Origin of the sequence: Paenibacillus naphthalenovorans (assembly GCF_900099895.1) — a bacterium.
Lineage (GTDB): Bacteria > Bacillota > Bacilli > Paenibacillales > NBRC-103111 > Paenibacillus_G > Paenibacillus_G naphthalenovorans.
Window position 1 is genome coordinate 1 of record NZ_FNDY01000027.1, and the last position, 57671, is coordinate 57671.

Consider the following 57671-nt stretch of genomic DNA (forward strand, 5'->3'; position numbering starts at 1 on the left):
CAGGAGGTCTCCCCTAAGGGAGCACCCCTAGCGCTCGACTTGCATGTATTAGGCACGCCGCCAGCGTTCGTCCTGAGCCAGGATCAAACTCTCCATGAAAGAAAAGCTGATTAGCTCATACATCTACTACTGGCGAGAATCTTTCGATTCTCTATCTTTACACTCACTCGTTGTTCAGTTTTCAAAGGGCAATTTCATTGTCGTCTTGTTTAACGGCGACTTTTATAATATAACACATTTGCCTATTCGATTGCAAGTACTTTTTTATTTTTTACGTAACATTCAATTCCATAAAAAAAGCCTCGCCACCAAAGCGACGAAGACTAATTTAACACAAGCGGCTTCCTGAAGTCAAGTACAGTGTGCCGGAAATTTATGTTTGAATCACGTCTTGTATGTACAGATTGCGTTCGATCATCAAATTGATGATTTTTCCGTTCACATTCACCCAGGGGCGAGTCGGGTGCGACCGGTCGGAAAAGACAATTTCTCCAACCTGGTTATCGCTCAACTTCACCAATGTCCCGTTATGGAAGGAAGTTACTTTATTGATAAAGGTTTGAACAAGTGCAGGATCCAATTTACCAAAGGATTCATTCAAAAGCTGTTCCAATACCAAATATGGAGAGGCTCCACTCTTATGATAACGATTGGTTTTCATTGCGTGAAAGACATCGGTGATGGCCACAATTTTTGAATATAAATGAATCTTATCACCGCGAACACCCAAGGGATATCCGGATCCATCTTCACGTTCATGATGCTGCAGTGCGCAAAGCTTCACTCCATCGTTAATGGCAGGTACGCTTTTTAACAGATTATAGCCGATAATCGTGTGCTTTTTCATATCTTCTCTTTCAGCAGCATTCAGCGCGCTCGGTTTGAACAAAATCCCCGCGTCCACCTTCGCATTCCCGATATCATGCAATAATCCGCCCAGCGCTACCGGCATCAAATCTTTAGAAGACAAACCGTGCCATTTGGCCAAATTGTAGGAAGTAAGGCTGACCATAATACTGTTATGATAAATAAAATCACTCAATTGAAAATGTCTTGGACTGAATGTGAGCACATTGTAATCATCAATATGCTGGATCAGCTTTTCCAATGTCGTGCGTATCTCCAGTATCGGCAAGCTTTGACCGCCGGCGTTCGCAATATTATAAACACGCCGCATCAGCTGCAGCATTTTTTCATAATGTTCGTAAAAAGACAAGACCGTCCCTTGTTGTTTTTCATCCAAAGCGGTTTCGTCCGATGAGCTAACGGCTTGTCCATTCTTGGATTCGATTTGAACAGCAGGAATTAAAAACGCTCGAAGTACTTCCAAATCGTGCTCCGAGATGATTTTACCTTTGCGAAGAAGAACGTTGTTATATTTGGTTAGCACATCTTCAGAGAGTTTCTCGCCGGATTTCAACTGGGAAACGGGGACAGTAGCCATGGAATTCCCTCACTTTACCTTACTCAGCTCCGCTGAAAAATTATCTTTGTATACATTTTAAACGAAAAAGAATGGGGATGTAAGCCCCATTCTTTAACCCTTGAAGCATAAGACGGTCATTCTTCTGCCGTAATGTCCGGCGGCTCGCCGTCTTCTTCTGTTTCAGGCTGATCATCATTCTTCTCTACCCGCGCTACGGTGGACACTTCATCCTCATCACGGATATTGATCAGTTTAACCCCTTGTGTATTACGTCCCATCATGGAAATACCCGACATGCTTGTACGGATAATCGTTCCGAGCGCAGTGATGACCATAAGATCCTCGTCTTCCCGAACAACCTTCAAGCCGACGACCGGGCCGTTCTTTGACGTCACATTGAGTGTTTTTATGCCTTTACCGCCGCGGGACTGCATCCGGTACTCTTCAACCGGAGTCCGTTTACCGTAGCCTTTGGACGTAACGATAAGCACGCTGTTATCCTCTTGAACGACGTCCATATCAATAACGACATCATGATCATCCAGATGAATACCTTTCACTCCGGTAGCCCCCCGACCCATCGGGCGAACATCCTGTTCCGGGAAATGAATGGACATCCCTTGCTTCGTACCCATAATAATCGATTGATTTCCATCCGTCAGCCTCACTCCGATCAGGTCATCGTCTTCACGGAGCGTGATGGCGATCAACCCGCCCTTACGAATATTGGAGTAGTCTTCCAGAGGCGTTTTCTTCACCAAACCGTTCTTGGTTGCAAAGAACAAATATTTATCGGATTCGAAGCTTTCCACAGGAATGACGGCATTTACCGTTTCTCCCTGCTCGATCTGAATCAGATTGATGATCGGTGTTCCTCTGGCCGTACGGCTGAGATCCGGAATTTCATAAGCTTTTAGACGATATACCTTTCCTTTGTTCGTGAAGAACATCAGATAATGGTGTGTATTCGTTACGAACAAATGTTCTACGAAGTCATTATCTTTCGTATCCATACCGATAACGCCCTTGCCTCCGCGTCTCTGACTGCGGTAGGTAGTCACCGGCAAACGCTTGATATAGCCAGTATGCGATATCGTAATCACGACTTCGGATTGAGGAATCAGATCTTCATCCTCGATGCTTTCTTCACCGATCGTAATCTCCGAGCGGCGTTCATCACCGAATTTTTCCTTAATTTCATTCAGCTCTTCGCTGATGATATTCAATACCAACTGTTCGTCAGCCAGGATGGCTTTGTACTCGGCAATTTTCTTGAGCAATTCAGCATACTCTTCTTCGATTTTCTCGCGCTCCAAGCCGGTTAAACGCTGCAGACGCATATCGAGAATCGCCTGTGCCTGTTCAAAGCTAAGGCCGAAGCGGTTGATCAGGCCCTCACGGGCATCTTCCGTCGTGCGGGATGAACGGATCAGCGTAATCACTTCATCCAGATGATCCAGCGCAATGCGCAAGCCCTCCAAGATATGCGCACGGGCTTCCGCTTTGCGAAGGTCAAATTCTGTCCGGCGGCGAATGACTTCTTTTTGGTGCTGCAGATAATGGTAAAGCATATCACGAAGATTAAGCACCTTCGGTTCACCGTTTACCAGTGCAAGCATAATGATACCGAAATTGGACTGCATGGCCGTTTGCTTGTACAAATTGTTCAGTACGACATTCGGATTAACGTCACGGCGCAGCTCAATAACGATACGCATTCCGTTGCGGTCCGATTCGTCCCGCAAATCGGTAATGCCGTCGATTTTTTTCTCGCGGACCAGCTCGGCGATTTTTTCGATTAAACGAGCTTTGACGACTTGATAGGGCAGTTCATGAACGATGATTCGCGCTTTGCCGCCGGTTTCCTCGATGGTCGCTCTGGCTCGCATCGTTACGGAACCGCGGCCGGTGGTGTATGCATGTTTAATTCCTTCACGCCCCATAATAAAACCGCCGGTAGGAAAATCGGGTCCTTTGATCGATTGCATCAGATCGAGCGGTGTCACGTCCGGATTTTCAATGAGCTGCTGAACGCCGTTGATGACTTCCGTAAGGTTGTGGGGCGGAATATTGGTTGCCATCCCTACGGCGATACCGGACAATCCGTTGACGAGCAGGTTGGGAAAGCGTGCCGGCAATACGGCGGGTTCCTGCTCCTCACCGTCATAGTTCGGCACAAAATCGATCGTTTCTTTGTTGATGTCGCGAAGCATTTCCATCGCGATTTTGGACAGCCGCGCCTCCGTATAACGCATAGCCGCGGCAGCGTCGCCGTCAATCGAGCCGAAATTTCCGTGGCCATCGACAAGCATATAGCGCAACGAAAAATCCTGCGCCATGCGCACCATGGTTTCATATACGGCAGAGTCACCGTGCGGATGGTATTTACCGATGACCTCGCCAACGATTCTGGCTGATTTCTTATAGGGTTTGTCAGGTGACATGCCCAGCTCCGACATGGCATACAGAATACGCCGATGCACCGGCTTAAGACCGTCTCTGACATCCGGCAGAGCGCGGCTGACAATAATGCTCATCGCGTAATCCATAAAGGAAGTGCGCATTTCCGAGCCGATATCTATTTCTCTAACCTGTGAACGGGATTCTTCCGACAAGATTTTTTACCTCCTACGGTTCATGGCGATGAATTAAATATCCAAGTTTTTGACGTATTTCGCATGCTGCTGAATAAATTCACGCCGCGGCTCAACGTTGTCGCCCATCAGCGTATCGAAGACGAGGTCTGCCTCGATCGCGTCTTGAATGCTTACCTGCAGCAAGGTACGGCTCTCCGGGTCCATCGTCGTCTCCCACAGCTGGCCCGGATTCATTTCTCCAAGCCCCTTGTACCGCTGTACATTCACTTTAGCGCCTTCCCCAAATTCAGCCATAATGGCTTCCCGCTGTTTGTCATTGTAGGCATAACGCACCGTTTTGTTCCGCTCAAGCTTGTAAAGCGGCGGCTGTGCGATGTAGACATATCCAACCTCGATCAGTCTCCGCATGTAGCGGTAGAAGAAGGTGAGAAGCAGCGTCCGAATGTGCGCTCCATCGACGTCGGCATCCGTCATAATAATGATTTTATGGTACCGCGCTTTTGAAATGTCAAAATCATCGCCGATCCCTGTGCCAAGCGCCGTAATGATCGCGCGAATTTCCGCATTGGATAAAATTTTGTCCAGCCGCGCTTTTTCCACGTTGAGGATCTTGCCGCGTAGCGGCAGGATCGCCTGAAAATGCCGGTCGCGTCCTTGCTTGGCCGAGCCGCCGGCGGAGTCCCCTTCGACAATGTACACTTCGCTGATGGAAGCATCCTTAGAAGAACAATCGGCCAGCTTGCCAGGCAAAGAGCTCACTTCAAGGGCGCTTTTGCGGCGCGTCAGCTCTCTCGCTTTTCTTGCCGCTTCGCGGGCTCTTTGCGCCTGTACGCCTTTTTCTACGATTTTTTTTGCAATGGACGGATTCTCATCCAGGAACTCCTGGAGCTTCTCCGCAAAAAGCGATTCCACGATACCGCGAACCTCGCTGTTCCCGAGCTTCGTCTTCGTCTGGCCCTCAAATTGCGGATCCGGAATCTTGACCGAAATAATGGCTGTCAAGCCTTCGCGCACGTCATCGCCGGACAGATTGGCATCGTTATCCTTAATCGCATTGTTTTTACGGGCATAATCGTTTAAAACTCGTGTAAGCGCACTTTTGAATCCGGATTCGTGTGTACCGCCCTCATGCGTATTGATATTATTCGCAAACGAATAAATGTTCTCCGTATAGCTGTCGTTATACTGAAGGGCGACTTCGACATGAATATTGTCTTTATCTCCTTCGACGTAAATCGGAGGCTGGTGCAAAGCTTCCCGCGTACGGTTCAAATATTCAACAAAGGAGACGATCCCTCCTTCGTATTTGAACGTGTGGGACTCATTCGAACGCTCATCCGTCAGCGTAATTTCGATCCCTTTATTCAAGAATGCAAGCTCCCGGATACGGGATTGAAGCGTATCGAAATCGTATTCGGTTGTTTCCGTGAATATTTCTTCATCGGGCCAGAACGTCACCTGCGTTCCGGTTTCCTCCGTCTCCCCGACAATCCTTACGTCATACTGGGGAATACCGCAACTGAATTCTTGTTCATGGATTTTACCGTCGCGTTTCACCCTGACAATCAATTTCTTGGACAAAGCGTTCACGACGGATACGCCTACACCGTGCAAACCGCCGGATACTTTGTAACCCTCACCGCCGAATTTGCCGCCTGCATGAAGCACGGTAAGCACGACCTCCAAGGTCGGACGCTTGAGCTTCGGATGCTCCCCGACCGGGATGCCGCGCCCGTTATCAATAACCGTTACGCTGTTGTCCCGATGAACAATCACATCAATTTTCGTGCAATATCCGGCTAGTGCTTCGTCGATACTATTATCGACGACTTCCCATACCAAGTGATGAAGGCCTCGGCTACTCGTGGATCCGATGTACATCCCCGGTCGTTTGCGAACCGCCTCTAGACCTTCAAGCACCTGAATTTGACTTTCATCATAGCTTGTACCTGGATTTACAGACATGCAGACACCCACTTTTCCGTAGTAAAAAGAGTAAATCTCTCCTGAACATGCGCTTTCAAGGAGGAAATCTCATTTATTATGTTCAACTGGCTGATGAAATCGCGGAGCGACATGGTCTCTAGTTCGTTAACAAATGATGCGCCCGTTTTTTCAAAGTCATGGACGATATCGGAGAGTAATAGACTTTTGTATGTGTCACAACAAGGGATTTGCTTTCCTCGTCGCCAATCACTTCCACGCGCTTTTCCTTATTGGCATAGGTGACAAATTGCTTGGATATTTTGGAAGATTTCTCGATCGACAGGTCAAAAATGGCGACAAGCTCCGATGCGCGAATAATTTTTTCGCCGCCCAAATGAATGAACATGCTGACCCACTCCTTCCCGGCAAAACGATGGCAATCCATTTATGTTAAGCTTCCGTCTCGAACATGGATGACAGAAGCGTTTTCCAGTTTTGACAAATCTATGCTTTCAATGCCGGTTGTCGTAATGAAGGTTTGCACCTTCCGTTGGAACGTCTCAATAAGCTGGGTTTGGCGATATCGGTCAAGCTCTGACAACACATCATCGAGCAAAAGCAGGGGATATTCCCCGACTTCTTCGCAGATGAGCTCGATTTCGGCCAGTTTAAGCGAAAGGGCCGTTGTTCGCTGCTGCCCCTGGGAACCGAACGTTTGTACCTCTTTATCATTAATGTAAAAGCGGAGATCGTCGCGGTGCGGTCCTGCCAGCGTGACGCCGCGGCGGATTTCCTGATCCTTCACCTGTGATAACTTTATCATAAATCGGTCAAATAAGACAGCTTCTTCTTCTTCAAGAGCGTTGGCAAAGGCACTGTCATACTCAATTCGAAGTCGTTCCATGCCATTGGTGATGCCGGCATGTATCTTTTCCGCCCATATTTGCAGCTTCTTTATAAAGCTTTGACGTTTTTTCATTATTTTAATACCAAATTGAGCAAGCTGCTCATTCCAAACTTCAAGAAGGGGAGCGTCGCCGGAGGATGAGAACAGCTGCTTCAAGTAATTGTTCCGCTGCTGCAGTACTTTGTTGTACTGGGAGAGATCGTATAAATACGCAGGATGCACCTGTCCGATTTCCATATCGAGAAAACGTCGGCGGACGCTTGGAGACCCTTTGACGATCTCCAAATCCTCAGGCGCAAACATGACAACGTTCAAAGCTCCTATAAAGTGGCTAAGTCTTTTTTGCTCCAGCCCATTGATTTTGGCACGTTTGCCTTGCTGCGATATGATCAGATCCAATTGCAGCGTACCATACCGTTTTTCAATCTCCGCATGTAAACTGGCCTTTTTTTCGTTCCAGCGAATCAGCTCTTTATCCTGGTTGGTCCGATGGCTTTTGGTAAGCGCGAGCACGAAAATCGATTCCAGCAAATTCGTTTTTCCCTGTGCATTCGGTCCAACGATGATGTTCACCATCCGGTCGGTTTGGAATTCGACCTGCTCGTAATTGCGATAATGCTGCACTAACAGCCTTTTTAATTGCAAGACGGTTCCTCCTGAGTGCTTTGCGGAGCAAAGCCTGCTTCATAAGCAATCGCAAGGCTTTGCCGAACAAAGCCTTCTGCCAAAGTGCGGCGGTTATGTCGGCCCATCGACCTGAAACTCGCCGCAGCCCGCCACCTTAATGATATCGCCCGGAACCAGCTTGCGGCCCCGTCGATGTTCCGGTTCTCCATTGACAAAGATTTCGGTTTCCTGAAGAAAACTTTTGGCCTGACCTCCGGTAGAAATGCAATCGGCCAGCTTCAAAAATTGACCAAGGGTTATATAGTCCGTGCTTATGCCCACTTTTTTCATACGGATTATCCTTCTTTCTTAGCCCGTAGTCCGGTAGGGCAGGATCAGCTGCAGCAGGCTGGAGCTCTCATTCGGCCTGATGATAATCGGCTGCATAGCGCCAGTAAAGCCGATATGAATCTGTTCGCTGTCCATGACCTTTAAGGCATCGAGCATATATTTGGAGTTAAAGGAAATGCGCAGCAGTTCCCCCTTCATGCTTGAAGTCATCAACTCTTCGGTCACTTTTCCAAGCTCAGAAGAGGTAGAAGAAATCTCGATCGATTGGTCCTCAAGCATCATCAGCTTGACGATGTTGCTTTTGTCCTCTCTGGATAGGAGGTAGGCGCGGTCAATCGCATCGATCAATTCATTCGTATTGACGACAATTTCCGTTTGATAGAATTGCGGAATGAGCTTCGACGTATCCGGATATGTTCCTTCTAGAATCCGGGTATAAAACAAGATGGAATTGATTTGGAACAGCACTTGATTTTCGGCAAAAACGACATCGATCAGCGTGTTCTGGTCCGGTAATATTTTGGCAAGCTCGTTTAACGTTTTTCCGGAAATGGTTACATTGTTAAGCGTCATGCCTTCTTCCGTATCGATATTCGTTTCACGGCTCGCTAACCGGTGACGGTCACATGCGGTGAATTTCAGTTTTCCGTCTGTAATGGTCCATAAAATTCCAGTGAGCACGGGAGTAGCTTCATTCGTTGAAACGGCAAACGAAGTTTGCTTGATCATTGTTTTCAGCAGGTCGCTAGGAATTTGGATCCGTTTATTCTCCTCGATGCCGGGCATAATCGGATATTCCTCCGGATCGAGGCCCACAAGCTGAATTTCAGATGAACCCGAACGAATCGTCGTTTGAAAATGGTCTTTAACCTCAATTTCTACCTGCTGCGCCGGCAGTTTCCGTATAATCTCCACAAAAAATTTGGAAGGAAGGACAACGCTGCCGGATTGTTTAAGATCGATGACCTGTATTCCATTATCCTCGGCAGGAATAAAGCTTTGGATCGAAATATCGGTATCGCTGGCTGTCAGTATCATTCCGCTGGAATCGACGTCTATTTTGATCCCGTTTAAGATGGGAATGGTCGTTCTGCTCGAGATGGCTTTAGAAACGTGACCGATGGATTCATTCAAATATTGCTTCAGTACCGTTAATTTCATGTATGTCACTCCTACTGGTTCTAATCGGGAAACGATGGGCATATACTTCTATATTACATTTTTTTTTTAATTAGTAATAGTAGTAGGGAGCCGGGATATGTGGATATGTGAGTGAATAAGGCAAAAAGAAGGCCTATCCACATGTGTATAAGATTGTGCATAGGCCTTCTTTTATGCAGCTGTGGATAAGACGTTCATCGCATCGTTTCCCGTTTACAGCGTTACGTTTCTGATTTTTTCTGTAATGTTCTGAATGATTTTGAATAATTCCTGATCTACCTTCAGTGCTTCGCTTATTTTCTCATGCGCATGAATAACCGTCGTATGATCTCGTCCACCGAATGCCTCCCCGATCTTCGGCAGTGAGAAATCCGTCATCTCCCGAGCCAGGTACATGGCAATTTGTCTTGGAAAAGCTACGGTTTTGGTCCGTTTACGCGCTTTGAAATCCTCGATTTTCATGCCGTAGAATTCGCCGACCTTTTGTTGGATATCCTGTATCGTAATCACTCTTGGACGGCTGCTTGGAATAATGTCCTTCAGCGCTTCGGCGGCCAAATGCGATGTAATGTCCTCGTTAATTAAAGAAGAGTAAGCCACCACACGGATTAATGCGCCTTCCAGCTCCCGAATGTTCGAATCGATCTGATTGGCGATGTAAACCATGGCTTCATTGGGAATGTCGAGATTTTCAGCTTTCGCCTTTTTGCGCAATATCGCAATCCGCGTCTCCAGGTCCGGAGGCTGAATATCGGTGATCAGACCCCATTCAAAGCGTGAGCGGAGACGCTCTTCAAGCGTCGGAATCTCCTTGGGCGGCCGATCGCTGGAAATGATGATCTGCTTGCGTTCTTCATGCAAAGCGTTGAACGTGTGGAAAAATTCCTCTTGCGTTTGTTCTTTTCCGGCTAGGAACTGAATATCATCTATAAGCAGTACATCGATATTGCGGTATTTGTTGCGGAAGCTTTCGCCGCGGTTGTCACGGATGGCATTGATGAATTCGTTCGTGAATTTCTCGGACGAGATATAGAGCACGCGTGCACTGGGGTTATGCTCAAGAACATAGTGGCCGATGGCATGCATAAGGTGCGTTTTGCCTAATCCCACGCCTCCATACAGAAACAGCGGATTATACGCTTTGGCCGGCGCTTCCGCAACCGCGAGCGATGCCGCGTGGGCAAACCGGTTTCCTGCACCGATGACGAACGTATCGAACGTATATTTCGGGTTCATCATATGACTGAACGTTTCCTCCGGAGCAGAGGCTTGATGTGCTTTGGCCGGAGCAGCAGCCGATGCTGCTGATATGCTGGGCGGTTCAGGCTGTTCTTCGGATTCAATGATGAATTTGAGCTCGACTTGTTTGCCGGTATAATCGTAAACCGCTTCTTTAATATGCTTGGTATAGCGGTTTTCCAGCCAGTCGCGCGCGAAATTGTTCGGGGTACAAATCGTTACCGTGGTATCGTTAAATACGACAGCTCTTGTGGAGGTAAGCCACGTTTCGTAGCTCGGTTTGCTCACCCTTTTTTGCAATATGGATAATACTTGCTGCCACTGGTCGTTAGGATGGCTTTCCACAATCTATTCACTCCCTTAAAAAAATAACCGGTGTGGCGTAAGCCGCGACCCTGTAGAAAAAAAGCGGTGAGTTGTCGAAACTATCCACAATATGCAGAAAGTCGATAACCCAATTATACATAAGCCGTGTAAATTGTTCACAAAGATATCCACAGGCTGTTGATAAAGTTGTTGAAAAGTAATCGTATCCACAACAGAAAACATATTCATGATATCAAAAAAGACCCTGATAAGCAACGAAATGTTAAGATTTATCCACATACCCTACAACTTGTATGTATGACTTATCAACAGCACTATATATTGTTTATAATGTGTTCATAATTCGACAAAATCGGAGAAATTCCGATTATTTTTATTCACAAGTGGATAACCGGTTGAATTTTTATTTATTCTATATGTTAGTCATTGACGGCGGATGGACCGAAACTTTCCTGGCAGATGTTGTTTGAAGGCAGTGAGGGGATTCGAGTTGACTTTTATTGTGAAAATGTGCTTTAATGTTTAAAGGTATTTTTGGGATTGGAACAAATCCTTCGAGGAGGTGCACGATAGATGAAACCGACATATAAACCGAACGTCCGTAAACACAAGAAAGTACATGGCTTCCGTAAGAGAATGAGCACGAAGAATGGTCGCAAAGTACTTGCAGCTCGCCGTCAAAAAGGAAGAAAAGTATTGAGCGCATAAGGGCGTAAGACCACTGATAGGTGGTCTTTTTTGTTATTATGGACCGGAATCGTCTGATTTGGATAAGGATCATGTGAGTTTGCCGCTATTGGGGCTGATAATGGAGCGTGCGTTCGTGGAGAAAAAGAACCGACTGACGAAAAGAGAATATTTCGATAAAGTTTATCGCCACGGCAAGTCGACTGCGAACCACCAATTTGTACTTTATTATAAAGCCCGCCCGGAGCAGGAAACCTTTCGTCTTGGGGTGTCGGTCAGCAAAAAGCTCGGAAACGCCGTCGTCCGAAACCGTATCCGGCGTATGTTGAAAGAGATTGTAAGGCTTAACGCAGCCCGAATTCCGGGGGGATACGATCTGATCATCATCGCTCGTAAGCCGGCTGCCGAGATGGATTACCATGATATGGAGAAAAGTGTGCTTCATGTGCTCAAACGCGCGTCTCTTCTGGTTCGTAAAGAGAGATGATACGCAGCGATTAGTTTCTTTGTGCCTGAAGATATGATATAGTTTAGAATGGAAAAGATGAAGCTGGGAGGATATGATTTTGACGCGTCGATTATTGAAATACATTCCGCTTTTATTCGTATTTTTACTGCTTGCGGGATGCAGCCCGGCGAATGCGCCGATTGACCGGGAAAACAGCTTTTGGGACAAGTGGTTTGTCGGTCCTCTCTCGGATGGGCTGGATTGGTTTGCACACATGCTTTGGGGCTCTTACGGGTTATCCATTCTTGTTGTAACGATTATTATCCGGTTCATCATATTACCGCTTACGCTAAAACAATATCGCAGTTCGAAACGGATGCAGGAATTGCAGCCCGAGTTGAAGAAGATTAAAGACAAATACAAAGACGACGCCAAAAAACAGCAGGAAGAAACGATGAAGCTGTTTCAAAAGGAAGGCGTGAATCCGCTTGCCGGATGTTTTCCGATTCTCATACAGATGCCGATCCTGATTGCTTTGTATGCCGCGATCATGCGCAATGGACATATCGGTGAACATACTTTCCTTTGGATGCAGCTTGGAACGAAGGATCCTTATTATATATTGCCTCTGCTCGCAGCGGTCACGACATATTTGCAGCAAAAAATGATGTCTTCGCAGACGCCTCCGCAGATGCAAAGCCTGATGATTATATTCCCGGTGCTTATCTTTGTCATGGCGATGAATTTTGCGTCGGCCCTCCCGTTATACTGGGTTTACAGTAACATTTTCACGATCGTTCAAACTTATTTCATATATAAGCCGGGTAAAGCACAGCCAGCTGTAGCAACGGCAGAAGCTAAACCGAAATCGAAAAAGAAAAAATAATTTCATTACTCTTCAGTTAAGGGTGATCGGATGACGAAGAAAATCGTGGTAACAGGTAAAACGATCGATGAAGCAGTAAATAACGGGCTTCAGCAGCTGGGGACAACCGAGAACCGAGTCCATGTGAATGTGCTGGAGCAGCCTGCCAAAGGTTTGTTCGGACTCTTCGGGGCTAAGGAGGCGAAGGTAGAATTGACTTTGCTTCCGGATGCGATCGAAGAAGCGGTCTTGTTCCTTGAGGATGTGTTTCGTTCCATGAAGCTTGATGTTCGGATTGAGCAAAAACAGGACAAGGAAGTTACGGAGCTGCACCTGCACGGCTCGGAGCTCGGCATGCTGATCGGGCGGCGAGGGCAGACGCTTGATGCGCTGCAATATCTGGTCAACATTGTAGCCAACCGTTACTCTGACCGGCATTTGCGCATTGTGCTGGATGCCGAGCAATTCCGTGAGCGAAGGAAAAAAACACTGCAGGAGCTTGCCGATCGTTTGGCCGATCGCGTCATCCGTACCAGAAAAGAAGTCGTTCTCGAACCGATGTCTCCTCAGGAACGTAAAATCATTCATTCGCAGCTTCAACATCATCCGAAAGTCCGCACGTTCAGCCGGGGAGATGAGCCCAATCGCCGTGTCGTGATTGTTTTACGCTGATTACCACATGCAATGATGTCATGTTCGTATGACTTCATTGCTTTTTCTTTAGTATTGAAGCTTACAAATAATTGAGGTGCAACCATGATTCAGGATACCATAGCGGCGATTGCCACTCCGATGGGGGAAGGGGGGATCGCGGTCATTCGCGTCAGCGGAGACGAAGCCGTTCGGATCAGTGAACGTATTTTTAAAGGAAAAAAGAAGCTTAGCGAAGTACCTTCGCATACGGTACATTACGGTCATATTGTGGACCCGGACACCGGGGCAAGAACGGAGGAAGCGCTGGTAACGGTGATGCGGGCTCCGAGATCCTTCACCAAAGAGGATGTAGTGGAGATCAGCTGCCATGGGGGATTCGTCTCCGTGCGGAAAGTGCTGGACCTGCTTCTGGGGAACGGGGCTCGGCTGGCAGAGCCGGGGGAATTCACAAAACGTGCTTTTCTCAATGGGAGAATTGATTTGTCCCAGGCCGAGGCGGTTATCGATTTAATCCGGGCGAAATCCGATCGTGCCTTCCGAATCGCTTTGAAGCAGTCCGAAGGAACCTTATCGAAGAGAATCAAAGAGCTTCGTCATCGTTTGGTTGAGCTGATGGCTCATATCGAAGTGAATATCGACTATCCCGAGCATGACGTAGAAGAAATGACGAACGCCTATATTAAAAACAAGTGTTCGGAGGCGATGACGGATATTGACGGGCTGCTGAGTACAGCGGAACAGGGAAAAATTTTGCGCGAGGGCCTTGTTACGGCGATCGTCGGGCGCCCCAATGTAGGAAAATCGTCGCTGCTTAATGCTCTGGCACAAGAAGAGAGGGCTATTGTTACCGATATTGCGGGTACGACAAGAGATGTTGTGGAAGAATATGTGCATGTAGGTGGTATTCCGCTAAAACTGCTCGATACGGCCGGGATCCGCGAAACATCGGATATTGTTGAGAAAATTGGCGTGGAGAAATCCCGTCAGGCGCTGGCCGATGCCGATCTCATTCTGCTGGTGTTCAATGGGGCGGAGCGATTGCAGCCGGATGAGCTGCAGTTGATCGAACAGCTGAAGGGACGTCAGGTGATCGCAATTATCAACAAACTTGACCTGCCTCAGCAGCTGGAACAGCATATACTGGTCGATGCGTTCGGCGAAGAGCGGGTCGTCCGGATGTCGCTGTTGTCGGATCAAGGCATCGCCGATTTGGAGAAAGCCATCGCAGGGTTATTCTTCAGCGGTCAGGTTGAATCCAGCGATTTGACTTATGTAAGCAACGCGCGGCATATTCATTTGCTGAAACAGGCCCGGACAGCTCTTTCGGAAGCTTATTCAGCCGCGGAATCGTTCGTGCCGATCGATATGATTCAGATTGATATTCGAAACGCCTGGGAGCACCTGGGGGAAATTATAGGAGATTCCGTGAGCGATTCTTTGATAGATCAGATTTTTTCACAGTTTTGCTTAGGTAAATAAGATCACTTGTTAGGAGGTCGGATCGATGAGTTATGTAGCGGGAGAATATGATGTTATTGTTATCGGTGCAGGCCATGCAGGCGTCGAGGCGGCCTTGGCGGCAGCGCGTATGGGATGTGAAACGCTGGTGCTGACGATTAATCTGGATATGATTGCGTTTATGCCCTGCAATCCCTCGATCGGCGGACCGGCCAAGGGCCATGTTGTGCGCGAGATTGATGCCCTTGGAGGCGAAATGGGCCGCAACATTGATAAGACCTATATTCAAATGCGGATGCTGAATACCGGGAAGGGTCCAGCAGTTCATGCTTTGCGCGCGCAAGCCGATAAATTTCTGTATCAGCATACCATGAAAGAAACGTTGGAGAAACAAGAACGGTTAACGCTTCGCCAGGGGATGGTGGAGGAACTGATTGTCGAGGACGGGGTATGCAAGGGAGTCATCACCAAGACTGGAGCACGGTATCTGGGCAAGGCAGTTGTATTGACGACAGGAACGTACCTTCGCGGCAAAATCATCATGGGCGAGCTGATGTATGAGAGCGGTCCGAACAATCAGCAGCCGGCCGTTAAGCTGTCGGAGAGTCTGCGCAAACACGGACTGGAGCTGGTCCGGTTTAAAACCGGTACGCCGCCGCGGGTGCATAAGGACACCATTGATTTTTCAAAAACCGAAATTCAGCCGGGGGATGAAAAACCTAAATTTTTCTCTTATGAAACGACGGAAGAGGTTCCAAATCAACTGCCGTGCTGGTTAACGTATACATCTGCAGAGACACATCAAATTATTAACGATAATTTGCATCGCGCTCCAATGTTTTCTGGAGCGATTGAAGGCACGGGTCCAAGATATTGTCCGTCGATTGAAGACAAAATTGTGCGTTTCAGCGACAAACCGAAGCATCAAATCTTCCTGGAGCCGGAAGGAAGGAACACCAAAGAATATTACGTGCAGGGTCTGTCGACAAGTATGCCCGAGGATGTTCAGCTTAGAATTCTGCGTTCAATCCCTGGCCTGGAAAAGGTAGAGATGATGCGGACGGGCTACGCGATTGAATATGATGCGGTGATTCCGACGCAGTTATATCCGACTCTTGAGACAAAGGTAGTGAAGGGGCTTTTCACCGCTGGACAAATCAACGGTACGTCCGGTTATGAAGAAGCGGCGGGGCAGGGAATTATGGCTGGAATTAATGCCGCCCGTAAGGTTCAAGGTAAAGAACCTGTGATCCTTGATCGTTCCCAAGCTTATATCGGCGTTTTGATCGATGATCTGGTAACGAAGGGAACCAATGAACCTTACCGATTGTTGACTTCCCGCGCGGAGTACCGGCTTCTTCTTCGTCATGACAATGCCGATCTGCGTCTGACTCCCATTGGGTATGAGATCGGACTCATATCCCAAACGCGCTATGAACGGTTCCAAGACAAGGTGAAGAAGGTTGAGGAAGAGATCGAACGCCTCAAAACGACGAAAGTGAAGCCGACACCGGAGGTACAGCAGATGCTCACCTCATTAGGGAGTGCCGTTTTGAATAACTCTGTCGACATGCTTTCGCTGCTTCGTCGTCCGGAGGTTACTTATGAGCATCTTCATGCGCTCTCGCCGGCTCCTTATGAACTGACGGAAGATATGAAAGAGCAGGTCGAAATCCAGGTCAAATACAGCGGTTATATCGAAAAGCAATTGGCTCATGTAGAACGGCTGCGTAAAATGGAGAAAAAACGGATTCCGGAAGATATCATTTATGAAGAAGTCCATGGCCTTGCAACAGAAGCGAAGCAGAAGCTGGCCAAAATCCGGCCGATATCGATCGGGCAAGCTTCACGAATTTCCGGCGTGACGCCTGCGGATATTTCTATCCTACTGGTTTATTTGGAGCAATATAACAAAGTACTCGCAGCCAGAGGATAACTATGGATAATATATTGAATAATTTTACAGATTTGCTAAATAATAGAGGAATCCGGTTATCGGAGTCTCAGCTTCATCAATTTGAGCTTTATTACAGGGAGCTGGTGGATTGGAACGAGCGAATGAACCTGACCGGTATAATCGAGAGGGAACAGGTATATATTAAACATTTTTACGATTCTCTCTCTGTTGCTTTTTTTGTTCCTATGTCGGATCATTTGAAGATAGCCGATATCGGTTCAGGAGCAGGATTTCCCAGTATTCCCTTGAAAATTGCTTTTCCCCATCTACGGGTCACCATAGTGGATTCTTTAAACAAGCGGATTCACTTTTTAAATCATGTAACGTCTTTTTTAGGGTTATCCGACGTTCAATGTGTGCATGCTCGGGCCGAAGACGCGGCCCGTCTCCCCATACATCGTGACCAGTATGATTTAGTTACGGCAAGAGCAGTGGCACGTATGGCCGTGCTTAATGAATTTTGTTTGCCTTTTGTTTCGGTCGGAGGATTATTTGTGGCAATGAAAGGGCAGGGGGTCCAAGACGAAATAGAGGAAGCCTCTTTCAGCTTAAGAGAACTGAGGGGTCAATGGCTGAACACTCATCGCTTTGAGCTTCCTGTTGAAGAGTCAACCAGACATATCGTGCTTATTACAAAAACGGGTCCGACGCCGAAAAAATACCCCAGAAAAGCAGGTACACCGTTAAAATCTCCTTTGATTTAATTTTGTTTCACGTGGAACATTTTAACGGATGTCTTTTCAGGGATAGGCTAAAGTTCTTTGTCGGTACTAGCAGGAGTTTAGACTTTTCTGGAGAATTAATTAATAAAGGGATATTATATATATCGGTTAAAAAGATCGGGTGGTTATCGTAATGAAGGAACAAATCTCGAAGTTGTTTGGTTTTGCTGATAAGGCGTCAACAAGCGAAGTGAAAAATGTTCCTGTCCATGAGATCGTTCCAAGTCCATACCAGCCTCGAACAATATTCGATGATGAGCGGATTGAAGAACTGTGTCAGACGATTAAAACACACGGCGTAATTCAGCCGATTGTAGTTCGGATGCGGAACAATATGTTTGAATTGATTGCGGGAGAACGTCGTTTGCGAGCCGTGAAAAAATTGGGTTTAGAAACGATCCCTGCCATCATACGTGATTTTAATGATTCGCAAGCGGCTTCTATAGCTTTAATTGAAAATCTTCAGCGTGAAGGTTTAACAGCTATTGAGGAGGCCATTGCTTATCAGCAATTAATTGATTTGCACAGTTTGACACAGGAAAGCTTGGCTCAAAGGCTGGGGAAAAGTCAGTCCACCATTGCCAATAAAATCAGACTTTTGCAATTGAGTGAACCGGTGAAGCAAGCGTTAATTGAACGTAAAGTGACGGAGCGGCATGCCAGAGCTTTGCTTTCTTTGGATCAAGAAGAACTTCAGGTTAAAGTGCTGGAAGACATCATTTCTAAAGAATTAAATGTGAAACAGACAGAAGCGAGAATTGCTTTTTTGAAGGAATCGGCTAAAGTAAAAAGCAAAGCCAAGAGGGTTTCGTATTCTAAAGATGTGAGATTGGCGCTGAATACAATCAGGCAATCCGTTGATATGGTTTCATCTTCCGGTTTAACGATAAATACTACGGAACAAGATCATGAAGATCATTACGAAATTGTCATTCGGATACCAAAACGCTAAAATAAATTATACATTTTTTCTTCATCGTGCTGTTCTTAATTATAGTTCACTCCGTTGAATTCATAATCAAAGGATTGGCCTCATTAGGAGGCTTGTTTTTCTCTTTAGGCATTTTGCTGAACATATCATTGGGGAGTTTCTAAGCTTCTCTAATGATTCTTTTTTTTGAAATTGCGTCAAGTCGTGTCGATCTATTTACATTTATTTTGGAACCGTCTTAAAAGAAATGAAAAATTCGAATTTTTTCTAGTGTATTTATTCATTATTGTTTCGTGAAATGGAATTCGAAAAAGTTTTGAATCATTTAAGTTTTTAATTATATGAGGTGAACTCATTGGCTAAAATTATCGCCATAACCAACCAAAAGGGCGGGGTTGGCAAAACTACAACGTCTGTCAACTTAGGAGCTTCTCTGGCATCTTTGGGAAAAAAGGTATTGTTGGTTGATATTGACCCTCAGGGCAATACGACAAGCGGTATTGGGATCAACAAAGCGGATGCCGTATATTGCATTTATGATGTTCTGATTAATGATGTACATCCCAAAGATGCCATGTGTGATACGGCAATTGAAAATTTGAAAATTATTCCTGCTACTATACAGCTTGCCGGCGCGGAAATAGAGCTTGTTCCAACCATATCAAGAGAAGTTCGTTTAAAAAAATCGCTTCAGCTAGTGAAACACATGTTTGATTACATATTGATCGATTGTCCGCCATCTTTAGGTATTTTAACTGTAAATTCATTAACGGCTGCCGATTCGGTCATTATTCCAATTCAATGCGAGTACTATGCTTTGGAGGGACTAAGTCAGCTTTTGAACACTGTGCGCCTTGTGCAGAAGCATCTTAATACAACATTGCAAATTGAAGGCGTTCTTTTAACGATGTTTGACGCCAGAACCAATTTGGGGATGCAGGTTATTGAAGAAGTGAAGAAATACTTTCAGCAGAAAGTATATCAGACGATTATTCCCCGTAATGTGAGATTAAGTGAAGCTCCGAGCCATGGTCAGTCCATCATTACTTATGATCCGAAATCAAAGGGTGCAGAGGTATATATGGAGTTGGCAAAGGAAGTGATTGCACTGTGAGTAAGCGATTAGGTACGGGACTGGGAAAAGGGTTGGATGCGTTACTGCCCTCACTTAACATCAATGAAGATGATAAGGTTGTTGAAATTCCACTTGGTCAATTAAGACCGAATCCATATCAGCCGAGAAAAAACTTTAATGATGAATCGATTCAAGAGTTGGCTGCATCGATCAAAGAGCATGGAGTCATTCAACCCATTATTGTAAGAAGCGTTTTAAAGGGATTTGAAATCATTGCGGGCGAACGACGGTATCGTGCTTCACAAGCCAGCGGGTTGGCGACGATCCCGGCCGTTGTCAGAAAATTTACCGATCAGCAAGTTATGGAAATTGCTTTAATAGAAAATGTACAGCGTGAAGATTTGAATGCGATGGAAGTGGCCGTTGCATATCAAGCTTTGATCGATCAGTTTAATATGACGCAAGAAGAGCTGTCAGTGAAGGTCGGAAAGAGTCGTTCACACATTGCCAATTTTCTCCGGTTATTGCAGCTGCCAGAAGAAGTCAAGCAATATGTTTCACGTGGAACATTATCGATGGGTCATGCAAAGGCTATTGTAGGATTAAAAGATAAAAAGATCGTCAAAGCCTTGGCGGATACAACTATTAAAGAACAGTGGAGTGTACGCCAATTAGAAGAAGAAGTTAAAAAGCTGGAAGAAAATACGGAGAAAAAAACCAAATTAAAACCGAAACGCAAGGATCCTTATATTAATCAGCTGGAAGAAAGCTTGAGGGAAACTTATCGCACTACAGTGAAAATCAAACATAATAACAATAAAGGTAAGATTGAAATTTTATATTATTCAAAAGATGATTTGGATCGCCTGTTGGAAATGCTGCAAGGGAAAAGTTCATGAAGCTATTTTGTATAGCATACCTGAGTTATATACCTGATTTTCTCAGGTGATTCGGGTATGCTATCTTTATGAAAATGAAAAGGTGGGGTGATTGAAATTGTCGATAATATATTTGGATCATGCAGCTTCCTCTTGGCCAAAACCCCCGGAGGTATTAAAAGCAATGTACGACAATATGGAACACTTTGCTGCGAACCCGGGCCGGGGCAGTCATGAAATGGCTGTAAAAGCAAGCCGCACTCTGTTTGAAGGACGCAAGCAATTAGCCAAACTTTTTCATATTAAAAATCCGAACGATATTGCCTATGCACTAAATACAACCATGGCTCTCAACTTGGCCTTAAAGGGATTTCTTCATGAGGGAGATCATGTCATTTGTACTGCTGTAGAGCATAACTCCGTCAGAAGACCATTGGAATATTTGAAAAAAACGAAAAACATAAACATTTCTTACATTAAAACAGATCAGAAAGGGCATCTGGCAATTGATGATCTGGTTTCGGAAATAAATGGTAATACAAAGTTGATTGTTTGCAGTCACAGCTCTAACCTGCTTGGAAGCATACTGCCTGTATCAGAAATAGGAGAACTGTGCAGAGACAGAGGAATCAAGCTATTAGTGGATGCCGCGCAAACAGCAGGGGTATTAGAAATTGATGTGGAAAAAATGGGGATTGATATGTTGGCTTTTCCCGGCCACAAAGGACTTCTTGGACCGCAAGGAACGGGCGGTTTGTATATCCATCCCGATATTGATTTGGATCCGCTGCTGCATGGGGGGACGGGGAGCCAATCGGAAGCCATTGATCAGCCTACCGTACGGCCGGATCGATATGAGGCAGGGACACAAAATACGGTGGGGATAGCGGGACTCATTGAGGGCGTGAAATACATACAAAAGGAAACGGTTGAAAGCATTCATAAGAAGGAATGGCAGCTGACTCAAAGAATGATGTCAGGGTTATTGGAAATTGATGGCGTTACTGTATTAGGTCCTGAAGTGGGGCAAAATAAAACCGGTATCGTTTCGTTTACCGTAGGAAATGCGGATTCCTCTGAGATTGCTTTTATTTTGGATCAATCGTTTCAAATTGCCGTTCGGGCAGGATATCATTGTACGCCTATGGCCCATGAGATGGCCGGGACCATGGAACGTGGAGCGGTTCGGGCGAGTGTAGGCTGTTTTACAACGAATGAAGAAGTCGATCAATTCGTTTATGCGATCAAGGAAATCGTGAAATATACCAACTAAGAGTGTGGATGTGGGGGCCATCACATGGGGGAACTTGGAGCAAGTATTCCGTTAGAAGCTGTATTAGCATTTGTGGGAATCATCATATTGTTTTTTAGTATTATCGTTGTTTCCTTATGGGCGAAGCTGAATAAACTCCGCAAAAGATACGAACGTATGCTGAACGGAGCGGAGGCTGTCAATGTTGAACAAATATTAATCGACCTGCAACAAAAGTTAAATGACCAAGAGGCCAGGAACGATGAAATTGATGAAAAAATCAAACAAATCAGACAACATATGCGTCATATGAAATCACATATCGGATTTTGCCGTTACAATGCTTTCGCGGAACGAGGAAGTGATCTAAGTTTCTCCATAGCGATCCTGGATGATCAGAGGGATGGGGTAGTGCTTACGGGAATACACAGCCGGGAACAAACTTATATGTATGCTAAGCCGATAGAGCAAGGACAGTCCAAGTATACGTTGTCCCCGGAAGAAATCGAAGCCATTAATCGATGCGGACTAAAGGTGTAGTTTTCCACCGCAGTTTACTGGTTAGAGCGGTATAGAATGATTTGGCTATGATGTCGGACATATTCATGACCAAGCTTAGTCGCGTATTCTGAAGCACGAAATATTCCATAAAACCGCCGACGTTAACAATACCGGTAATATGCATATTTCCTACCGGAGGAAGTTCTTTATTGACGCCGGCACCGGGCTTGACCGGACCTTGCCCGATCTGGATGCAGCCCACGCTTGTTAATTGACCAAGACAAGCATCGACGGCAATAATATACGGATTATTAAAGTGTTGGTTTATGGTGGTGAGCGTTTCGCTTAGGTTCATTGCATGAACCGGATGATCCAACGTTCCAAATAAATGAAGGCCTTCTATCGCATACTTTTTTAATTGAGTTCCCACGAGTGGACCTAATGAATCGCCGGTGGAACGATCCGTGCCGACACAAACCAGAACGATAGGCTGATGGGGAGGCACTTGTTGGAGAAAAGCAAAAAGGCGTTCCGAGAGCAATTCGATGCTGTTTGATTCCGAATGCATTACCTTAAGAATTTCATTGTTTGTTGTCTTTTGCGCATCTCTATGAAAAGGAATTTTCATATTTACGCCTCCCATTAAGAGTTCATACACAAAAATCAGGGCAAAAACTGTTACTAGTATACGGTTAATAGGAATGAATTATACGTAGGTCTGAAAAAAACGGAAAAGGCGGGAGAGCGTTGCTGTTGATGGCTTTTGATTCAACTCAACAAGCGTTAAGAGCGGAGATGCTGCTCGATTATGCCGGCATTGAGAATGATATGTGTCCGACTCCGAAAGAAATAACGGCCGGGTGTGCCCTATCTTTGGAATTTCCGGATGAATGTTTACATCAAGTAGCGGACATTATCCGCCAAGAAAATGTAGAGATCAGGGGCATTTATTTTAAAAACGGTGATAAATATGTTACGATAGATCTGTAAGGTGGGAAGGAAATGAACCAATCTAATCCTGAAGTTCAAACGGAGGAAATAACATTAGAAAATTTACCGCAAATATGGAAAAAACTTCGAACGGAATTGACGGACTATATTTCCAATCCTGAAGTATGGACTGGATTACTGTTTACCTTATTGAAGGTATTTCTGATTTATATAGCCGCTCGGGTCATTATTAAAATCGCTAATAAGGCTTTAGAGCATATGTTGAGGGAAAGATCGCGGGGTCCGATCCAATTTGACCAGAGAAGAACCAAAACGATCGGTAAATTAGCTGCGAATATCATTACTTATGTGGTCAATTTCATCATGATCCTGATGATATTGAGTCAATTTAATGTAAACTTGGGTCCTGTGCTGGCCGGTGCAGGCGTTGTCGGACTTGCCATCGGTTTCGGAGCCCAGAGCTTGGTGAAGGATGTCATTACCGGCTTTTTTATTATATTTGAGGATCAATTTGCCGTCGGAGATGTCATACAAACAGGAACCTACAAAGGAACAGTCGAAGAAATCGGCTTGAGAGTAACCCGGATCAAAAGTTGGACGGGAGAGGTTCATATTATTCCTAATGGAACAATTAATCAGGTAACAAACTTTTCGATTAATAATTCACTTGCAGTAATCGATGTAAATGTTGCCTATGAAACGGATATCGATACCGCTTTGAAAGTATTAAAGGAAGTTGCAAATGCTTTTTATGAACATAGCGTGGATATGGTGAAGGCTCCTGACGTGCTTGGTGTTCATATGATAGGGACTTCAGATATTACATTGAGACTGACTGCCGAATGTAAACCCAACACTCATTTTGCGGTGATGCGCCAATTGAATGCGGAAATCAAAAAGGCATTCGAGTCACACGGGATCGATATCCCTTATCCGAGACTCGTCACTTATCATCGGACGGAAAAGGCGGAATCTTAATGGAAAAGAAACAATATCAGCTTGGTGATGTAGTACAGATGAAGAAACCTCACCCATGCGGCACGAACGAAATGGAAATTATCCGGATGGGCATGGATATCCGGATCAAGTGCGTCGGGTGTAAACATAGTGTGCTCGTACCCAGGGCGAAGTTTGAGAGCAAATTAAAAAAGGTGCTTAGGTCTGCCGCTGTATCAGAAGAGGCTGGAGCGGACGGTACGGAAGCAGGACAATAGGTAAAGAAACCAGCAAACAAAGGCTTTGATAATCTGCTTAATTAGGTATTGCATTTATAAGAGGGGCTGTGATATTATATTACTTGTCCCTTTTGGAATGCGGAAAGGTACCCAAGTGGCCCAAGGGGGCTGACTCGAAATCAGCTAGGCGGCGCAAGCCGTGCGTGGGTTCGAATCCCACTCTTTCCGCCATACATACAATAACCAAACGACCGATGACGGTCGTTTTTTTTGTTGGCGGAAAGGGGAGAGAACCCGAGGGGTTCATCGGAGCATAAGCATCGGCAGGAATACATCGCAGTCGGCCGGTAAAGCGGAATATAAAAAAGAATATTGCGGCCTATCAACGGCCTCAAAAACGTTTGTATACATGTTGAGAACGTGAAGCAGCGAGTTAATTAAGTTATCAACAGGACAATATCAGTTCGTCTAACCCAAAAGTTAATCACATGTTGATAAGTTTTGCTTTGCCGGATATGCCGGGGTTATCCACATATCCCATAACCTGCTGCTGCAAATGAGTGGTATATAGCTCAAGGGCTTCATTTTAATAGTGTAGAAAAAAATTGCAGCCATAACCAAAAGACCCGGCCATGTTTCCAACATGGATAGGGTCTATGCCTGGAAGGCCTATTGACTGCGGGATTGGCGGTAAATCGAGAAGCGGTCAATGACGTAACCCATGACGGTCCACGACAAAGTCGTGAGAAAATAGAGAAGCAGGGGATTTACGTCCGTATAAGTGAAGATAGGGTAAAACCAGGCCGGCACGCTGAGAGAGTAAAACAGTAAATAAATCGGGTCGTATTCGTGTCCGATATAATGGATCAGGCAGAGCGCGGCACCGATAATGGTAAGAATAAGGGTATATTTATATCGCATATCGTAATCTCCTTTTGAGTTGTCATTTACATGAAGTTATTGGTTCCCCGACGCGCCTTCCGATTCCGCGGCGGTCGGGGAGAGGGGGTCAGCCCCGAAACACTTTTTTCCACTTTCGGTTATGATTGGTGGTTTCGGGGAAGCGTTCCCCTTTTTTTAATGTGATCATTTTGGGATTGTTAATGCCCATATGGAAGGCATTTTCGCCAACTTCCATATACTCGCCGTCGTTCGGCGCCCTGTCGCCAGGACGGAATTGCGACCATTCACCCATGGCGGGTCACCTCCTGTTGTTGGTGTATTGTTAGATTTTCCACAAAACGACTTTAGCATTAGGGTTAATAATTACCATCCTGCCCTGTTAAAACAACATGATCGTGTGATGGTTTCTCTTGCTTTGGCATTCTATTTTTGCTATAGTATTATGGTGCGAGTTTAGGAAAACATTCTCGCTCCTTGCTTCTGACGGTACAAGCCGAATCAGAGGCCTTTTAGTCCAAAAGGAGGTGGCAACATGCGCAAATACGAAGTGATGTATATTATCCGTCCTGATCTGGAACAAGAAGCGGTTCAGGCTACGGTGGAGAAGTTCCAAAACATCATCAACAACGGTGGCGAAATTACGAAGCACGATCTGATGGGTAAGCGCCGTCTTGCGTATGAGATCAACAAGCATCGTGACGGTCATTATGTGTTGGTTCAATTCAACGCTAATAGTGAAGTCGTCAGCGAGCTTGACCGTGTATTGAAGATTTCCGACGAAGTCATTCGATACCTGATCGTCAAAGACGTAGCTTAAGGCTCCAGTGCCGTAATTGAGTTTGTTGACAACGGACAACGTAAATCACGGGTGTACGTTGCAACGGATCCGGGAGGGAAATACATGCTGAATCGTGTGATTCTGATCGGAAGACTGACACGTGACCCTGAACTGCGCTATACGCCCGCAGGTGTGGCTGTAACCCAGTTTACACTTGCAGTTGACCGACCTTTCTCAAATAATCAAGGCCAAAGAGAAGCGGATTTTATTCCGGTCGTAACTTGGCGCCAACTCGCGGAGACTTGTGCGAATTATCTTCGCAAAGGTCGTTTGGCAGCAGTGGAAGGCCGTATTCAGGTACGCAGCTATGATAACAATGAAGGACGTCGCGTTTATGTGACGGAAGTCATTGCGGACAATGTGCGCTTTCTGGAGTCGGCTAACAGCGGCAATCGCGATGAGGGTATGGGAATGGGTGCCGGCAGCGGCGGCGATGGAGGCGGCTACCGTGGAGGTTACGGCGGAGGACGCAGCCAACAGCAGGATCCTTTCCAGGATGACGGAAAACCGATTGATATTTCTGATGATGATTTGCCGTTTTAGCGAACGTAACATCTAAAGCAAGAAAATGCTTTAAGACCTCAGTAAACTCAAGGGGTTTTAAAGCATTTTAACTGTGTAATGGATATCACCATTTACGGATAACATTCACGAATTATTAAGAGTCGGAAGATGTTGAGTAAATTGTGTAATATGTATGTTGAAAATTAATATCAGTCAGCTGATTGATGTTGAACATCCCTATTCTCTGGATGTGGATGTAGCCCCGGTAGTGAGAAGTTGGGTGTGCGTAAGTCGTAAGACTTATCCATACCCGACTTTGAACTTGGGGACCAATATGAAATATGAAGGGAATGAGAAAATAACAATGGCATTTGCACAAAGAAATGACGAAGAACGTGGTGAAAGAAAATTCACTCCACGTAAAGGCCGTCAAGGTAAACGTAGAAAAGTTTGTTATTTTACAGTCAATAAAATCACTCATATTGATTACAAAGATACAGATGTTCTAAAAAAGTTTATCAGTGAACGTGGGAAAATTCTTCCGCGCCGGGTGACTGGGACAAGTGCAAAATATCAACGAGCTTTAACAGTTGCAATTAAACGTGCTCGGGCAGTAGCGTTACTCCCATACACGACAGATAACTAAGAAAAAGGTGTGTTTGCCTTATGGCGACACACCTTTTAATATATCAGCTCATTCAGTGATGTTTGCTTAGCGGCAAAACAGAGGGCATACATATGCGAATCTTCCCTGTGTTGTTTAAGTTAATTCCGAGTCCACTTACGATATTTGACAATTGAGATCAAATGACAGATGATTATCACAAATATTCCCGGTTTCGATCAAAGAATAAAAAAACTTATTATCATTGATCCTTGGTGGTGATAAATATGCGCACCTTGAAAATTGAAAAAACACTCAATGAGGCCGGAAAACGAAATGTAGTAGTCGTGGATGAAGATTACAACATCATCGAGGAAATAACGTTGTTTCTTCACTATTTAGAAGAGAAGGGGTATTCAGAGAACACAATTGAAGGATATTGTCGAGACTTAAAGGAGTATTTCAATTGGCTAGACGAAGTGGGGCTCAAATTTTACGAAGTCAGGAAGGCGGATATGTTTTCTTGGCTTGAGTATCTGAACACAAAAGTCGGAAAGACAGACAAAGAGAAGTCCGCAAAAACTAAGAATAAATATATGGCAACAATAGCCTCTTTTTACCGATATTATGAAGTGATGGGAGGCTTTTTGTCAGAGAATCCATTAACTTATAAAGATGACTCAAAAAACAGATATTTCTTGATTCATAAAGTGAATCGTAAAGATATTGGTTTTAATTTCTTCCGTGTTAAAGAAAAAAAATCAGTAAAGGGTAAGCGATTGACTCGAGAGCAGGTTGAAAAGCTGTATAAAGGACTTGAGTTGTTACAATCAGATGAGAGTTTAAATACCCGCAATCGATTGTTGTTCAGATTTCTTTACGAAACGGGTTGTCGGATTAGTGAAGCATTAGGGCTTCGTATAGGTGATTATGAACTTCAAACAAAAGTTGGGATTATAAAGGTTAAGGAGCATGATCCCCTCTACCATAAAGATCACAACATCAAATCGTTGGAAAGGGAAATACCCGTCAGCAGAGATCTGATCTTTGCAATAGAGGATTATATCTTGTATCACCGCCCCGATGATGGAAAACATCTTACAATTTTCGTAAATCATGAAACCAGCCCTGGCCAATATATGATCCGCGATACAATAACAAAGCTTTTTAAAAAGTTATCTGAACAAGTGGGGATAAAATGTACTCCTCACATGCTTAGGCACACTCATGGAACCGAATTAACCGAATCAGGATTTGATATGCGTTATGTCCAAGACAGGTTAGGTCACAATGATGTTAAGTCTACAAGTAAGTATCAGCATTTGTCGCTAGAGGCGAAAACAAAGGCATATGAGAGCTTTATGCAACAGAGGAAGAGTGTTGAGCTCCGATGAACAGAAGAATTATTTCAACTATTGATACAAAAACAGATTATTGGAAGTTGGATTATGAGACAAGCTTCGGTAAAACGATAACATTTGATTTTGCATACCTTCCAAATAAATGGTTTAAAAAGCTCCATAAGCAAATCACCATTGAATGTATGAGTCTTGAGAGACCGAGCATTGAAACATTAAACAGATACAACTATGCATTGAAACATTTTTTTGATTTTCTGCTTGAATACAACATTAAACTAAACACCTATGAAGATTTAACTCATAGTATTACTCAAATGTTCATTTTTTACTTACAACAAAAAAATCAGTCAAATTCAACAAGGGCAATAGCTATGTCTGCATTAAAATGGGTCGTTGAACATGGACAGTTTTTTGAATATGACGGTTTTCCAACACATGCGGTATTTGACGGAGATGAGTACCAGGCATTGAAACAAGATGATATTTTAAGAACTAGATACATCCCCGATAACGTTATGGATCAGATTGAAGAGGCTTTGAAAAAGGAAAACAATTTATTCATTAAGTCATTATTAGAGATATTGATCGATTCGGGGATCCGAATATCGGAGGCAATTGATCTAACCGAAGGATGCATTACAGAAGATTTTACTGGTAAGCCTGTTCTCTATGTATATTCAAGTAAAAATCAAACAGATCGGTACATTCCTGTTTCAAAACGTGTACAAAAAGCAGTAAGTACACTAGAAAAATTATCGGAGGAAGGCAGAAGAGAATTACAAACAAATTACTTGTGTATATATTGGCAAAAGCGGAATAGGAAGTATTCAAGGGTGATACAAAAGCTATGTCGTGATTTGTTATCTAATTTTGTAGAGCAACACAATATTTTGGATAATGACGGCAAATTGTACCCATTAACCTTTCACGCGTTCAGGCATACGCTTGGGACGGACATGCTTAACAGGGGCATGAGCATGTTTGAAATTCAGGAATATCTAGGCCACGAATCATTACACTCTACAAGTTTATATGCGAGGGTTAAAAACCCGAAGGTTGAAAGCGAATATAAAAAGCTGGGGTTTATTGGATTGATCGTCAAGGAAATTAGTGAGAAGGAACTTGGTCAAGGAAAAAAACTGGATGCTGAAATACTTTTGTCTGCTTCATTGCCCGATGGAGCCTGTCAGAAGCCAATTAATAATGAGGGCAAGATCTGCTCTAAATTTAATATGTGCGTGATCTGTCCAAAGTTTATCACGACTCCCGAACACTTACCAATCCATAAAGGCCACTTGGAGCGTCTCAGAGCTGATAGAGAGGCGTATATGGCTCAAGAATATATCGGATCGATAAATCACCTTGAAACAGTGGAATTCGCCTTAGAAACGATTATAGAGCGTTTGGAGGCGATGCAGGATGGTTGAGATCCAAGGACTTCAATTGTTTGATTACAACCCTTTGAAGCCTGAATTAGATTTCCGCTGTGGAAACAATAAGTTCTCGGATAATATATGGGATTTTAACGGGTTTATTAAAGTAGAGCATTTATCGGGCAAAAGACTTATGGTTGATTTTGAGTTTATTATTCATAAACCCAAAATGCTAGAAGTAATAAAGTGGTTTATACATCATGAGCTGACCACGGGCAAGTTCTCAACTGCCAAACGAAGTTTAGATGGAGTTGTTCGATTTGTTAAATTTATAAACGAATATGCGCCGGAGGTTGAGTCGTTTTCAGAAATTGATCAATTCTTGCTGGAAGCGTATTTTAAATATTTGCCCGAAGCGAGGAGTGAGACAAGCGGTGAATTATTAAGCCATGTTTCAATCAAGAAAAGTGCGTTGGCGATAAAAGATATCTTATTAAAGGGAAATATTAAAGGTTGGGATGTTCCAAAAGATGTTCGGTTTGTTCAGAGCATATATAATGAACTCATAATTAATAACAAAGCGTTAAAGAAGGATGCAAAACAAGCGGAGCAAGTAAACATTGATAAGATATCGGACGAAGAGCTAATCGACCAGATGCTGCGTAAAGCAATTAGTGATCTAGATAAAAATGAGAATATTCTTGTTGCAGCTAGCGTAGTGATTGGATTGCAGCTAGGACTTCGCATTAGCGAAATTATTACTATGTATAATGCCTCCATTGAGCAAATTGGCGGAGAAACAAAATTGGTGTACAGTACCGGTAAATTGCAAGCTGAACCTACAAGGGTGTACAAACCAGCGAATGCTCTAGTCGTACAAGCCATAACGAAAGTTGAAGAATATACGGCTCCGTTAAGAAAAGAATCTGGTTTACCGTATTTATTTCTTAATCGAGTACGTAATGTTAAAGGATACCCCGTGGGCACGGTTTCACATGCAAATTGGTCAAAAAACTTTTTACGACCATGGCTTCAAAAACACAATCTCCGAGATAAAAATGGCAATATTGCTGATTTTTCATCTCATACATTCCGTCACGCTTGCGCTACCTATGCTTTAAGAGGCGGTGCTTCTATAGAGACGATACGGGAATTACTAAATCATAAATCCATTAGAGGGACTCAACACTATACTCATTTACTCCAAGAGGATGTAAGGAACAAATTTGCTAAAGTATTCAATGAAGGAGCAGTACTTGTTGGTAAGCAGGCTCTTCAGATAAAAGATAGATTGAAAGTAAATAATCCATTCAAAGGAAAGACCATCGAACAGGTCGATAAATTGCGTAAAGCTCATAAAATTCAAATTTTATCACATGGACTCTGCCTTCATCACCCAATGCGTAATGAACCTTGTGAAGGCGACGGTGTATGTTTGGGGTGTCACAATTTCCTGACAACTCCGGACTTCCTTGAAGTTCATAGAGGGCGTTTGCAAAAAATTCGAGCCGAATTAGCCATTGCACCAGCAGGTGGTCCTTACGAGGCTAAGTTAAAGACAATTGAGAAGTACCTCGTGGGAATAATTGATGAATTGGAAAGCCAGATGAATTATGCCGGCAATGATAATAATTCAGATTATAGTATTACCCCAAGCGAATGGGAGGGAATAATACGATGAGCGGCCCCTCTAAAGAAAATAAACTCATTACGCTTGAGCGGATCGAGCAAGCAATAACTAACCTTCGAAAAGGGAAGAAAAAGCTCTCTATATCAGCAATTGCTAAGAAAGCCGGCATTGAGCGTAAGACGATTTATAATCGTCCTGACCTTAAGGAACGCTGTGAGCAGGCCATTTATTTGCAGACGGAAATTGAAAAAGGAATAGAAGAAATTGTAGCCGCAACAACCGAAACACAAAAACGGCCAAGTGGCAAGAGACTACTTGAGAATCGGTACGAAAAAGTTAAACAGGCCCTGCAAGATGAAAAAGCAAAGAACGAAAAACTCCTTGAAGTTTGCAGGAAGCATGTTATTGAGAAAGCACTACTTAAGTCGCGTATCGAATATTTGGAGAATATGATACAAGAAATGAGAGAGAAGCAAGTAAAGCAGATATAAAATAATTAGGGCTTGCTGAATAATCAAAAAATCCTTATCGTACAAGGATTTTGAGGCACTTTTGTCGAATTCATCTGCAAGGAAAATACGGGAAATCGGTAAAAAACCTTGCAGATGGAGTGAGCGAAAATGTTCGTGTTGAATCGAGATATGGCAGACCTGCTGGAAAACTTCTATTTGCCCTTTGGCGGGAAATTAAATCCAACCAATCGTTGGGTCCAGCTTGCGTCGATCATTCCTTGGGACAAAGTAGAAGAAAAATACGTGAGCTCGTTCCAGTCACCGATCATCGGCCAAAAGGCGTACCCTGCACGTATCGCTCTCGGCTCGCTCATTATCAAGGAGCGCCTTGGTTTAAGCGACCGCGAGACGACCTTGCAAATCCAAGAGAATCCGTATTTGCAGTTCTTCTTGGGCTACACCGCGTATGTCGATGAAGTGCCGTTTCATCACTCCCTGCTCACGCATTTTCGGGAACGGCTCGGCCTGGAAATCCTGGCTGAAGTGAACGATTGGATCGCCCAAGCCGCGCTGCAAGCAGAACGAGAGGCCGAGGCGAAACCGAAATCGTCCAAACGAGATCGTGATGACGACGACAACGATGCGGGTGGCTCGCAGCTCACCATGGAAGTAGGGGAAGCCCTCACCATTCCTGAGGAAACTCCCGCAACAGCTAAGAAATCCCGTAACATAGCTAAAAGGTTCCATGTCTTGCCACCAGCATCAGCACCGACTGCGAACGTGAGGAATAAGGGGACCCTCATGCTGGATGCGACATGCGCACCTGCAGACATCAAGTATCCGACGGATTTGGGGTTGCTGAATCACGCGCGTGAGATCCTCGAAGACATCATTGACATACTGCACCATCCCCATATTGGAGTGATGGAGAAGCCGCGCACATACCGCGAGAAAGCCAGAAAATCATATCTGGGCGTATCCAAACAACGCAAGGCATCGGGCAAGGTGATCCGCAAAGCGATCAAAAAGCAACTGGGCTACGTGGGACGGGATCTGCGGATCATTGAAGCACTCGTGGAGCATACGCCTCTCACGGAGCTGAGCAAAAGACACTATCGTCAGCTTCTGATCATCTCGGAACTCTACCGTCAGCAGCGCGAAATGATGGAGAAGAAAATACACGTCATCGCTGATCGTATCGTGAGTATCCAACAGCCGCATGTCCGTCCGATGGTTCGAGGCAAAGCTGGAACGAACGTGGAGTTCGGCGCCAAAATCGCCGCCAGTCTGGTGGATGGATACGCTTGGATCGAAACGGTTGAGTGGGACAGCTTCAACGAGGCAACAACGCTGCAAGCATCGGCGGAAGCGTACAAACAGCGATTTGGGTATTACCCCGCCGTCATTTTGGCTGACAAAATCTATCGCAATCGAGACAATCTGAACTATTGCAAAGAGCTTGGGATTCGCCTTAGTGGCCCAAAGCTCGGTAGGCCCTCGAAGGAGCAAAGTGAAGTCGCCGATCGTCGGCAAGAGCGGCAGGACGCCGCACAGCGCAATGCAATCGAAGGAAAGTTTGGAGAAGGCAAGCGCAAATTGGGACTGGGTCGCATTCATGCACGTGGTGCCGAAACCAGTTTAACCGTCATCGCCCTTCAATTTCTGGTCATGAATTTGGAGCGACGACTACGGGTTCTCTTTTTGCCTTTTTTCAAACTGCTTGGGTTTAGAGGCTTACGTTGGGTGTAGACTGGGATGGATCTTGTTCAGCAAGCCCTAATTAGGGTTGTTCGTTATCGTTGAGTTCGGAGTGCACTTCATGAGAGTTGGTATCCTGATTTATCGTATTATTCGCACTAGCTCGAAGTTAAAGGGATTATCATTGCTGCTCGTTACAATTAAGGGTAGGTTATAATTATTTGTGGAATAATTTGTGGATTATGTGCAGATAGTTAGTTTTAGATCAAAAGGTATGAGAGGTGCCTAGTTTGATAAGATGGTTAGACCAAAATGAAGGAGTATTGCTCAAAATACTTAGCGTTATATTCATAGGGTTTGGTACCGGTCTATTTCTCATTAGTGAATATGTACAGGCACTGGAAAGCGGATTAATAGGAATCTTGATTTATGGAATATATCGAGTTGGCTCAAAATTTGAAAAGAATTTGAACGATAATAACGATCCGAATTAAATATAGGTTGTGTGTTTATGAAAATAAAGTGGCTAAAATTACACCGATTTATTGAGGATAACATTAAGGGCGGACTTGATTGCTTGTCAGACTTTGAATGTTTGGATGATGAGTATAATAGCTTTCAATACAGATTGTATGTCCAAAAAGATATTTTTGATGACGGAGATCCTGTATTAATAACGGCTATTTTAGGAATGTACGACATTGAGTCAGAAATCGAGCATGATCCTTCGATATTCCAGATGCCAAGCACTATGATAAACAACTTACATTGTTTTGTTAATCAGGGATTTAGGCCATAGAATGATATGGAATGGAAGAAAGACGAAAGTAACGATAAGTATTCGGGAATTGCATAAGTTGGTGAAGCAAGCAGGTGATTGTACCAGGCTGGACGCAAAAGAAGTATGGTCGTATGTCATAAACCTTCTTGATCGAGTATTAACAAAATAAGAGTAGACCCAAGTAGGCCATTAAAAGCCTGTAAACCCGATAAAATTGGAGTTGAAGAATAATCAACTCGGTAGACTAGGCCCATCAGGTAAGGTCGAACGGTTTCTTTGTGTAAGGCAATCGATATTCGCACCAGCTGATTAAACCGTTGCTGGATAGTTACATTTCTTTTCGTAACCACTAAAGAGGGACCGGGTTAGCTCTTGATCGAACCGATAACATTCGATGGAACTGATTTTGCCATACCGGAAGCCGGAAAAAGTAAAATCCGTCGCCGGATCCACTTCGTGTTGCAACATGCTTGCCACTCTCCTTGATATTTATAGCACGACAAAAAGCCCGAAGAGCAGAGAAACGAAGCTCTCGGGCGACAGTTGTTCATCCGTTAACGGATAAACGAGGTACGGATACGGTTCTCTCTCAATGCGCTTACGAGGTTAGCTGTCGGATTCGGACTTGAGAGTGACCGTCCTTTTCATTTTTTGTAAAAGAAAAGGATTCACCCCGGAAACCGTTAATACGGCATCAAAGGTTCCCCCGTTCCCCTGTTCGGGGATTCAGCGTGAATCGATATGAAGTTATTGCTAGCCATCATACGCCAAATCATACCTGAAGTAAAACGGAATGAAGGGGATCATTTTCGATGATTATGGCTTAATTGCAGAATGAAAACGGGTACAAATGATGAGTTCAATTGTTATCCATGAAATATCTTCAAAACGCTTCGATTTTCGTTTCTACATAGATTGATGTTGATGATTCATCTTTGAGTTTTTGAAAGGCAAGAAATGGCCATTATTCTGCAATTTTTGAACAAAATCATACTCATTCGTTAAAAAGCTCTGTTCAAGTTGAGGGTATCTCTTTCAATCAAATAATAACGTAATCACCGATAAAGCATTCGTCGAAAAACGTAGGAATCGAGAGGAATTTAATGAAAAAAAAAGGTTATCTCGTTTGGAAACGCTTTTAAAAAGCCTATTTTCATGTTTTTTCAGGGGAAAACCGTGTTTTGTAACCTTTACACCTTTCCTCCACAGGAGTAAGATTCATTCCATGATTCATTTTGTTTAATCATCTGGATCGCTGAGTTTCCGTAATGGAAAACGGGGGACCCAACGCAAGCCGATGTCTCGATGTGAGAGCCGAGCGTCGGGGAGCACGGGGTGAATCGCTAACGGTCGCCGCCATGGAGGTGCCGAAAGCGTAGGGCGACTCTCACCGCCCGAATCCGACAGCTAACCTCGTAAGCGTGGATTGAGAGGATGTGAACTTGTGATCGATTGGTGACCACAGGGGCGCAAGCCTCGGTGGTTTTTTATTGGCTTTTATTCAACAAAATATAGAATTTCGCTTAATTTCTGTGAATCAGAAAGCGGGGGACCCAGACGGAGATGCAAGTCATCATGCTTGCCTCCAGGGGTGAATCTGGACGAAAGTCCGGTAGGGCGACTCTCACGCCCGAATCCGACAGCTAACCTCGTAAGCGTATCGAGAGAGGCAATTTCAGCGCATCGGCATAATGGCTTATTCCATCATGCCAAGAAGAAGCCGCAAAGAAATCCTCTTTGCATGGCTTCTTTTTTTTGCCTCTCTGTTTCGAATTCAAGGGGAGGATCACATGGATAACCAAGAATTTACACTTATATCTGCTTCTAATGAATTAGGGCGCAATTTCATAAAGGTAATGAAGGCTACAGGTGAACCGGTTGCCGCTTTGGTTAACAATGTTCATCAACAGCGAGAAATGGACGAGTTGGGAATAAACACCATTGTGCGAGTGGATACTAAGAATGATTCTGAAACGTTATTTCCTCCTGTGAATATTGGGAAAGTTTATTTATTCGAGGATTCACTTCCGCTTATATGCAGATACATGATCATTTGCCGGCCTTGGACTTCGAAGAAAATATTTGTCATCACAAAGACCGGTAATATTCCTTCCGTGTATAAGAAGCTTGGAGCAGACCACATCGTTTTAACGAACGGAAAGAACGTTTCGTTTCTTTTCGGAATGCAGTTAGATGGAGAATGAAGGGACTGACAAACGATGGTTGGGTTGTTCTGGCCCGTAATTACGGCGACGTTTGTTTATCTAATTTATGTTCTCATTCACTCTGAATAGTTTCACCAGTTAGGTTTGCCCTTTATCTGTAGAGGTATTCGGATTTGTCCTTCGTGGTCAAATATCAATGGCGCGACGTCTCTTAGGAGGTATAAAAAATGATGGATGTGGTTATGGTGTTGACTTTAGCCGGAGCTTACGGATTGTTTTGCGGTTTTTTAGCCTGGTGCGGAAAGGTTGTAGAAGAAACAGGGGGAGATCGCTCATGATCGTGATTGTTGGTTTTACGGTCTTTATTTTCTTATATTTGGTTTACGCGCTGGTGAATCCGGAAAAATTTTAATTGTCTTTCATGAAACGTCTTAAGGAGGGCGTGAAATGGACCTTTTGCAGCTGGCAGCGGTCATTGTGATATTAGTTTTGCTTGTGAAACCTTTGGGAACTTACATTTATCACGTCTTTTCCAATCAGCCCAACCGGACGGACAAAATATTCGGACCGGTGGAGAGGTTGATTTATGGGTTGTCCGGTTTGAAAAACCGGGCGGAGATGGGTTGGAGACGGTACGCAGTGAGTTTGATCTTGACCAATGTAATCCTGGTAGCGGTCAGCTATTTGATTTTACGAATCCAGAAAGTGTTGCCGTTCAACCCAAATGGAATCGACAATATGGAATCTACCCTTACGTTTAACACTGTTATCAGCTTTATGACGAATACGAACCTGCAGCACTACAGCGGCGAAACGGGGTTATCCTATTTTTCGCAGATGGCCGTCATTATGATGATGATGTTTACATCAGCGGCCACGGGGATTGTCGCAGCGATCGCGTTCATTCGCGGGTTAACCAGCAAAGGCAAGACGCTCGGCAACTTTTTCAGCGATTTTGTCAAGGCACACACCCGCTTGCTCATTCCGTTGGCCCTAATCATTACGTTGCTTTTGGTCGCGTTGAACGTACCGCAAACCTTGAGTCCGAACGTTCAGGCGACAACGCTTGAAGGTGAGACGCAACAAATTGCGGTCGGTCCAGTGGCGTCTCTTGTATCGATCAAGCATTTAGGAACCAACGGGGGAGGATTTTTCGGTGTAAACTCGTCGCATCCGTTTGAAAATCCCAGTCCACTAACGAATGTACTCGAAATTTTATCGATGTGGTGCATACCGGCCGCGCTGACGTACACATTCGGCAAATTTGCAAGAAATCAAAAACAGGGCTGGGTTATCTTCAGCACCATGCTCATTTTGTTTGTCGCCTTCCTTTCGGTTGCCTACACGTCGGAAATTCGGGGAAATCCGGCATTGAATGCGTTGGGAATGGATGCTTCGGAGGGAAGCATGGAAGGAAAGGAAGTCCGGTTCGGTGTTGCGCAGTCGGCTTTGTTCACGACGGTCACTACCGCGGCGACAACCGGGACCGTTAATAACATGCACGATACGTTGACGCCGCTCGGAGGACTTGTGCCGCTCGCACTCATGATGCTGAACAGTGTATTTGGCGGTGACGGTGTCGGTCTCATGAACATGCTCATGTATGCCATTCTCGCGGTGTTCCTCGCCGGATTAATGGTCGGACGGACTCCTGAATTTTTGGGACGAAAAATCGAGCCGAAGGAAATGAAGCTGATTGCCATTGCGATTCTGGCTCATCCGCTGATTATTCTTGCTCCTACGGCCGTCGCATTTATGACGGAGTTTGGAATGGGGGCGATCAGCAATCCCGGATTCCACGGTATTTCGCAAGTGCTTTATGAATATACGTCTTCGGCAGCGAACAACGGTTCCGGATTCGAAGGTCTGGGTGACAATACGACCTTCTGGAATATTTCGACCGGACTTGTGATGCTGTTCGGCCGCTATATTTCAATCATCGCACTTCTGGCAGTAGCCGGGTCAATGGCAAGGAAACAGTGGGTACCGGAAACGGTCGGTACGTTTAAGACGGACAACAAATTATTTGTCGGGATTTTGATCGGAACCGTGCTTATTATCGGCGCTTTAACATTTCTACCGGTTCTTGCTCTTGGTCCGATTGCCGAACATTTGTCGATCCGTTAAGGGAGGGGATTTTTCATGAGTGCCAATCGAAAAAGCATGCTGAACGCAGCCATCATTCGCGGCGCAATCATTCAGAGCTTCTTGAAATTGAATCCAATGTTGATGATAAAAAATCCGGTGATGTTCGTCGTAGAAACAGGGGCTTTCCTGGTTCTTTTGATGATTCTGTTTCCTGGTTACTTCCGTTCCGGGGAGACGATCGGATTTAATATTACCGTATTCGTCATATTGTTGTTTACCGTTCTGTTTGCAAATTTCGCCGAAGCGCTTGCGGAAGGGCGCGGTAAAGCTCAGGCCGCCTCTTTAAAAAAGACGAAAAAAGAAATTTCGGCGAATAAAGTGGTGAACGGGGAGATCAAGTCGGTCCCATCCACCGAACTGCGCAAAGGCGATATTGTTGTCGTGTCCCAGGGGGAATGGATCCCCGGAGACGGCGAAGTGATTGAGGGACTTGCCTCGGTTGACGAATCTGCGATTACGGGGGAATCGGCGCCGGTGATTAAAGAAGCGGGCGGAGATTTTAGCTCTGTGACGGGAGGAACCAGGGTGGTCAGCGACCAAATCAAGGTGCGGATCACCAGCGAACCCGGCGAGTCGTTTTTGGATCGGATGATATCTCTAGTTGAAGGGGCGAAACGGCAAAAGACGCCGAACGAGCTGGCACTAAACACGCTGTTGATCAGTCTTACGCTGATTTTTCTAATCGTCGTGGCAACACTGCCGCCGATAGCGAATTATGTAGGCGTTGATTTGGAAGTGCCTGTGCTCATTTCACTTCTAGTATGCTTGATTCCGACAACCATCGGCGGTCTGTTATCGGCGATCGGTATTGCCGGAATGGACCGGGTTACAAGGTTCAACGTTCTCGCAATGTCGGGCAAAGCGGTAGAGGCCGCGGGCGATATTAATACGATGATATTGGACAAAACAGGGACCATCACGTTCGGGAATCGGATGGCGAGTGAGTTTGTCCCCGTTGGTGGGGAGACGGAAGCCGCGGCTGCTGCGTGGGCTGCCATTGCTTCTGTTTACGATGAAACGCCGGAAGGCCGCTCAGTGATCGAGCTGATGAAAAAGCAAAATTTGACTTATGACGCTTCTCTCGCGGAGGGAGCGGAAGTAATCGAATTTAAGGCGGAAACGCGAATGAGCGGTGTCGACCTGAAGGACGGACGCAAGGTGCGCAAAGGGGCAGTTGACTCGGTAATCAAATGGGTACAGGGTCAAGGAGGCTCCATATCGGAGGATTTGAAGTCAAAAAGCGACAGGATCGCTTCTGAAGGCGGAACACCGTTGGCGGTAGCCGTAGACGATCATATTTATGGTTTGATCTATTTAAAAGATACGGTGAAACCCGGGATGCGGGAACGGTTTGATCAACTTCGCAAAATGGGCATTAAAACGATCATGTGTACGGGTGACAATCCCTTGACCGCAGCAACGATTGCCAAGGAAGCAGGGGTAGATGAGTTTATCGCCGAAAGCAAACCGGAAGATAAAATCGCCGTCATCAGCCGCGAACAGGCGGAGGGGAAACTCGTCGCCATGACTGGAGACGGCACGAACGATGCGCCGGCGCTGGCGCAAGCGGATGTGGGCTTGGCCATGAATAGCGGAACAGTTGCGGCAAAAGAAGCGGCCAATATGGTGGATCTCGATTCCGATCCTTCGAAAATCATCGAAGTGGTCGGCATCGGAAAGCAGCTGCTCATGACTCGGGGAGCTCTTACCACATTCAGTATTGCCAATGATATTGCGAAATACTTCGCAATCATTCCGGCGATGTTTACACTGGCGATTCCGCAGATGGAAGCCCTCAATATCATGAGGCTGGGTTCGCCGCTTTCTGCCATTCTTTCGGCGCTCATTTTCAACGCGGTGATCATCCCGCTCTTGATTCCGCTAGCAATGAAAGGAATTACGTACCGTCCGCTCAGTTCGTCGCAGCTGCTCAGCCGGAACCTGCTGATCTATGGACTCGGCGGAGTGATTGTTCCGTTTATCGGTATTAAACTGATTGATCTGGTTGTTCACATCTGGATTTGATGGAAAAGATCAAGATGAGAAAGGAAGGAACAGGGTATGGATAAAACATCGGCAGATGTAAATGATATCGTGAATCATGGCAGTTCCTTTTGGATTGCGGTACGGATCAGCATGGTATTTATTGTATTGTGCGGACTGTTGTACCCTCTGGCTTCTACCGGAATTGCACAGCTTCTGATGCCGGAAAGAGCGAACGGCAGCCTGATCAAGGATTCCGGGGGTCAAGTGATCGGGTCGGAACTCATCGGACAATCATTCACGGATCCGAAATATTTTCACGGGCGGGTATCCAGTATTAACTATGATGCAGGAGCTTCGGGTTCAAACAACTACGCACCGTCAAATCCGGATTTGATCGAGCGGACGAAGGCATCGATCGAAGAATGGGAGAAGAATAATCCCGACGTTCCGGTCAGTGAGGTTCCGCTCAGTCTGATCACGAACTCTGGTTCGGGTCTTGACCCGCATATAACACCGGAATCGGCCAAAGTTCAGATTCCGCGAATCAGCAGTCTGACGGGAATTCCTGCTTCCGAGCTGGAAGATTTGGTGGATGAGCATACGGAAGGAAGAGATCTTGGACTGTTTGGTGAGCCCCGTGTGAATGTATTGAAATTGAACCTGGCTTTGCAGCCATTGTTAAATCAGCGATAAGAAGAGAGCCCTGCTCTCTTCGGAAGGAAACACTTCCGAAGAAGGCGGGGTCTTCCCATTTTCCACAAGGGGAGGGGTCGGTTTGGAAACGGATTTTAGACGTAAAACTCCGGAAGAAATTCTATACTCCATTTCCAAGATGCATCAGGGACGGTTAAAAATCATCATCGGTTCGGTAAGCGGAGCAGGAAAAACCTATCACATGCTGCGAGAGGGACAGCTGTTAAAGCAGCAGGGGATCGATGTCGTGATTTGTGCCGTAACTACACTCCAGAGAACAGAAACGGCTGAGTTGCTTCAAGGTTTCGAACGAATTGCAAGCATCAAATGGGGGAAGGACGGCAAGGAAAAAGAGGATCTGGATTTAGATGCCTTGATCGAACGTAATCCGGATGTCGTTTTAGTGGACGGGTTGGCTCATCATAACCGAAAAGACGCTCGTTTTCCGACCCGTCTTGACGATATCAAATTTTTGTTGGGACATGGAATCAGCGTCATCACGACGATAAACGTTTACGAACTCGGAGGGTTTGCCGAGATTGCAAAGAAGCTCACCGGAATCGATGTAGAAGAAACGGTTCCCGCCGATACATTGGAATTGGCCGATGAAGTGAGACTGATCGATGTGACGCCGGAAACGATATTGGCAAGACTTGCTGAAGGAGCCATTCAGGCCGACGAAAGTAAAAAATGGTTTAAACGCGGCAATCTGGCGATTCTGCGGGAACTTGCCCTGCGGCTCGTCGCGGAAGATGTCAACGCATCGTTGGAAGAATATCGAGAAGAGCTTGGGATGGTCGGCCCTTCAGGAGCTACGGAACGCATTCTGGTTTCTACGCAGTATCATTGGAACGGTTCACTATACGTGCGCCGCGGCCAGCAAGTGGCCAAACGATTGAACGGCGACCTGTTTGTCGTTACCTTCATCGATCCCAAGAAAAAACTATCTAAAGAGGCCGCAACATTTAAGCGATCGATGATCAAACTGGTGGAAAAAGTGGGCGGGCAATTCGAGGAATTGCCGCTTCGTTCCCGCAGGCGTCTGCCTTCGGATCTTGTACGTTATGCAACCAAGTACGGCGTGACGCGGATTGTCATGGGGCATTCCAAACAAAGCCGATGGCAGGAGTTTTGGCAAGGATCGGTTATAAACGGTCTTTTAGGGAAAATCAAAAATATTGATGTTTTTTTCATGACCGATCGAGCTGAACATGAAGGAAGGCGCATTTTGCCGGCCAAGATGGGTGGGACGGGAGACCGTACTTCGTACAAGCGCCCCAGCATGCAGGAAGTGGAGAGTCGTATTGCGAGTATAAAGCGTGGCACATTCAAAGTGTACATTGGAGCCGCCCCTGGAGTAGGCAAAACGTATACGATGCTGCTCGAAGGGAACGATTTGAAGAAAAAAGGGTTCGATGTGGTCATTGGATTGCTTGAAACGCACGGACGGAAAGAAACGTTGGCACAAGTAGGAAACCTTGAGATCATTCCGCGCAAAACGATCCATTATAAAGGTGCACGGCTGGAGGAAATGGATACGGATGCCATCATTCGCCGCGCACCTGATATTGTGCTTGTCGATGAACTGGCTCATACGAACGTGCCAGGGAGTCAAAATCGGAAACGTTATGAAGATGTGCTCCGTTTGCTTGATGCAGGGATTTCGGTCATATCCACAGTGAATGTGCAGCATCTGGAAAGTTTGAACGACGCCGTTGAGCAAATCACCGGTATTCGTGTCCGCGAAACGGTCCCCGACCGAATCCTGCAATTGGCCGACGAAGTGCAGCTGATCGACGTGACGCCGCAGACCTTGCAGCAGCGGATGAAAGAAGGGAAAATTTATGACTTGGATAAGGTCGATCAGGCGTTGAGTCATTTTTTTAAGACCGGAAACCTGATTGCGCTGCGAGAGCTGGCATTACGGGAAATTGCCGACGATGTCGACGAACGGCTAGAGTCGTGGGAACGTAAATCTTCGCTTCGCGGGCCATGGCGCAGGCAGGAAGTCATTTATGTTTGCGTAAATGTGACGCCTCATGCGGAACGGTTGATCCGCCGAGGGTTTCGGATAGCCTACCGGTTGAAAGCAGTTTGGTATGTGACATTTGTACGTCCGGAGGGCATGGAGATGACAAAAGAAATTGCCGAACGGATCGAAACCCTGCGAAAACTAACGGAAAGACTGGGGGGAACATTCGAGATTCAAACAGCGGCAAATTATAAGGAAATCCACCGGATTATCGTACAAAAAGCGAATGAATACAACACGACGCAGTTGATTGTCGGGCAGTCGAAGGTGTCATTTTGGGAGGAAATTTATAAAGGATCCCTTATTAAATCATTACTGCGTACTGCCCGGCACATGGATGTTTTAGTGGTATCCGATTATGAAGCAGGGAAATAAAAGGGTTATGGTTTGTGACTTGATTCGGAATATTTGTTGGGTTAAATGAATTAAAACTTATTATTGTTTATCGCATAGAAAGGAGTTTCCATGAACATTGCATTTTTTTTCTACGACTGACCAATTAACGCACAATATTTATTTTCTGCGTTTTGAAGGTATATTTCAGGATTGCTTCTAAACCTTCTTCGTTTAGCCCCTTCCGACAAACGAGATGCCCAACGTTGACGTTCCGCTTGGAAGGTGTGGTAATCCACATTTTGAAGTCTTTTCTCAAGGTCTTTTTGCCGAAGCGCATCGTCGACGAACACGACTGTTACTGCTGCCGTATAATGACGGGAAATTGACGGTGCTTATTGACCAATTATCGACGAATAATCTGACCGCATTGAACAGGAATTGCGGGAAGTCAGAGCTACCGTTCTCCGCTTCCCGTTCCGATCAGATCTCTACGTGGTACGTGTCTTTCTTTCTCAAATAAAACCTGACATCCCCCATAATGATATACCAGTCGCGATCCAACTCGATCCGGCAGGGGATCTCGATCCTGTCATTGACTCGCATCAGAAGCCATTCTCCGCAGTGAAAACCAACTTTTCGCCCTTCAATGTGAACAACCCACCATTCTCCGTCCCGGTCATACGTCATCTTGAACCATGTCCGCTTCATTCCAGTTCACCTTGAATGACAAGCCTGACCATGTGGTCGTCGATGATGCGTCGTTTGTTTATAGCACCGTAGATCAGGCAGTTCGTGCATACCTTGTTGATTAGTCTGGCGGAGCCGCCGGAGAATTGGTAGATGACGTCCATCGCTCCATCGGAGAAGACGTCGTGTTCACTCCCCGCATACGTTAAATGTCTGGCAATATATTCTCCCGTCTGAGACCGATCATAATGCTGAAGTTTGCATTGCAGATCGATCCGTTGGCGAATAGCTGTGTAGGTCTGCATCCGCAGGCGATCCCACAACTCGCTCTGTCCGACCAGAATCAGGGCCATCGGGCTTTCCGAGTCCATCTTGACGTTCAGCAGAAACCGTACTTCTTCCAGCATCTCGCGATCCAGGAGATGGGCTTCATCCACGATGACGCATGGCTTGACGTGGTGAATCCCCCGCATCAATTCAATTTCGCGATGCAACTGCCGTTTCGCATCGCCGCGGTAAAACTTCGCCTCACATCCCAGCTGTTCGAGCAAGCCCTTGTAGAAATGACGGGGCGTCAGCTTGGAATCCGACAGATACAGCACCTTGTATTTGGCCGCGCTGAGCGCCGCCGTAATCCGTCGAATCGTCGTGGTTTTTCCGGTACCGCAATCTCCCGTCACCACGGCAAACCACTGACGCTGCGCGGCATATTCGAGACGTTCCAGCGTTTCTTCCAACATCACCGGAATATATAATTCCTCGGTCGGAATATCCCGGGTGAACGGGGTGTGACGAAGTCCATAGAACGATTCAAACATCGTCCGCCACCTCCTTGCGAATCGCTCGGAAGGAGATGGCGGGAGTTTGCTGCTCCCGACGCCGATCATGCTGCTTTTCGGCCCCGCGCAGCAGACGCGAGGCGTCTGCCGGTTTGGGCTGCAACTGTTCCGGAAGGGCAGGCCGTTTCCCGGCACGCTCCCCGATCACCAGCTCCCGAACCTTCCAAGGCTCGTGTCCTTCGTACTCGATCGTCACTTCCGTGATGTCGGCGGGGTCGTACACCACTTGAACCGTTCTGCCGATGAAGAGAAGTCCGACTTCGTATTTCCTGCCCATGAAGCTGATGCATCCCGCCTTGTCGACCTTCCGGTTCTCGCAGTGAAGAAAGGCGTTCGCGAGCACGTCCGGTTCGACGAAGCGAAGCGGATGAGGGTCGTTGCGAAAGGCCTGCTCCGGACTCCTCCCTCCGAGCGCCGAATGCGGTTTGTTCTGGTAGCATTCGCTGAGCCACACCTGAAACAACGCATTGAGCTGTTCAAGTGTCTTCGGCTTCTCCAGTTCCACTTCGCCTAAAAAAGATTCAATGACGCCATTTAGCCTCTCGACCTTGCCCTTGGATTCCGGCGAGTAGGGCCTCGCGAATAGAAGGCGGATACCCAGCTTGGAGCACGTCCTCGCCATCCACTTCGTTTTGTATTGCTTCCCCTGGTCGAAGTAGACCGCTTCCGGTACGCCGTATTTCTGAATCGCTTTACGAAAGCAGTCCTCTACAATGGTTTGGTCGAATAAGGCGTAGAATTCCCCGTTCATGACCGAACGCGTCGCGTCGTCCTCAAACAACACGAGATAGACTTGCTTCTTTTCTCCGCCGGGTCCGATGGGTAGATACGGACCCTCTTTGATGTCCGACTGCCACAGCGCATTGCGGCGCCGTTTTTGAAACCGCCTTGCGGCAACCCCCTTGGTCTCATACAGCCGCATTTGTCTGGAACTGTATCCGCGTTGCGTGAGCTTCTCCTGCAAGGTGCTGCGCTTTAGTTCACCCGGTTTCACGATTTCTTCCCATTCCAGGATCTGAATGATCTGTCTCACACTGCGGCCGGGAACCTCGCGCCGCAGCAGAATCGCCTGTTCCAACACCGATTCGGGAACGGCTATCGCGGGCTTTCGGCCTTTCGCTTTCGGTTTTAAGCCGCTGAAGCCTGCCTCCCGATACCGTGCCAGGTACCGGCGCAACGTGCGCTCGGATATCCCGTATTGCTCGGAGATCGCCGCTTTGATTTGACTGGCCTTGGCCGGATCCAATCCGTCCGCCAGTAGCGGCGACAGTAGTTGAACCCGCTGTGCGGCGATTTCTTCCGCCTTCTCCTTCTTCATCCTCATGCCTCCATTTCCTTGGGATGAACATGAGTTTAATCCCGAAGGGGATGGACATGAAGGCAGAACGGGTCTGTTACCCATAAATTTGAATTGGCGATTGGACGGACAACTCGTTTCAGCCATCCGGCGGCATCGCCTACAAACCGTCCAAGCCATTGGAGTGCGGACTGTGGCCGGGTGGACGGACGGACCACAGGGAGATGAAATCGCATCGCGATCGATTGCAGGCAGCCTGCCGCATACACGGCCCAAGCCAGGAACCAGCACTTCCAGCGGAGGAGCGTCGATTCATCGGCCGCAATGTCGGTACGGGGCGGCTCCGAAACCGCTCCCTCGATGCTTTCGGCGTCGTACCGCTTGTAAGGCACAAGCAGATCCGGCAACTCATGATGAATTCTCCCACACACCTTACAATGAAGTCTGCGGATCACAAGCTTCACTTTTTCCCCGGAGCTTTTGAACCATATCCTCGAACGGCTTCCCGCCACGCTTAAACTTCCTCCGCAACAGGGCGCAGCTACACTCTCCGCACTCCTAACAAAAAAACGCCGCTTTCCGGCTCCTTTTCAATGAGCTCATATTTTGATACAATGACCATGTTGATGATGAACAGACGCCTCTTGTGATACTGTTCCCGCAGTATCCTTTCCAAAGGAGGCGTCTTTTCTTTTCCTCCTCGCCGTCTTTCTCGGTCATTATATCGGTCAATTGCTGGACAGGCATTAACGTCAACTTTCGGGCTTTTTGATTCAGCTAAAACACGACCATTTCGCCGCTGCGGAGAATGTATTCGTTCCAGCTTCGCAACCCGGTCATACGCCGGTGGCGGGTCTTGGTACGGCGAAAAAACCGCTCGTGATCGTTGTTGGTTCGCGGAACGTGAGGATGATCGTAGCAAGTAAACAAGCCTTTCCAAAAGCCTTTGGTGTAACTTATCAAGTTGGCAACCATCGGCTTGTCGTGCTCTTCGGTGTAGGTTTGTTCGACCCATTGAAGCAAGTGCTGCAGATGGAACCGAACCGAATCGCTGCTTTTATCCGCGTCGGGATTCAGGATATCGGCGATATGATGCAACGGCAGCGTCCAACGCTTGACCTCTTCGTAGGCTTGCTGAAATTCGCTAAGTATATTGAATATTCTGACTACGTTTTTCAGCAGCGAGGTCCCCTTTTTTATCCAGGCATCGCTCCAAGGAAGCCTAAATGGCTTGCGCATTCTCGTATATCCGAATCCCCGGCAGATCGAGCGGCGGGTTTCCGTCTTCAAGAAGCAACGAACGAACAGCCGCGACGTAATCTTTGGCGACCTCGGCTTCTGCCGAATCGTCGTTCTCAATTTTCTTTTCGATCTCACGGATTCCGCGCAGGCTTTTCTTGATCCCGGTTTTAAGCTTGCGGTCCAAGTCGACAACTGGTTTGGCGATGTCCTTGAGGTAATGGTACTGGCAGTACTGGTAAGGAACATCCGGCAACAACGACTCCATGGCCATGCGGATAGACTGCTGCCCATCCGTCACGATGCCGATGATCGGAAAGCCTAACTCGATGATCGGCGTGATGAGCTTCTTCAATTCCTCGGCCGAGCCGCTTTTCAGGTTTTGAGCGGCCAGAATGGTACCGCTGAAGATTTCCCGAATGACATAAAGCGTTTCGTTGCCTTTCTCGGGTTGAACGCCGTCCATGGAGATCATGATGCCGCCATTGTCTTGAACGACTTGCCCTAGAACTTCCTTCACGTGATCCGTCACACTGGCACGAAGCAAGGTCAAATAGCGTTCGTACAGTCTTTGAGAGTTCCGCTCTGAGGTGGCAACCCCGCGGCGATTCAACTCCTCGGTAATTTCCGTAATGGTCATATGATGCTTGAATCGCAACTGACCCACCAACGCCAGCACATCGAAACCGTAAGAGGTATGCTTCATGCACAACGAATCGGCTTCGACCGATTTGTAGTAGGCTTTTGGGTAAGCGCAGTCGGCATTCGGGCAGTGATACGCCATGTTCCATACTTGGATAACGCCGTTCAACGTAATGATGTTTTTCTTCCAAGCGGTATGATGTCGCTTGAGCTTCGTCCCGCAATGAGGGCAATGTTGAAGCTCCGTACGAAAGTAAATTTTCTTTTCCGGGATAACGCGATTTTTGGGTAAGGGCATCAACGAAAACCTCCGTCAAATATGGCTATTAACTATTTCGACAGAGGTCTTGGAAATCCTCGTTAGTTAATTGGTCAACCGTAGAAAAAAAACACCACTTCTTTGATTGTTGAGGAATTAGAAGTAGCTGATATTGAACTTCAATCAGATTCAAAACGAGAAGTTGAAGTTTCATCGGTATTATTCACTTTTGATGAATTGAGAAAGAAGTTAACGCTAAAAGAAGTAGATTATTTGGAATTACATAAATTTCAAATGGAAATTGGCAAGTTAGGGGAAGCGTATGTTTATGAAATGGAACTGAAAAAGTTAGAAGGAACAATTTATGAGGAACTTGTTGATAATAAAAAAGCATTAGACCCTCAAAATGGTTATGATATTCTGTCCTACGATTCGGAAGGTAATAAACTTCATATTGAAGTGAAAACAACAGTAAAAAACGACACGGAATTTTTTATAACGTCCACAGAACTAAACACCGCGAAGCAAATGAAAGCTATTGGTGAAAAATATCTTATCTATCGTGTATCAAATATCTTAGCTAAGAATAAGAAAGATATTCGTTGTGAAGTAATATCGGATATTTTCGATAATGATGACTTTTTATTAGAGGAAAGTTTGTGGAAAGTTAAGAATGTGAAGAACTCAATCAAAAATTATAGGAGAGGCGATTAAAGCTCGATTCTACGAACTAAATCCGATAAGTTTCTGATTTAACTGTGGTTCCATAAGTGTAGACGGTGCCGCTTTCGCTAGGACTGTTGCAAGCGCGTCTACATACGTAGAAAATGTAGTATATAGAGCGAGACAAGTCCGGCAGTGTGAATATATATCCCACAAACCTAGTCACGCAGCTTATCACTTTCAAATGCTTGGCTACTAGACTATATACAGTTGAATTCCTCTATACTTGACAAAAATATAAAAAAGGTAAATAATACTACTATGGTAATCGGAGGTGGAAACGGACACATGAACCAACGTGCAGCCGCTATTATTAAAGATTGTCGGCTTACGGACAGTCAACTATCATTAATTCTGTCTGGCATTGCAGAAGGTAAGCGGATATTTTCTCAAACCATGGAAGTCATGCCAAAGACTTCGTCGAAAACTTACTCATCCAGACTTTTGTACGAGTTAGTCAATACTCATGTTGCAGAAGCGATTTTGAAAAATCCGCATTTAAATTTGAGCGTGGAACATAGAGTGGCGGGCTTCTATCCCTACATTGTAATGCGGGAAACGACGAGAAATATTGCCGCGCTTGTATTGCCAATTCCCAATAACAGAGATTTTGAGCCTAGTTTATTTAGGGGTGAATTTGCCATAACGAACATTGATCGACTTATGGCAATGGGGGCAACGGAAGAAGATTTGAATATAGATATTGATTATCAACCCTCGTTGCTTTTCGAAATAGAACATCTTCCCTTCGGTCTCATTGTCAGTTACGACCGGGAAAAGAATTTGGTTTACGAGGGAGCGCTTCAACCCAATCAAGAGGAGTGGCTCTTTAACGAGGATGTAACAGACAAGGTAGTTGCCGGCGGAGGCAAGGTTGTTGAGTTTCCACGACAAATCTATGATGATACTGACATCTTCATCGGGCTTACACAAGCTGCGTTGCAAGAAAGCGAGAAGGAGCTCAATGAAAAGAATAATCTTGTTTAAGGAGTTTATGACACGCTATGACTGAACGCGCCTTTAATCCAAAACGTTTAAGAGAAGCAAGAATGGTTCGCGAATTGAGCATAGCGGAACTTGCGGATAAAATTGGCGTGAGCAAACAAGCGATCTCGCAGTTTGAACTTGGTGAAAGTATTCCAAAAGCAGAAAACATGATGGCAATCATTAATGCGCTTCGATTTCCGAAAAGTTTCTTTTATGGAGACAGCGAACAATACGTAGGCAACACTTTTTTTAGGGCGTATGCAACCGCAACAAAAAAAAGCCGAGAAATACAGCTGAATAAATCATATCTTGCTGGATATATATACGACTACCTGAGCAAATATATAGATTTCCCCAAACTAAACTTGCCGGACACCAAAGATTTCAGCAATTGCAATTGGGATGCGGTATCAATCGAAAAATTGGTGCAATTGACTAGAGATCATTGGGGACTGGGCGATAAACCCATAACCAACATCGTCAATTTGCTTGAACGTAACGGAATTATGGTGTTCACTATCCATATGGACAGTGAAAAAATCGATGCCTTTTGTCAGCATCGAAAAGGCCGTCCCTTTATTTTTCTAGGCGATGACAAACAATCCGCGGTTCGGCGTCAATTGGATGGAGCTCACGAACTTGGACATCGTTTAATGCATGAAGATGTGAATAATGACCTTCTTTCCAAAGAGGAGTTTAAAAAGATTGAAGAGCAGGCGAATCGCTTTGCGTCTGCCTTTTTGTTGCCTGCCGAGGCGTTTGCAAAAACAGTGACTTCAACGTCGTTGCTTCATTTTGTGGAGCTTAAAAAATACTGGAAAGTTTCGATTGCAGCTATGATATATAGATGCAAAGACCTGGGGCTAATATCAGAGAGCAAATTCACTTCGTTATTTAAACAAATGTCCATGAAACGAATGAGAGTGAAGGAACCGTTGGATGACGTGATTCCGGTGCCGGAACCAGTTGTATTAAGAAAAAGCATACAAATGCTGCTTGAAAAGAACGTAAAAAATGAACTCCAAATCATTCATGAAAGCGGCGTGCCGCAAGAATATGTGGAGATGTTTTGCAATCTTGATCCCGGCGCATTGAATGTCAAAGACCCGGAAGCGACAGTTAAATTAGCTGCCAATCCATTGAACTGAATGGGCGATGAGCATGTGTGTATAATGTGAAACTAGGATGTCGGTTATAGTGGAGTTCTTTTGACAATGAAAAACGTGTCATGGGAAAATAATGTATTAGACTGAAAAATAAAGTGTTAGACGCCCATGCCGCTAACGCGGCACCATCAGATGATGAAAATATTGGGCATGCGATATAATTTACTTACGGCTGGCGAAGGGAGGTCGGCAGTCAATGGTGCCTCGAGCCCGTGTGTTAGACAGACCCCAACGACCAGGTGCACCACAGATTGTTGCTCCGTTTTGGAAGCACGCAGGATAGAATAACCATTTGGCGGTTGTTGCACCAGCCCTTCAATCTTGCACGCCGTAAGGAGAGTTCTTAAGGATGGACGTCGTTTACAGCCATGTATGCGGGCTTGACGTTCATAAAAAGAACATCGTGGCCTGCATTATCACACCTGAAGGTAAAGAAATTCGAACGTTTGAGGCTATGACAGATGACCTGATCCAGCTTGTTGATTGGGTGAAAGTCAGAGGCTGCACTCACGTTGCGATGGAAAGCACAGGCGCTTACTGGAAACCGATCTACAATCTGCTGGAGCTCGAGGGCATCGAAGCTCTTGTGGTGAACGCTCAGCATATCAAGAATGTGCCCGGCCGTAAAACCGATGTGAAAGATGCGGAATGGATTGCCGGCTTGCTGCGTCACGGTCTGTTGAAAGGCAGTTTCATCCCAAAACGAGAGCAACGCGAACTAAGAGAATTGATTCGGTACCGCCGAAGCCTTATTGAAGAGCGTGCCCGGGAAGTAAGCCGCATTCAAAAAGTGCTGGAAGGCGCCAACATCAAGCTTTCGTCCGTTGCCAGCAATGTGCTTGGGAAATCGGGACGCGCCATGATCGAAGCGATGATTGCCGGTGAAACGGATCCCGGTACCTTGTCCGAACTGGCGAAACGAAAGCTGAAAAGCAAGAAAGAAGATTTAAAACGTGCCCTGAACGGCTTGATGGGGCCTCATCAGAAGCTCATGCTGGGTGCCCAACTCCGGCACATCGATTATTTGGACGAAGAGATTGCAGACTGGACGAAGAAATCAAAAAGCGCATGCTCCCTTTTGAGGAGGACCTGGCACTGCTCGACACGATCCCTGGCGTGGCAAGACGGACAGCAGAGACGATTGCGGCTGAAATTGGCGTGAATATGGATCAATATCCCTCTGCCGCCCACTTGTGCTCTTGGGCAGGGCTGTGTCCAGGTCAGAACGAAAGCGCCGGAAAACGAATTTCCGGAAAAACTCGAAAAGGGAATAAAAAGTTGCGAAGCACGCTCGTTGAAGCTGCCAAAGCTGCGGCTAGAACGAAAGGAACGTACCTATCCAGCCAATATCACCGTATTGCGGCACGCCGGGGAGCCAATCGTGCAACCGTCGCAGTAGCTCACAGTATATTGTCAATGGTTTACTATATCCTCAAACGAAAACAACCTTATGTCGAACTAGGTCCGACCTATTTTGAGGAACGAAAACGCGACGTGATCATAAAGCAATCCATAAGGAAACTTGAGTCATTAGGCGTATCAGTTACGATTAATAGGGCCGCCTCCTGATAACTGCAGCTTATTACGGATAAACACCTTGTTAGAACCCTGGCCATTTTGCTCTGGTTTCAGGGTCAGTTTCCTATTGTCTTTTTTTTTAGTGCTTTCGTTGTGCAATATTTTCAAGATAGACCGAGAAAATAAAGTTATAGACTGGGCAGCGACGTTAAGCTAGCGAGCAGGTAATGAGAAATGAACGTTTTCCGGGGATGGGGAAAGCAATCGGATCGACCGACTGCTTTTCTATATTTCTCACTTATAACGAGAAGAGTGGACCCCCTTTTCAGAGTAGTCCACTCCATTGACGATGTGCTTTAAATTGATACTCCAATTATAAGGGATGCGTAGCCAAAAATCAAGGTATTTCTGGTGCAGGTATTTCTGGTGCAGAACCGGCAACTTGACGGTAAGCATCTATAAGTTCTGGCGCACGGCGTTGCAGCAGTTCCTCAACAGTTCTCAAAAAGGAACGCAACTCGGTCTTGACCTCCATAAGTTGCTGCAAATACTTCTCGGATTGTTTCTCAGCGGTCTCCAACTGCGCCTTCACATCCACCAACTCTTGCTCCACGCTAGTCTTTTCCCGATTTAGGTCAAAGATCTCGTTCTCATAATACGCTGTCACAACTTGATAGAAAAACATTTGATTCATCATGAGCGAAAGAAACGAATAGGTGGCGGTGCTAAATTATTTTCACAAGCGGCTCCTGTAGCTTATGAACCTGACCAGAAAATTATCAATGAAAAGGCATTTGAAACTGAGAAGGAGGTCGTAACGATGGTCGAGGAACAACCTCAAATGCTGGCTCGCGAGCAGATCTATAACGAGGTGTGGGAGCTGTCGCTTGCTGGCGTTGCCAGGAAATATGGCACATCGTACGGCCTAATATATAAGCTTTGTAAGGAAGCAAATGTGCCCATACCTCCTGCAGGGTATTGGACGAAATTAAATTTTGGAAAGTCGGTATCGAAACCACCTCTTCCAGACTCAACTATACATGAAGTTGCTATTCCGCGTTCGAAAACGCCGCGGATAAGAGTGCAGAAGATTGATAAGGGTATGGCGACCATTCCAGAAGCAGAGCTCGGAGCCACGCAACAGGATGGAGAAGCGGTAAACAATGCTGATGCTGGTTCGAAAATTGCTATGAAAGAAGACGATTTGAGCGAATGGAACAGGAACGATAAAAAAGAAGTTGGCGCTCAAAGAAGCCGTCAAAGCTACAGCTCATATAAGTCCAGTCCTCCATTTCTAGCGGGCGTGATTTCGAAAGAGACGCTTCCGCGTGTCTACCGAATCCTTGGGGCACTCATCCATGCTATAGAACCATTGGGATGCTCAGTGACGGATACTCTCTCATTTATTATTCGGAATGAATCGGTATCCCTTGAGATATATGAAATGCAGGACAAAGTCGATCATGTTTTAACAAAGTCAGAGGAAAATCAGCTTCGCAAATATGAGGAAGATAAGAAACGTTACTCCTGGGCTTCGAAACCGAATTTTCGCAAATATGATTATGTGTTTAACGGGCAGCTGTGCATCAATATAAATCAGAATCAAAATAAAAGGTTCCGTGATACGAAATCTTCCATCGTGGAAGACCAATTGGGAATTCTTCTGATCGAGATGTATGAAGCATCTGAAATTATACGAAAAGAGCGAGAGGCGCGTGAAGAAGAACGTCGTAAACGCGAAGAAGCAGAGAGATTGCGAGAAGAACGCCGAAAACGTTATATGATTGAGGTCGAGCGCACGGTTGCATTGACAAATTTGGCTCAGGATTACGCGATGGCGTGCAAGATCAGGGCATTCGTTGCAGCTTTGGAATCGTCCGGTAATTTGACAGGGGAAGATTTACAATGGATCGATTGGGCAAAGAAGAAAGCCGATTGGTATGATCCGATAATAGCTAGAGAAGATGAGTTTCTTGGGAAGCGCGAACACGAGAAAGGAAAAGATTTGAAAACTGAATATTCGTGGCGGCAATAGCTCTTCGGGAACTCTTAAATGCTTATTTTTCCCTCTCCGATCATTTTCGATTTTAATACCCGTCATAGCAATCATTTCAAAAATGCGAAGCGGTAAAGTTGTTTTTTCAAGTCCAAAAGGTCACTCCAAGGTCACCTTGAAGTCACCCAAAGGTCACCCAAAGGTTACCCAAAGGTCACTCTAAGTCCAAAACCATTGATTATTATTCAGCGGCATGTGTTGACCTTTTCGGTCATTAATAGACACTTTCAAATAGGAACAAATGATCGCAATTATGCTTGTATAGGAGTTTGTCTCTACTGTATAATGGAAATTGTTAGCATCCCATTATTTTTGATTACTAGAATAAAAAGTTAAGAGGGTGATGATTATTAAAGGTAGGCACAACGACAAACAAGCGTAAGTGGTGGCACACCTCGCTTGGTTGTCGGTACTGATTTTCTTCTGAGAAGTGGCATTCTCAAAACTGGTCATGAAGAAGGTATCGAGTGTGAAATGATCATGCACTTTACACTCAACATATGTATAGCCAGACTATATTTATGTATACGTCATGAATGACGGATATCCTTCTAAATTTCAAAAAAAAAATGAAAGAAGGATGTATATTTTATGACAATTGAACTTGAGTCAAAAGTTTCCGCGCTGTTGGAAGGTATTGCTTCACGACTAGATATATCTCCAACAAAGTATAAACAAGCTGTTGACAGATACACTGCCGTTAGCAATTGGATAGCAGAAGGCCAATTTGAAGGTGTAGAAGAAATACATTTTTACCCACAAGGTTCATTTAGACTTGGGACAGTTGTTAGACCTATTCGAAATGGACAAGATGCCGATTATGACATCGACTTGGTTAGTGAATTTCAGATCTCCAAGAAAAAGACTTCTCCAAAAGCATTAAAAGAGGCAGTTGGTAAGCGTATAGCGGAAAATGAAACCTATAAAAAAATGCTCGATGAAGAAGGGCGGCGTTGTTGGACTATACATTACGCAGAGCAAGACGGAATTGGGTTCCATATTGACGTGTTACCGGCAACACCAGAAGATGCATCATTAAGAAACAACCTGGTTGATTCCAGGATCGCCGAAAAGGCCATTGCGATAACTCACAAAAATAAGGATAAAACTTATGAGTGGTATTCTAGCAATCCAAGTGGTTTTGCTGATTGGTTTGAGAATATTAACAAACCCGTGTTTGATTTAGTCAAAGCCACTCAACAGCGCAGCCTCTTCGAAAACAATAGAGACATTTATGCAAGTATCGATGAGGTGCCTGAGGCTCTAATTAAGACCCCTTTACAACGAGCAATCCAGATTCTGAAGCGCCATCGGGATGTTCGCTTCACAAACCACCCAATGGCAGAAGACAAACCGATTTCCATGATTATTACAACATTGGCAGCCAAACTATACAATGGCGAACCGAATGTGTTCTTAACACTTCGCAATATTGTGAATCAACTTGATGCCCTATCGGATCTGCTGAAGCCGGAGTTCAGCGATAATAAAGTTCTTCAGGAGCAATCGCTAATTACCAGAAATGCTGATGGAACATGGGTAATTCCAAACCCTGTAAATCCAGATGAAAATTTTGCGGATAGATGGCATGAGAATAACAATCAAAAGGCAAGAGCTTTTTTCCAATGGACCAAATGGATTAAAGAAGACGTTATCGAAATAATTGGAACAAATGATGTAGGGAAAATCGTTAAATCATTCGAATCAACTTTCGGACAAGTTTCAATAACTACGGCGAGAGCTCTTGGTTTGCCGACGAGTGCCGCAGTGCTTTCAGCGCCAATGGTTCAAATTTCAAATCCCAATAAACCTTGGGGCCGGTAACAATGAATGGGGAAATTGTATGGGATCATTTCAAGGAATTACAAAGTGAGTTTCCGAATGTTACTTTGGCATATGAGAACGACAGGTTTTATGTCCGTGGAAAGATACAATTTCGTGCTCAATATCTAGATCATGAATTAGTGGACGAAGCATATTTGGTCGAGATGGAGCTACCGACGAATTATCCAAGTGCCCCTCCAATTGCAAGAGAATTGGAGGGGAGGATACCTAACACGTTTCATACGTTTTCAGACGGTACTCTATGCCTAGGTGCGCCGCTTGCTGTTAAGATGACTTTTGCTAAAAATTCGACGTTATTGGGATTTGTCAAAACACAGTTAATTCCCTATCTCTATTCATTTTCTTATGCTGCAACCAACAAAGATCTACCTTATGGGGAACTAGACCATGGGGCTAGGGGGATTTTGAACTATTACAAAGAATTATTTCAAGTAGATTCAGAAGAGTGTTGCATAAATTTTCTCTACATTTTGGCCTCCCAAAAATATCGCGGTCATCTGTTGTGCCCTTGCAATAGCGGAAAAATATTAAGGAAATGTCATGGGCCAATGCTTCTAGAGCTTCAACAATACCAAACCCCAAGAGAATTTGGTATCGAATTTATCGATTGTCTTGAGTTTATCAAAAAAAATAGGAAGAAGGGTTAAGGTTGTCTGAATCGGTTGTACCACCCCACATACGTTGTATGCTATGGGGTAAAGCTGCAGGTCGTTGTCAATATAGAGGGTGTAACGAGCTTTTACATATTGATCCCCATACAAAATCATTAATGAATCGCTCATATATAGCCCATATCATTGCCGATAGTCCTGGAG

At 45.4% G+C, this 57671-nt stretch carries 55 protein-coding genes, 1 tRNA gene, 1 rRNA gene, 1 pseudogene and 3 riboswitches (1 of these 61 running past the window's edge); of the genes and pseudogenes, 39 read left to right on the plus strand and 19 right to left on the minus strand.

Annotated elements, in window-relative coordinates:
* From BLT35_RS19800 to dnaA, 9 genes are all read right to left on the minus strand, one after another.
* Positions 1–99, minus strand: a 16S ribosomal RNA gene (locus BLT35_RS19800); the annotation flags it as partial.
* Between the two features lie 274 nt (positions 100–373).
* Entirely contained in the window at positions 374–1444 is a 1071-nt protein-coding gene (locus tag BLT35_RS19810) for an HD-GYP domain-containing protein (RefSeq protein WP_074729550.1), read from the minus strand.
* A gap of 116 nt (positions 1445–1560) precedes the next feature.
* A complete protein-coding gene (gyrA, locus tag BLT35_RS19815) occupies positions 1561–4041 on the minus strand; it encodes a DNA gyrase subunit A (RefSeq protein ID WP_074729551.1) in 2481 nt (826 codons plus the stop codon).
* 33 nt (positions 4042–4074) lie between these two features.
* Positions 4075–5988 carry a DNA topoisomerase (ATP-hydrolyzing) subunit B gene (gene gyrB, locus BLT35_RS19820; RefSeq protein ID WP_054816946.1) on the minus strand — a complete coding sequence of 638 codons (1914 nt, stop codon included), beginning with the start codon at positions 5986–5988 and terminating at the stop codon, positions 4075–4077.
* Positions 5989–6106: 118 nt separating this feature from the next.
* Positions 6107–6355, minus strand: a complete 249-nt coding sequence (remB, locus tag BLT35_RS19825; RefSeq protein ID WP_062411094.1) for an extracellular matrix regulator RemB — start codon at positions 6353–6355, stop codon at positions 6107–6109.
* Positions 6356–6394: 39 nt separating this feature from the next.
* Positions 6395–7501: a DNA replication/repair protein RecF gene (gene recF / locus BLT35_RS19830; RefSeq protein WP_062410193.1), complete on the minus strand. Its 1107-nt coding sequence runs from the start codon at positions 7499–7501 to the stop codon at positions 6395–6397.
* A 93-nt stretch (positions 7502–7594) separates the two neighbouring features.
* The gene (gene yaaA / locus BLT35_RS19835; RefSeq protein WP_062410194.1) at positions 7595–7813 is read right to left on the minus strand and encodes a S4 domain-containing protein YaaA; all 219 of its coding nucleotides are present in this window, start codon (positions 7811–7813) and stop codon (positions 7595–7597) included.
* An 18-nt stretch (positions 7814–7831) separates the two neighbouring features.
* On the minus strand, positions 7832–8974 hold the full coding sequence (gene dnaN, locus BLT35_RS19840; RefSeq protein WP_074729552.1) for a DNA polymerase III subunit beta: 1143 nt from the start codon (positions 8972–8974) through the stop codon (positions 7832–7834).
* Between the two features lie 213 nt (positions 8975–9187).
* The gene (dnaA, locus tag BLT35_RS19845) at positions 9188–10558 is read right to left on the minus strand and encodes a chromosomal replication initiator protein DnaA (protein WP_074729553.1); all 1371 of its coding nucleotides are present in this window, start codon (positions 10556–10558) and stop codon (positions 9188–9190) included.
* A gap of 555 nt (positions 10559–11113) precedes the next feature.
* On the opposite strand from dnaA, the gene rpmH reads away from it, so the two are divergent.
* The 12 genes from rpmH (at position 11114) to BLT35_RS19905 (ending at position 22007) form a co-directional block, all read left to right on the plus strand.
* A complete protein-coding gene (gene rpmH, locus BLT35_RS19850; RefSeq protein ID WP_054816947.1) occupies positions 11114–11248 on the plus strand; it encodes a 50S ribosomal protein L34 in 135 nt (44 codons plus the stop codon).
* 115 nt (positions 11249–11363) lie between these two features.
* The gene (gene rnpA / locus BLT35_RS19855; RefSeq protein WP_062411095.1) at positions 11364–11714 is read left to right on the plus strand and encodes a ribonuclease P protein component; all 351 of its coding nucleotides are present in this window, start codon (positions 11364–11366) and stop codon (positions 11712–11714) included.
* Positions 11715–11793: 79 nt separating this feature from the next.
* A complete protein-coding gene (gene yidC / locus BLT35_RS19860; RefSeq protein ID WP_062411096.1) occupies positions 11794–12561 on the plus strand; it encodes a membrane protein insertase YidC in 768 nt (255 codons plus the stop codon).
* A 30-nt stretch (positions 12562–12591) separates the two neighbouring features.
* Entirely contained in the window at positions 12592–13212 is a 621-nt protein-coding gene (gene jag / locus BLT35_RS19865) for an RNA-binding cell elongation regulator Jag/EloR (protein ID WP_062410197.1), read from the plus strand.
* An 84-nt stretch (positions 13213–13296) separates the two neighbouring features.
* Positions 13297–14673: a tRNA uridine-5-carboxymethylaminomethyl(34) synthesis GTPase MnmE gene (gene mnmE, locus BLT35_RS19870; protein WP_074729554.1), complete on the plus strand. Its 1377-nt coding sequence runs from the start codon at positions 13297–13299 to the stop codon at positions 14671–14673.
* Positions 14674–14698: 25 nt separating this feature from the next.
* Positions 14699–16588: a tRNA uridine-5-carboxymethylaminomethyl(34) synthesis enzyme MnmG gene (gene mnmG / locus BLT35_RS19875; RefSeq protein WP_074729555.1), complete on the plus strand. Its 1890-nt coding sequence runs from the start codon at positions 14699–14701 to the stop codon at positions 16586–16588.
* A 2-nt stretch (positions 16589–16590) separates the two neighbouring features.
* Positions 16591–17313: a 16S rRNA (guanine(527)-N(7))-methyltransferase RsmG gene (gene rsmG, locus BLT35_RS19880; protein WP_074729556.1), complete on the plus strand. Its 723-nt coding sequence runs from the start codon at positions 16591–16593 to the stop codon at positions 17311–17313.
* Between the two features lie 151 nt (positions 17314–17464).
* Positions 17465–18283 carry a nucleoid occlusion protein gene (gene noc, locus BLT35_RS19885; RefSeq protein WP_062410200.1) on the plus strand — a complete coding sequence of 273 codons (819 nt, stop codon included), beginning with the start codon at positions 17465–17467 and terminating at the stop codon, positions 18281–18283.
* A gap of 334 nt (positions 18284–18617) precedes the next feature.
* Entirely contained in the window at positions 18618–19376 is a 759-nt protein-coding gene (locus tag BLT35_RS19890; protein WP_062410201.1) for a ParA family protein, read from the plus strand.
* Positions 19373–20236, plus strand: a complete 864-nt coding sequence (locus BLT35_RS19895) for a ParB/RepB/Spo0J family partition protein (RefSeq protein WP_062410202.1) — start codon at positions 19373–19375, stop codon at positions 20234–20236. The genes BLT35_RS19890 and BLT35_RS19895 overlap by 4 nt, the downstream gene beginning before the upstream one ends.
* A 97-nt stretch (positions 20237–20333) precedes the next feature.
* Positions 20334–21488 carry an aminotransferase class V-fold PLP-dependent enzyme gene (locus tag BLT35_RS19900; protein ID WP_074729586.1) on the plus strand — a complete coding sequence of 385 codons (1155 nt, stop codon included), beginning with the start codon at positions 20334–20336 and terminating at the stop codon, positions 21486–21488.
* Between the two features lie 24 nt (positions 21489–21512).
* Positions 21513–22007 carry a DUF4446 family protein gene (locus tag BLT35_RS19905; RefSeq protein ID WP_074729557.1) on the plus strand — a complete coding sequence of 165 codons (495 nt, stop codon included), beginning with the start codon at positions 21513–21515 and terminating at the stop codon, positions 22005–22007.
* On the opposite strand, the gene yyaC is transcribed toward BLT35_RS19905, so the two are convergent.
* Positions 21982–22596 carry a spore protease YyaC gene (yyaC, locus tag BLT35_RS19910; RefSeq protein WP_074729558.1) on the minus strand — a complete coding sequence of 205 codons (615 nt, stop codon included), beginning with the start codon at positions 22594–22596 and terminating at the stop codon, positions 21982–21984. The genes BLT35_RS19905 and yyaC overlap by 26 nt on opposite strands.
* 119 nt (positions 22597–22715) lie before the next feature.
* Here yyaC and BLT35_RS19915 point away from each other — a divergent pair, with 119 nt between their 5' ends.
* The 4 genes from BLT35_RS19915 to BLT35_RS19930 all read left to right on the plus strand — a co-directional run bounded on the left by BLT35_RS19915 (position 22716) and on the right by BLT35_RS19930 (position 24325).
* A complete protein-coding gene (locus BLT35_RS19915; protein ID WP_062410205.1) occupies positions 22716–22958 on the plus strand; it encodes a putative Se/S carrier protein in 243 nt (80 codons plus the stop codon).
* Positions 22959–22970: 12 nt separating this feature from the next.
* Entirely contained in the window at positions 22971–23897 is a 927-nt protein-coding gene (locus BLT35_RS19920; protein WP_074729559.1) for a mechanosensitive ion channel family protein, read from the plus strand.
* Positions 23897–24133 (plus strand): DUF951 domain-containing protein, encoded by a 237-nt coding sequence (locus tag BLT35_RS19925; RefSeq protein WP_054816949.1) that lies wholly within the window; start codon positions 23897–23899, stop codon positions 24131–24133. The genes BLT35_RS19920 and BLT35_RS19925 overlap by 1 nt, the downstream gene beginning before the upstream one ends.
* Before the next feature lie 101 nt (positions 24134–24234).
* A tRNA-Ser gene (locus BLT35_RS19930) sits at positions 24235–24325 on the plus strand.
* A gap of 438 nt (positions 24326–24763) precedes the next feature.
* Here the strand turns inward: BLT35_RS19930 and BLT35_RS19935 are convergent.
* Both BLT35_RS19935 and BLT35_RS19940 read right to left on the minus strand, forming a co-directional pair.
* Positions 24764–25015 carry a hypothetical protein gene (locus tag BLT35_RS19935; RefSeq protein WP_062410207.1) on the minus strand — a complete coding sequence of 84 codons (252 nt, stop codon included), beginning with the start codon at positions 25013–25015 and terminating at the stop codon, positions 24764–24766.
* An 88-nt stretch (positions 25016–25103) separates the two neighbouring features.
* On the minus strand, positions 25104–25289 hold the full coding sequence (locus BLT35_RS19940) for a YjzC family protein (RefSeq protein WP_062410208.1): 186 nt from the start codon (positions 25287–25289) through the stop codon (positions 25104–25106).
* Between the two features lie 240 nt (positions 25290–25529).
* On the opposite strand from BLT35_RS19940, the gene rpsF reads away from it, so the two are divergent.
* The 15 genes from rpsF (at position 25530) to BLT35_RS20015 (ending at position 43637) form a co-directional block, all read left to right on the plus strand.
* The gene (gene rpsF, locus BLT35_RS19945; protein WP_054816951.1) at positions 25530–25814 is read left to right on the plus strand and encodes a 30S ribosomal protein S6; all 285 of its coding nucleotides are present in this window, start codon (positions 25530–25532) and stop codon (positions 25812–25814) included.
* 84 nt (positions 25815–25898) lie between these two features.
* Positions 25899–26378, plus strand: coding sequence for a single-stranded DNA-binding protein (ssb, locus tag BLT35_RS19950; protein WP_054816952.1), 480 nt, complete (start codon positions 25899–25901; stop codon positions 26376–26378).
* 325 nt (positions 26379–26703) lie between these two features.
* A complete protein-coding gene (gene rpsR, locus BLT35_RS19955) occupies positions 26704–26985 on the plus strand; it encodes a 30S ribosomal protein S18 (protein WP_074729587.1) in 282 nt (93 codons plus the stop codon).
* A 245-nt stretch (positions 26986–27230) separates the two neighbouring features.
* Entirely contained in the window at positions 27231–28337 is a 1107-nt protein-coding gene (locus BLT35_RS19960; protein ID WP_074729560.1) for a tyrosine-type recombinase/integrase, read from the plus strand.
* Positions 28334–29731 (plus strand): tyrosine-type recombinase/integrase, encoded by a 1398-nt coding sequence (locus BLT35_RS19965; RefSeq protein ID WP_074729561.1) that lies wholly within the window; start codon positions 28334–28336, stop codon positions 29729–29731. Before BLT35_RS19960 ends, BLT35_RS19965 begins: the two co-directional genes overlap by 4 nt.
* Positions 29724–31358, plus strand: a complete 1635-nt coding sequence (locus BLT35_RS19970) for a site-specific integrase (RefSeq protein ID WP_074729562.1) — start codon at positions 29724–29726, stop codon at positions 31356–31358. The genes BLT35_RS19965 and BLT35_RS19970 overlap by 8 nt, the downstream gene beginning before the upstream one ends.
* A complete protein-coding gene (locus BLT35_RS19975) occupies positions 31355–31798 on the plus strand; it encodes a hypothetical protein (protein WP_074729563.1) in 444 nt (147 codons plus the stop codon). Before BLT35_RS19970 ends, BLT35_RS19975 begins: the two co-directional genes overlap by 4 nt.
* A 129-nt stretch (positions 31799–31927) precedes the next feature.
* Entirely contained in the window at positions 31928–33508 is a 1581-nt protein-coding gene (locus BLT35_RS19980; RefSeq protein WP_074729564.1) for an IS5 family transposase, read from the plus strand.
* A 460-nt stretch (positions 33509–33968) separates the two neighbouring features.
* Positions 33969–34256 carry a hypothetical protein gene (locus tag BLT35_RS19990; RefSeq protein ID WP_074729566.1) on the plus strand — a complete coding sequence of 96 codons (288 nt, stop codon included), beginning with the start codon at positions 33969–33971 and terminating at the stop codon, positions 34254–34256.
* Between the two features lie 561 nt (positions 34257–34817).
* Positions 34818–34980, minus strand: a riboswitch (cyclic di-AMP (ydaO/yuaA leader).
* A gap of 501 nt (positions 34981–35481) precedes the next feature.
* A riboswitch (cyclic di-AMP (ydaO/yuaA leader) is annotated at positions 35482–35676 on the plus strand.
* 72 nt (positions 35677–35748) lie between these two features.
* Positions 35749–35912, plus strand: a riboswitch (cyclic di-AMP (ydaO/yuaA leader).
* Positions 35913–35929: 17 nt separating this feature from the next.
* On the plus strand, positions 35930–36442 hold the full coding sequence (locus BLT35_RS19995) for a hypothetical protein (protein ID WP_083351358.1): 513 nt from the start codon (positions 35930–35932) through the stop codon (positions 36440–36442).
* 295 nt (positions 36443–36737) lie between these two features.
* Positions 36738–36815, plus strand: coding sequence for a potassium-transporting ATPase subunit F (locus tag BLT35_RS27960; RefSeq protein WP_367888809.1), 78 nt, complete (start codon positions 36738–36740; stop codon positions 36813–36815).
* A gap of 35 nt (positions 36816–36850) precedes the next feature.
* Positions 36851–38530, plus strand: coding sequence for a potassium-transporting ATPase subunit KdpA (kdpA, locus tag BLT35_RS20000; protein WP_074729567.1), 1680 nt, complete (start codon positions 36851–36853; stop codon positions 38528–38530).
* Positions 38531–38545: 15 nt separating this feature from the next.
* A complete protein-coding gene (kdpB, locus tag BLT35_RS20005; RefSeq protein ID WP_074729568.1) occupies positions 38546–40576 on the plus strand; it encodes a potassium-transporting ATPase subunit KdpB in 2031 nt (676 codons plus the stop codon).
* 36 nt (positions 40577–40612) lie between these two features.
* Entirely contained in the window at positions 40613–41230 is a 618-nt protein-coding gene (kdpC, locus tag BLT35_RS20010) for a potassium-transporting ATPase subunit KdpC (RefSeq protein ID WP_074729569.1), read from the plus strand.
* A gap of 139 nt (positions 41231–41369) precedes the next feature.
* Positions 41370–43637, plus strand: coding sequence for a histidine kinase (locus BLT35_RS20015; RefSeq protein WP_074729589.1), 2268 nt, complete (start codon positions 41370–41372; stop codon positions 43635–43637).
* A gap of 441 nt (positions 43638–44078) precedes the next feature.
* Here the strand turns inward: BLT35_RS20015 and BLT35_RS20020 are convergent, their stop codons facing one another.
* The 6 genes from BLT35_RS20020 to BLT35_RS20045 all read right to left on the minus strand — a co-directional run bounded on the left by BLT35_RS20020 (position 44079) and on the right by BLT35_RS20045 (position 48600).
* Positions 44079–44306: a DUF5348 domain-containing protein gene (locus BLT35_RS20020; RefSeq protein ID WP_074729570.1), complete on the minus strand. Its 228-nt coding sequence runs from the start codon at positions 44304–44306 to the stop codon at positions 44079–44081.
* Complete coding sequence (locus BLT35_RS20025; protein ID WP_074729571.1) at positions 44303–45103, minus strand: ExeA family protein; 801 nt, start codon at positions 45101–45103, stop codon at positions 44303–44305. Before BLT35_RS20025 ends, BLT35_RS20020 begins: the two co-directional genes overlap by 4 nt.
* A complete protein-coding gene (locus BLT35_RS20030) occupies positions 45096–46442 on the minus strand; it encodes a DDE-type integrase/transposase/recombinase (protein ID WP_139170829.1) in 1347 nt (448 codons plus the stop codon). Before BLT35_RS20030 ends, BLT35_RS20025 begins: the two co-directional genes overlap by 8 nt.
* A gap of 35 nt (positions 46443–46477) precedes the next feature.
* Positions 46478–46933 carry a DUF6431 domain-containing protein gene (locus tag BLT35_RS20035; protein WP_074729573.1) on the minus strand — a complete coding sequence of 152 codons (456 nt, stop codon included), beginning with the start codon at positions 46931–46933 and terminating at the stop codon, positions 46478–46480.
* Between the two features lie 265 nt (positions 46934–47198).
* Complete coding sequence (locus tag BLT35_RS20040; RefSeq protein WP_074729574.1) at positions 47199–47660, minus strand: IS66 family transposase; 462 nt, start codon at positions 47658–47660, stop codon at positions 47199–47201.
* Positions 47644–48600: a transposase gene (locus tag BLT35_RS20045; RefSeq protein WP_139170830.1), complete on the minus strand. Its 957-nt coding sequence runs from the start codon at positions 48598–48600 to the stop codon at positions 47644–47646. The genes BLT35_RS20040 and BLT35_RS20045 overlap by 17 nt, the downstream gene beginning before the upstream one ends.
* Positions 48601–48702: 102 nt before the next feature.
* Between BLT35_RS20045 and BLT35_RS20050 the strand changes: the two genes are divergently transcribed.
* The 4 genes and pseudogenes from BLT35_RS20050 (at position 48703) to BLT35_RS20065 (ending at position 53006) form a co-directional block, all read left to right on the plus strand.
* Positions 48703–49275 (plus strand): protein NO VEIN domain-containing protein, encoded by a 573-nt coding sequence (locus BLT35_RS20050; RefSeq protein ID WP_074729575.1) that lies wholly within the window; start codon positions 48703–48705, stop codon positions 49273–49275.
* Between the two features lie 297 nt (positions 49276–49572).
* Positions 49573–50271, plus strand: a complete 699-nt coding sequence (locus tag BLT35_RS20055; protein WP_074729576.1) for a hypothetical protein — start codon at positions 49573–49575, stop codon at positions 50269–50271.
* 17 nt (positions 50272–50288) lie between these two features.
* A complete protein-coding gene (locus BLT35_RS20060; protein ID WP_074729577.1) occupies positions 50289–51419 on the plus strand; it encodes a helix-turn-helix domain-containing protein in 1131 nt (376 codons plus the stop codon).
* Positions 51420–51786: 367 nt separating this feature from the next.
* A pseudogene (locus tag BLT35_RS20065) lies at positions 51787–53006 on the plus strand (IS110 family RNA-guided transposase).
* 346 nt (positions 53007–53352) lie between these two features.
* Here the strand turns inward: BLT35_RS20065 and BLT35_RS20070 are convergent.
* Positions 53353–53652 (minus strand): hypothetical protein, encoded by a 300-nt coding sequence (locus BLT35_RS20070; RefSeq protein WP_175472020.1) that lies wholly within the window; start codon positions 53650–53652, stop codon positions 53353–53355.
* Between BLT35_RS20070 and BLT35_RS20075 the strand changes: the two genes are divergently transcribed.
* The 4 genes from BLT35_RS20075 to BLT35_RS20090 all read left to right on the plus strand — a co-directional run.
* Positions 53626–54990 (plus strand): hypothetical protein, encoded by a 1365-nt coding sequence (locus tag BLT35_RS20075; protein WP_254777627.1) that lies wholly within the window; start codon positions 53626–53628, stop codon positions 54988–54990. The genes BLT35_RS20070 and BLT35_RS20075 overlap by 27 nt on opposite strands.
* A 612-nt stretch (positions 54991–55602) precedes the next feature.
* Entirely contained in the window at positions 55603–56835 is a 1233-nt protein-coding gene (locus BLT35_RS20080; protein WP_074729580.1) for a nucleotidyltransferase domain-containing protein, read from the plus strand.
* A gap of 2 nt (positions 56836–56837) precedes the next feature.
* Positions 56838–57503, plus strand: a complete 666-nt coding sequence (locus BLT35_RS20085; RefSeq protein WP_074729581.1) for a ubiquitin-conjugating enzyme family protein — start codon at positions 56838–56840, stop codon at positions 57501–57503.
* A 38-nt stretch (positions 57504–57541) separates the two neighbouring features.
* On the plus strand, positions 57542–57671 hold the 5' portion of the coding sequence (locus BLT35_RS20090) for an SAVED domain-containing protein (RefSeq protein WP_254777628.1). 998 nt of this gene lie beyond the right edge of the window; the window shows 130 of its 1128 coding nt (coding positions 1–130); it begins with the start codon at positions 57542–57544; its stop codon lies off the right edge, out of view.

What these genes read in the sequence shown, in the direction of transcription:
- BLT35_RS19810 (WP_074729550.1), bottom strand. Translation starts at nt 1,444, where the DNA reads ATGGCTACTGTCCCCGTTTCCCAGTTGAAATCCGGCGAGAAACTCTCT.
- gyrB (WP_054816946.1), bottom strand. Translation starts at nt 5,988, where the DNA reads ATGTCTGTAAATCCAGGTACAAGCTATGATGAAAGTCAAATTCAGGTG.
- remB (WP_062411094.1), bottom strand. Translation starts at nt 6,355, where the DNA reads ATGTTCATTCATTTGGGCGGCGAAAAAATTATTCGCGCATCGGAGCTT.
- yaaA (WP_062410194.1), bottom strand. Translation starts at nt 7,813, where the DNA reads ATGAAAAAAGTGGGCATAAGCACGGACTATATAACCCTTGGTCAATTT.
- dnaN (WP_074729552.1), bottom strand. Translation starts at nt 8,974, where the DNA reads ATGAAATTAACGGTACTGAAGCAATATTTGAATGAATCCATCGGTCAC.
- rpmH (WP_054816947.1), top strand. Translation starts at nt 11,114, where the DNA reads ATGAAACCGACATATAAACCGAACGTCCGTAAACACAAGAAAGTACAT.
- jag (WP_062410197.1), top strand. Translation starts at nt 12,592, where the DNA reads ATGACGAAGAAAATCGTGGTAACAGGTAAAACGATCGATGAAGCAGTA.
- mnmE (WP_074729554.1), top strand. Translation starts at nt 13,297, where the DNA reads ATGATTCAGGATACCATAGCGGCGATTGCCACTCCGATGGGGGAAGGG.
- mnmG (WP_074729555.1), top strand. Translation starts at nt 14,699, where the DNA reads ATGAGTTATGTAGCGGGAGAATATGATGTTATTGTTATCGGTGCAGGC.
- rsmG (WP_074729556.1), top strand. Translation starts at nt 16,591, where the DNA reads ATGGATAATATATTGAATAATTTTACAGATTTGCTAAATAATAGAGGA.
- noc (WP_062410200.1), top strand. Translation starts at nt 17,465, where the DNA reads ATGAAGGAACAAATCTCGAAGTTGTTTGGTTTTGCTGATAAGGCGTCA.
- BLT35_RS19905 (WP_074729557.1), top strand. Translation starts at nt 21,513, where the DNA reads ATGGGGGAACTTGGAGCAAGTATTCCGTTAGAAGCTGTATTAGCATTT.
- yyaC (WP_074729558.1), bottom strand. Translation starts at nt 22,596, where the DNA reads ATGAAAATTCCTTTTCATAGAGATGCGCAAAAGACAACAAACAATGAA.
- BLT35_RS19920 (WP_074729559.1), top strand. Translation starts at nt 22,971, where the DNA reads ATGAACCAATCTAATCCTGAAGTTCAAACGGAGGAAATAACATTAGAA.
- BLT35_RS19925 (WP_054816949.1), top strand. Translation starts at nt 23,897, where the DNA reads ATGGAAAAGAAACAATATCAGCTTGGTGATGTAGTACAGATGAAGAAA.
- BLT35_RS19935 (WP_062410207.1), bottom strand. Translation starts at nt 25,015, where the DNA reads ATGCGATATAAATATACCCTTATTCTTACCATTATCGGTGCCGCGCTC.
- BLT35_RS19940 (WP_062410208.1), bottom strand. Translation starts at nt 25,289, where the DNA reads ATGGGTGAATGGTCGCAATTCCGTCCTGGCGACAGGGCGCCGAACGAC.
- rpsF (WP_054816951.1), top strand. Translation starts at nt 25,530, where the DNA reads ATGCGCAAATACGAAGTGATGTATATTATCCGTCCTGATCTGGAACAA.
- ssb (WP_054816952.1), top strand. Translation starts at nt 25,899, where the DNA reads ATGCTGAATCGTGTGATTCTGATCGGAAGACTGACACGTGACCCTGAA.
- rpsR (WP_074729587.1), top strand. Translation starts at nt 26,704, where the DNA reads ATGGCATTTGCACAAAGAAATGACGAAGAACGTGGTGAAAGAAAATTC.
- BLT35_RS19960 (WP_074729560.1), top strand. Translation starts at nt 27,231, where the DNA reads ATGCGCACCTTGAAAATTGAAAAAACACTCAATGAGGCCGGAAAACGA.
- BLT35_RS19965 (WP_074729561.1), top strand. Translation starts at nt 28,334, where the DNA reads ATGAACAGAAGAATTATTTCAACTATTGATACAAAAACAGATTATTGG.
- BLT35_RS19970 (WP_074729562.1), top strand. Translation starts at nt 29,724, where the DNA reads ATGGTTGAGATCCAAGGACTTCAATTGTTTGATTACAACCCTTTGAAG.
- BLT35_RS19975 (WP_074729563.1), top strand. Translation starts at nt 31,355, where the DNA reads ATGAGCGGCCCCTCTAAAGAAAATAAACTCATTACGCTTGAGCGGATC.
- BLT35_RS19980 (WP_074729564.1), top strand. Translation starts at nt 31,928, where the DNA reads ATGTTCGTGTTGAATCGAGATATGGCAGACCTGCTGGAAAACTTCTAT.
- BLT35_RS19990 (WP_074729566.1), top strand. Translation starts at nt 33,969, where the DNA reads ATGAAAATAAAGTGGCTAAAATTACACCGATTTATTGAGGATAACATT.
- BLT35_RS19995 (WP_083351358.1), top strand. Translation starts at nt 35,930, where the DNA reads ATGGCTTATTCCATCATGCCAAGAAGAAGCCGCAAAGAAATCCTCTTT.
- BLT35_RS27960 (WP_367888809.1), top strand. Translation starts at nt 36,738, where the DNA reads ATGATCGTGATTGTTGGTTTTACGGTCTTTATTTTCTTATATTTGGTT.
- kdpA (WP_074729567.1), top strand. Translation starts at nt 36,851, where the DNA reads ATGGACCTTTTGCAGCTGGCAGCGGTCATTGTGATATTAGTTTTGCTT.
- kdpB (WP_074729568.1), top strand. Translation starts at nt 38,546, where the DNA reads ATGAGTGCCAATCGAAAAAGCATGCTGAACGCAGCCATCATTCGCGGC.
- kdpC (WP_074729569.1), top strand. Translation starts at nt 40,613, where the DNA reads ATGGATAAAACATCGGCAGATGTAAATGATATCGTGAATCATGGCAGT.
- BLT35_RS20015 (WP_074729589.1), top strand. Translation starts at nt 41,370, where the DNA reads ATGCATCAGGGACGGTTAAAAATCATCATCGGTTCGGTAAGCGGAGCA.
- BLT35_RS20020 (WP_074729570.1), bottom strand. Translation starts at nt 44,306, where the DNA reads ATGAAGCGGACATGGTTCAAGATGACGTATGACCGGGACGGAGAATGG.
- BLT35_RS20025 (WP_074729571.1), bottom strand. Translation starts at nt 45,103, where the DNA reads ATGTTTGAATCGTTCTATGGACTTCGTCACACCCCGTTCACCCGGGAT.
- BLT35_RS20030 (WP_139170829.1), bottom strand. Translation starts at nt 46,442, where the DNA reads ATGAAGAAGGAGAAGGCGGAAGAAATCGCCGCACAGCGGGTTCAACTA.
- BLT35_RS20040 (WP_074729574.1), bottom strand. Translation starts at nt 47,660, where the DNA reads ATGCGCAAGCCATTTAGGCTTCCTTGGAGCGATGCCTGGATAAAAAAG.
- BLT35_RS20045 (WP_139170830.1), bottom strand. Translation starts at nt 48,600, where the DNA reads ATGCCCTTACCCAAAAATCGCGTTATCCCGGAAAAGAAAATTTACTTT.
- BLT35_RS20055 (WP_074729576.1), top strand. Translation starts at nt 49,573, where the DNA reads ATGAACCAACGTGCAGCCGCTATTATTAAAGATTGTCGGCTTACGGAC.
- BLT35_RS20060 (WP_074729577.1), top strand. Translation starts at nt 50,289, where the DNA reads ATGACTGAACGCGCCTTTAATCCAAAACGTTTAAGAGAAGCAAGAATG.
- BLT35_RS20070 (WP_175472020.1), bottom strand. Translation starts at nt 53,652, where the DNA reads ATGATGAATCAAATGTTTTTCTATCAAGTTGTGACAGCGTATTATGAG.
- BLT35_RS20080 (WP_074729580.1), top strand. Translation starts at nt 55,603, where the DNA reads ATGACAATTGAACTTGAGTCAAAAGTTTCCGCGCTGTTGGAAGGTATT.
- BLT35_RS20085 (WP_074729581.1), top strand. Translation starts at nt 56,838, where the DNA reads ATGAATGGGGAAATTGTATGGGATCATTTCAAGGAATTACAAAGTGAG.